The organism is Pseudomonas sp. TMW22091 (genome assembly GCF_022496705.1).
GTDB lineage: Bacteria > Pseudomonadota > Gammaproteobacteria > Pseudomonadales > Pseudomonadaceae > Aquipseudomonas > Aquipseudomonas saxonica.
The window spans coordinates 460,311-517,981 of sequence record NZ_SCFI01000002.1 but is presented as its reverse complement, the minus strand read 5'-3'; the positions used below and the strand labels follow the sequence as shown (position 1 = coordinate 517,981).

Annotated in this window: 51 protein-coding genes (2 of these 51 cut by a window edge); 21 read left to right on the top strand and 30 right to left on the bottom strand. The window is 57.2% G+C overall.

The window, feature by feature from the left end; all coding sequences use genetic code 11:
* The 5 genes from EQV93_RS06135 to EQV93_RS06115 all read left to right on the top strand — a co-directional run.
* Positions 1–155, top strand: partial view of an RNA polymerase sigma factor gene (locus tag EQV93_RS06135; protein ID WP_167654272.1) — the end only. 370 nt of this gene lie to the left of the window's left edge; the window shows 155 of its 525 coding nt (coding positions 371–525); its start codon lies beyond the left edge, outside the window; its stop codon occupies positions 153–155.
* Positions 152–1,138, top strand: coding sequence for a FecR domain-containing protein (locus EQV93_RS06130; RefSeq protein ID WP_240891106.1), 987 nt, complete (start codon positions 152–154; stop codon positions 1,136–1,138). Before EQV93_RS06135 ends, EQV93_RS06130 begins: the two co-directional genes overlap by 4 nt.
* A gap of 80 nt (positions 1,139–1,218) precedes the next feature.
* Positions 1,219–3,636 (top strand): TonB-dependent receptor, encoded by a 2,418-nt coding sequence (locus tag EQV93_RS06125; RefSeq protein WP_240891104.1) that lies wholly within the window; start codon positions 1,219–1,221, stop codon positions 3,634–3,636.
* 81 nt (positions 3,637–3,717) lie between these two features.
* The gene (locus tag EQV93_RS06120) at positions 3,718–4,830 is read left to right on the top strand and encodes a PepSY-associated TM helix domain-containing protein (RefSeq protein ID WP_240891103.1); all 1,113 of its coding nucleotides are present in this window, start codon (positions 3,718–3,720) and stop codon (positions 4,828–4,830) included.
* Positions 4,827–5,003: a hypothetical protein gene (locus EQV93_RS06115; RefSeq protein WP_167654271.1), complete on the top strand. Its 177-nt coding sequence runs from the start codon at positions 4,827–4,829 to the stop codon at positions 5,001–5,003. Before EQV93_RS06120 ends, EQV93_RS06115 begins: the two co-directional genes overlap by 4 nt.
* Positions 5,004–5,338: 335 nt before the next feature.
* Here EQV93_RS06115 and rloA2 read toward each other — a convergent pair whose 3' ends face one another.
* Positions 5,339–5,839 carry a retropepsin-like aspartic peptidase RloA2 gene (rloA2, locus tag EQV93_RS06110; protein ID WP_240891101.1) on the bottom strand — a complete coding sequence of 167 codons (501 nt, stop codon included), beginning with the start codon at positions 5,837–5,839 and terminating at the stop codon, positions 5,339–5,341.
* A gap of 182 nt (positions 5,840–6,021) precedes the next feature.
* Between rloA2 and EQV93_RS06105 the strand changes: the two genes are divergently transcribed.
* Positions 6,022–6,909 (top strand): acyltransferase, encoded by an 888-nt coding sequence (locus EQV93_RS06105; protein ID WP_146386100.1) that lies wholly within the window; start codon positions 6,022–6,024, stop codon positions 6,907–6,909.
* Between the two features lie 3 nt (positions 6,910–6,912).
* Here EQV93_RS06105 and EQV93_RS06100 read toward each other — a convergent pair whose 3' ends face one another.
* Complete coding sequence (locus EQV93_RS06100; RefSeq protein ID WP_122784120.1) at positions 6,913–7,470, bottom strand: DUF2780 domain-containing protein; 558 nt, start codon at positions 7,468–7,470, stop codon at positions 6,913–6,915.
* 236 nt (positions 7,471–7,706) lie between these two features.
* Here EQV93_RS06100 and EQV93_RS06095 point away from each other — a divergent pair, with 236 nt between their 5' ends.
* Together EQV93_RS06095 and EQV93_RS06090 are read left to right on the top strand one after the other, a co-directional pair.
* Complete coding sequence (locus tag EQV93_RS06095; protein ID WP_240891100.1) at positions 7,707–8,774, top strand: RHS repeat-associated core domain-containing protein; 1,068 nt, start codon at positions 7,707–7,709, stop codon at positions 8,772–8,774.
* Positions 8,775–8,901: 127 nt separating this feature from the next.
* Positions 8,902–9,954, top strand: coding sequence for an RHS repeat-associated core domain-containing protein (locus tag EQV93_RS06090; protein ID WP_240891099.1), 1,053 nt, complete (start codon positions 8,902–8,904; stop codon positions 9,952–9,954).
* Between the two features lie 81 nt (positions 9,955–10,035).
* On the opposite strand, the gene fdhA is transcribed toward EQV93_RS06090, so the two are convergent.
* From fdhA to EQV93_RS06020, 14 genes are all read right to left on the bottom strand, one after another.
* Positions 10,036–11,232: a formaldehyde dehydrogenase, glutathione-independent gene (gene fdhA, locus EQV93_RS06085; protein WP_122784117.1), complete on the bottom strand. Its 1,197-nt coding sequence runs from the start codon at positions 11,230–11,232 to the stop codon at positions 10,036–10,038.
* 89 nt (positions 11,233–11,321) lie between these two features.
* Complete coding sequence (gene purU, locus EQV93_RS06080) at positions 11,322–12,179, bottom strand: formyltetrahydrofolate deformylase (RefSeq protein ID WP_240891098.1); 858 nt, start codon at positions 12,177–12,179, stop codon at positions 11,322–11,324.
* A gap of 159 nt (positions 12,180–12,338) precedes the next feature.
* Positions 12,339–12,971, bottom strand: a complete 633-nt coding sequence (locus tag EQV93_RS06075; RefSeq protein ID WP_240891097.1) for a sarcosine oxidase subunit gamma — start codon at positions 12,969–12,971, stop codon at positions 12,339–12,341.
* Between the two features lie 12 nt (positions 12,972–12,983).
* Entirely contained in the window at positions 12,984–16,001 is a 3,018-nt protein-coding gene (locus tag EQV93_RS06070) for a sarcosine oxidase subunit alpha (RefSeq protein WP_240891095.1), read from the bottom strand.
* Entirely contained in the window at positions 15,998–16,330 is a 333-nt protein-coding gene (locus tag EQV93_RS06065; protein ID WP_122784114.1) for a sarcosine oxidase subunit delta, read from the bottom strand. Before EQV93_RS06065 ends, EQV93_RS06070 begins: the two co-directional genes overlap by 4 nt.
* 14 nt (positions 16,331–16,344) lie before the next feature.
* On the bottom strand, positions 16,345–17,595 hold the full coding sequence (locus EQV93_RS06060) for a sarcosine oxidase subunit beta (protein ID WP_122784113.1): 1,251 nt from the start codon (positions 17,593–17,595) through the stop codon (positions 16,345–16,347).
* A gap of 22 nt (positions 17,596–17,617) precedes the next feature.
* The gene (glyA, locus tag EQV93_RS06055; RefSeq protein ID WP_122784112.1) at positions 17,618–18,871 is read right to left on the bottom strand and encodes a serine hydroxymethyltransferase; all 1,254 of its coding nucleotides are present in this window, start codon (positions 18,869–18,871) and stop codon (positions 17,618–17,620) included.
* A 152-nt stretch (positions 18,872–19,023) separates the two neighbouring features.
* Complete coding sequence (locus EQV93_RS06050) at positions 19,024–19,326, bottom strand: hypothetical protein (protein WP_240891093.1); 303 nt, start codon at positions 19,324–19,326, stop codon at positions 19,024–19,026.
* Entirely contained in the window at positions 19,284–20,135 is an 852-nt protein-coding gene (locus tag EQV93_RS06045) for a hypothetical protein (RefSeq protein WP_240891092.1), read from the bottom strand. The genes EQV93_RS06050 and EQV93_RS06045 overlap by 43 nt, the downstream gene beginning before the upstream one ends.
* Complete coding sequence (locus tag EQV93_RS06040) at positions 20,119–20,868, bottom strand: hypothetical protein (protein ID WP_240891091.1); 750 nt, start codon at positions 20,866–20,868, stop codon at positions 20,119–20,121. The genes EQV93_RS06045 and EQV93_RS06040 overlap by 17 nt, the downstream gene beginning before the upstream one ends.
* 334 nt (positions 20,869–21,202) lie before the next feature.
* On the bottom strand, positions 21,203–21,952 hold the full coding sequence (locus tag EQV93_RS06035) for a hypothetical protein (protein ID WP_336247120.1): 750 nt from the start codon (positions 21,950–21,952) through the stop codon (positions 21,203–21,205).
* A gap of 334 nt (positions 21,953–22,286) precedes the next feature.
* Entirely contained in the window at positions 22,287–23,036 is a 750-nt protein-coding gene (locus EQV93_RS06030; protein WP_240891088.1) for a hypothetical protein, read from the bottom strand.
* A gap of 334 nt (positions 23,037–23,370) precedes the next feature.
* Complete coding sequence (locus EQV93_RS06025; protein WP_240891087.1) at positions 23,371–24,120, bottom strand: hypothetical protein; 750 nt, start codon at positions 24,118–24,120, stop codon at positions 23,371–23,373.
* A gap of 347 nt (positions 24,121–24,467) precedes the next feature.
* On the bottom strand, positions 24,468–28,142 hold the full coding sequence (locus EQV93_RS06020; protein ID WP_240891086.1) for a toxin VasX: 3,675 nt from the start codon (positions 28,140–28,142) through the stop codon (positions 24,468–24,470).
* Between the two features lie 354 nt (positions 28,143–28,496).
* Between EQV93_RS06020 and EQV93_RS06015 the strand changes: the two genes are divergently transcribed.
* Positions 28,497–29,537: a threonine aldolase family protein gene (locus EQV93_RS06015; RefSeq protein WP_122785404.1), complete on the top strand. Its 1,041-nt coding sequence runs from the start codon at positions 28,497–28,499 to the stop codon at positions 29,535–29,537.
* Positions 29,538–29,660: 123 nt separating this feature from the next.
* On the opposite strand, the gene EQV93_RS06010 is transcribed toward EQV93_RS06015, so the two are convergent.
* From EQV93_RS06010 to gbcB, 3 genes are all read right to left on the bottom strand, one after another.
* Positions 29,661–29,963 carry a cell division protein ZapA gene (locus EQV93_RS06010; RefSeq protein WP_122785405.1) on the bottom strand — a complete coding sequence of 101 codons (303 nt, stop codon included), beginning with the start codon at positions 29,961–29,963 and terminating at the stop codon, positions 29,661–29,663.
* Positions 29,960–30,190: a hypothetical protein gene (locus EQV93_RS06005; protein WP_122785406.1), complete on the bottom strand. Its 231-nt coding sequence runs from the start codon at positions 30,188–30,190 to the stop codon at positions 29,960–29,962. Before EQV93_RS06005 ends, EQV93_RS06010 begins: the two co-directional genes overlap by 4 nt.
* A 123-nt stretch (positions 30,191–30,313) precedes the next feature.
* Positions 30,314–31,414 (bottom strand): glycine-betaine demethylase subunit GbcB, encoded by a 1,101-nt coding sequence (gene gbcB / locus EQV93_RS06000; RefSeq protein WP_240891085.1) that lies wholly within the window; start codon positions 31,412–31,414, stop codon positions 30,314–30,316.
* 246 nt (positions 31,415–31,660) lie between these two features.
* Here gbcB and gbcA point away from each other — a divergent pair, with 246 nt between their 5' ends.
* On the top strand, positions 31,661–32,953 hold the full coding sequence (gbcA, locus tag EQV93_RS05995; RefSeq protein ID WP_240891084.1) for a glycine-betaine demethylase subunit GbcA: 1,293 nt from the start codon (positions 31,661–31,663) through the stop codon (positions 32,951–32,953).
* A 2-nt stretch (positions 32,954–32,955) separates the two neighbouring features.
* Here the strand turns inward: gbcA and EQV93_RS05990 are convergent, their stop codons facing one another.
* The 7 genes from EQV93_RS05990 to EQV93_RS05960 all read right to left on the bottom strand — a co-directional run bounded on the left by EQV93_RS05990 (position 32,956) and on the right by EQV93_RS05960 (position 42,025).
* Positions 32,956–33,528, bottom strand: a complete 573-nt coding sequence (locus EQV93_RS05990) for a GNAT family N-acetyltransferase (protein ID WP_146385926.1) — start codon at positions 33,526–33,528, stop codon at positions 32,956–32,958.
* Between the two features lie 525 nt (positions 33,529–34,053).
* Entirely contained in the window at positions 34,054–34,824 is a 771-nt protein-coding gene (etfB, locus tag EQV93_RS05985; protein ID WP_146385924.1) for an electron transfer flavoprotein subunit beta, read from the bottom strand.
* Between the two features lie 132 nt (positions 34,825–34,956).
* Positions 34,957–36,168: an electron transfer flavoprotein subunit alpha gene (gene etfA / locus EQV93_RS05980; RefSeq protein WP_240891082.1), complete on the bottom strand. Its 1,212-nt coding sequence runs from the start codon at positions 36,166–36,168 to the stop codon at positions 34,957–34,959.
* A complete protein-coding gene (dgcB, locus tag EQV93_RS05975; RefSeq protein ID WP_240891081.1) occupies positions 36,165–38,108 on the bottom strand; it encodes a dimethylglycine demethylation protein DgcB in 1,944 nt (647 codons plus the stop codon). The genes etfA and dgcB overlap by 4 nt, the downstream gene beginning before the upstream one ends.
* A gap of 153 nt (positions 38,109–38,261) precedes the next feature.
* Positions 38,262–40,322 (bottom strand): dimethylglycine demethylation protein DgcA, encoded by a 2,061-nt coding sequence (dgcA, locus tag EQV93_RS05970; protein WP_240891080.1) that lies wholly within the window; start codon positions 40,320–40,322, stop codon positions 38,262–38,264.
* Between the two features lie 15 nt (positions 40,323–40,337).
* A complete protein-coding gene (locus tag EQV93_RS05965) occupies positions 40,338–40,868 on the bottom strand; it encodes a 4-vinyl reductase (protein WP_122785414.1) in 531 nt (176 codons plus the stop codon).
* Between the two features lie 179 nt (positions 40,869–41,047).
* Entirely contained in the window at positions 41,048–42,025 is a 978-nt protein-coding gene (locus EQV93_RS05960) for a dipeptidase (protein ID WP_122785415.1), read from the bottom strand.
* Positions 42,026–42,218: 193 nt separating this feature from the next.
* Between EQV93_RS05960 and EQV93_RS05955 the strand changes: the two genes are divergently transcribed.
* The 3 genes from EQV93_RS05955 to EQV93_RS05945 all read left to right on the top strand — a co-directional run bounded on the left by EQV93_RS05955 (position 42,219) and on the right by EQV93_RS05945 (position 43,580).
* On the top strand, positions 42,219–42,620 hold the full coding sequence (locus EQV93_RS05955; protein ID WP_122785417.1) for a lysozyme inhibitor LprI family protein: 402 nt from the start codon (positions 42,219–42,221) through the stop codon (positions 42,618–42,620).
* A gap of 184 nt (positions 42,621–42,804) precedes the next feature.
* Positions 42,805–43,212 carry a DUF3010 family protein gene (locus EQV93_RS05950; protein ID WP_122785418.1) on the top strand — a complete coding sequence of 136 codons (408 nt, stop codon included), beginning with the start codon at positions 42,805–42,807 and terminating at the stop codon, positions 43,210–43,212.
* 110 nt (positions 43,213–43,322) lie between these two features.
* Positions 43,323–43,580 (top strand): hypothetical protein, encoded by a 258-nt coding sequence (locus EQV93_RS05945; protein WP_122785419.1) that lies wholly within the window; start codon positions 43,323–43,325, stop codon positions 43,578–43,580.
* A gap of 22 nt (positions 43,581–43,602) precedes the next feature.
* On the opposite strand, the gene EQV93_RS05940 is transcribed toward EQV93_RS05945, so the two are convergent.
* Positions 43,603–44,709 (bottom strand): GlxA family transcriptional regulator, encoded by a 1,107-nt coding sequence (locus EQV93_RS05940; protein WP_146385913.1) that lies wholly within the window; start codon positions 44,707–44,709, stop codon positions 43,603–43,605.
* Between the two features lie 657 nt (positions 44,710–45,366).
* Between EQV93_RS05940 and EQV93_RS05935 the strand changes: the two genes are divergently transcribed.
* Positions 45,367–45,717: a DUF6124 family protein gene (locus tag EQV93_RS05935; RefSeq protein WP_240891077.1), complete on the top strand. Its 351-nt coding sequence runs from the start codon at positions 45,367–45,369 to the stop codon at positions 45,715–45,717.
* 80 nt (positions 45,718–45,797) lie between these two features.
* Here the strand turns inward: EQV93_RS05935 and EQV93_RS05930 are convergent, their stop codons facing one another.
* A complete protein-coding gene (locus tag EQV93_RS05930) occupies positions 45,798–46,925 on the bottom strand; it encodes an RHS repeat-associated core domain-containing protein (protein WP_240891075.1) in 1,128 nt (375 codons plus the stop codon).
* 159 nt (positions 46,926–47,084) lie between these two features.
* Between EQV93_RS05930 and EQV93_RS05925 the strand changes: the two genes are divergently transcribed.
* On the top strand, positions 47,085–47,396 hold the full coding sequence (locus tag EQV93_RS05925) for a hypothetical protein (RefSeq protein WP_336247119.1): 312 nt from the start codon (positions 47,085–47,087) through the stop codon (positions 47,394–47,396).
* A gap of 7 nt (positions 47,397–47,403) precedes the next feature.
* On the opposite strand, the gene EQV93_RS05920 is transcribed toward EQV93_RS05925, so the two are convergent.
* Complete coding sequence (locus EQV93_RS05920) at positions 47,404–48,780, bottom strand: L-serine ammonia-lyase (protein WP_240891074.1); 1,377 nt, start codon at positions 48,778–48,780, stop codon at positions 47,404–47,406.
* Between the two features lie 358 nt (positions 48,781–49,138).
* On the opposite strand from EQV93_RS05920, the gene EQV93_RS05915 reads away from it, so the two are divergent.
* The 3 genes from EQV93_RS05915 to choV all read left to right on the top strand — a co-directional run bounded on the left by EQV93_RS05915 (position 49,139) and on the right by choV (position 52,176).
* Positions 49,139–50,086: a choline ABC transporter substrate-binding protein gene (locus EQV93_RS05915; RefSeq protein WP_122785424.1), complete on the top strand. Its 948-nt coding sequence runs from the start codon at positions 49,139–49,141 to the stop codon at positions 50,084–50,086.
* Positions 50,087–50,155: 69 nt separating this feature from the next.
* The gene (gene choW, locus EQV93_RS05910; protein WP_122785543.1) at positions 50,156–51,001 is read left to right on the top strand and encodes a choline ABC transporter permease subunit; all 846 of its coding nucleotides are present in this window, start codon (positions 50,156–50,158) and stop codon (positions 50,999–51,001) included.
* The gene (gene choV, locus EQV93_RS05905) at positions 50,998–52,176 is read left to right on the top strand and encodes a choline ABC transporter ATP-binding protein (RefSeq protein WP_146385904.1); all 1,179 of its coding nucleotides are present in this window, start codon (positions 50,998–51,000) and stop codon (positions 52,174–52,176) included. The genes choW and choV overlap by 4 nt, the downstream gene beginning before the upstream one ends.
* Before the next feature lie 146 nt (positions 52,177–52,322).
* Here choV and EQV93_RS05900 read toward each other — a convergent pair whose 3' ends face one another.
* Positions 52,323–54,260, bottom strand: a complete 1,938-nt coding sequence (locus EQV93_RS05900; RefSeq protein WP_240891161.1) for a BCCT family transporter — start codon at positions 54,258–54,260, stop codon at positions 52,323–52,325.
* A gap of 382 nt (positions 54,261–54,642) precedes the next feature.
* Between EQV93_RS05900 and betI the strand changes: the two genes are divergently transcribed.
* The 3 genes from betI to betA all read left to right on the top strand — a co-directional run.
* A complete protein-coding gene (betI, locus tag EQV93_RS05895) occupies positions 54,643–55,236 on the top strand; it encodes a transcriptional regulator BetI (protein ID WP_122785427.1) in 594 nt (197 codons plus the stop codon).
* A 110-nt stretch (positions 55,237–55,346) separates the two neighbouring features.
* Positions 55,347–56,819: a betaine-aldehyde dehydrogenase gene (gene betB / locus EQV93_RS05890; RefSeq protein WP_122785428.1), complete on the top strand. Its 1,473-nt coding sequence runs from the start codon at positions 55,347–55,349 to the stop codon at positions 56,817–56,819.
* Between the two features lie 137 nt (positions 56,820–56,956).
* Positions 56,957–57,671: the start of a choline dehydrogenase gene (gene betA, locus EQV93_RS05885; protein WP_122785429.1), read on the top strand. 977 nt of this gene lie beyond the right edge of the window; 715 of the gene's 1,692 nt are visible here — the first part of the coding sequence; its start codon is at positions 56,957–56,959; its stop codon lies off the right edge, out of view.

Genomic DNA, 57,671 nt, shown 5'->3' with positions numbered 1-57,671 from the left:
GCAAGTCTCGCGCCGCCTTTCTTTATAGCCGCATAGAGGGTCTGAGCCACGCTGAAATTGCCGAGCGTCTTGGCGTATCCGTGCCCCGTGTACGTCAGTACCTGGCCCAAGGTATCCGCCAGTGCTACATCGCTCTGTATGGCGAACCGGCATGAGTGCAGTCAGCTCAAAACCAGTGAGCGCCAAGGTTCTGGACGCCGCCATCGCCTGGCAATTGTGTCTGGACTGCGGCAACGGCAGTGCTGTGGAGCAGGCTGAATTCGCGGTCTGGTATGCCGCCAGTGAAGAACACGCCCGGGCCTGGTTGCAACTGGGCATGCTGGATCAACGCTTCAGCAACACCAGCATCCCGGCGCGCAACGCGTTGTTGGCTCCTCGCGATGGAGTACAGCAGCGGCTCCGTAAAATCAGCGGTGGGTTGGCCAGTGTTGCGCTGGTGTGCGGGCTGGCATTGTTCGCGGGTAAAAACTACCTGCAACTGGATTACTGGATGGCCGACCAACGCACCGCAACCGGGGAGCAGCGGCAACTACGTCTGGCCGATGGCACCGTACTGGACCTCAACACCCACAGTGCAGTTGACGTGCAATTTGATGCCAGCACCCGGCGAATCATCCTGCAAGAAGGTGAAATCATGGTCGAGACCGGCCATGGCGACCCCCGCCCTTTTATCGTACAGACCCGCGACGGCAGCCTGCGCGCATTGGGCACCCGGTTTCTGGTCAAACGCGAAGACGACGGTACGCGGCTAAGCGTTTTGCAGTCGCAGGTAGCAGCGCAGCCTGCAAACAGTGGCAATGAAACGGTCTACAACGAAGGCCAGCAAGTGCTGATGCAGCGCGACAGTTTGGGCCAGATGCTCGCGTTGAGCCCCGGCGCAGATGCTTGGACACGAGGCATGCTGGTGCTCGACAACGTACGTTTGGCCGACATGGTGAGCGAACTCAATCGCTATCACCGTGGCCATCTGGGCGTCGATCCCCAAGTGGCTGACTTGCGTATCAGTGGCAGCTTCGCACTGAACAACGTCGAACTGGCTCTCAACGCGCTGCAACCGACTTTACCGGTCAAGATCGAACAGGTGACGCCGTGGTGGGTCACTGTCAGCCCTGCCCCTCAAAATGCTGAATCGAAATAATTTTCAACACGCCCTATCACTTTTCGAATGTCATGCGGCAGATAGGCATTGAGAAACATTTCCATTCAGGAATACGCCGAATGTCCCGCACCCTCGACACGTTTTTGCGCCCCGGCCTGTTGGCCGCTGCCATTGCCCTGAGCGCCCCGTTGGCCAGCACCTCGCTGATGGCCGCCGAACAGACGACTGCTCGCACCTACAACCTGCCTGCTGGCTCGCTGTCCACGACCCTGAACCAGATTGCCAGCCAATCAGGCATCACCCTGGCGATTGACCCGACGCTGGTCGCAGGCAAAACCTCGGCCCCCGTCAGCGGCACATTCGAGGGCAGCACGGCATTGCGTGAAGCGTTACGCGGGACGGGGTTGCAGCTGCAACAGAGCGGTGGCGGTGCCTATGGGCTCGTGCCAGTGCCTGTGGTTGAAGGCGCGCTGACCCTGGGCGACGTCAATGTGAATGCGAGCGCTGTGGCCGAAGGTTCAGAGGCTGCTGGCTACGTGAGCGAAAACATCAGCAATGTCGGCGCACTGGGCAGCATGAAGCTGCAAGACACGCCGTACTCCATGAGCGTCACGTCTCAGGCCTTGCTTAAAAACATGCAGGCGACTTCACTGGATGACGTGTTCAAGCGTAACCCGTTCACTCAAATGTTTTCCCCTACAGGTGCGGGCTATGCGAGTGCCGTCAACATTCGCGGGTTCAGCGGCGCGGGCAACCTGAACATTGCCAACGATGGGTTGCGCTTCTCCACCCTCGCCGATGCCGGCAACTTTCTGGAAGAAACCGAACAGCTTGAAGTGATTACCGGCCTGACCGGTTTTTTGTATGGCCCTGCCACTCCGGGTGGCTTGGCTAACTACGTACTTAAACGTCCGACCTACGAAACCTATCGCAGCGTGACGCTGGGCAATGCCGGCGGTGACAACTATTACCTTCACGGCGACTTCGGCGGCAAGATTGATGATGAAGGCAAGTTCGCCTATCGCCTGAACCTCCTGACACAAGACGGCCAAACTGCGATCGACATGCAGAAACGCCGTCGCGAGTTGATCAGTCTGGCGGTTGACTGGAACGTCAGCGACGACCTGCAAATCCAATTCGATGCTTCACACAAGAAGACTGAAATTCACGGCTTGACCAGCTATTGGTATTTCGGCGACCAAGCGCTGCGCCCCCGCGCCTCGCAACTCCACAACGACAAACTGTACAGCCAGAAATGGTCGTTCTCGGACAACGAAACCGACAAAGGCGGCGTTCGCGCCAAATGGCGTTTGAACGACACCTTCACCCTGCGCGGTGCATTCGCCACACAGAAATTCACCGAAGAGAACACCTACACCGGCCCGACTGTTTACAGCCCTGGGGTTTACACCCAGCCGCTGTACGCTTTCGCACCGATTGAGCACCAGGAGAACTCGGCATATCTGTTCCTGGATGCGGCCTTCGACACAGGCACCATTGGCCACAAAATGACCATGGGTTATCAGGGCAACGACTCGCGCATCAAGCAGTACGAAGACCACATCCCCTCGGACGGCTCGCAGTATGCAGACGTCGGCGGCGGCGCCCTGCCTTTCGGCAGCAGCGAGCAAGTCACCAAACCCGGCTACTCGATTGGGCATGGCAGCAAGCACTTGGCGAGTACTTCGCAAGCCAACAACTTCCTGATCGGTGATGTGATCACCTTCAACGATCAATGGTCGAGCATCGTTGGCGTAACGCGGACACAGATCAAGTCCTACGCCAATGACTTCATCTACTCCTCACCCGCGAAGAAAACCCGCTACGACGCAAGCAAAACGTCGCCTAGCGTTTCGCTTATCTACAAACCAGTGCCTTGGCTGACGACCTATGCAACTTACATTGAAGGCCTGCAAGCAGGCGGCACCGCGCCTTACAACGCAATCAACGCCGGTGAAATCTTCGCACCACAAGTAAGCAAGCAATACGAAGTAGGTGCCAAAGCCACCGTAGGCGATGCACTGCTGACACTGGCACTGTTCAACATCGAAAAGCCTAACGGCTACCTCGACGGCGATATGGTGTACACCGAAAGCGGCAAACAGGTGAACAATGGCCTGGAGTTTAGCGTGACTGGTAAAGTCACCCCGGAGTTGACGGTGATCGGCGGATTCACCTTGCTTGATCCAAAGGTCAAGGATGCCGACAACAAGGCCAACGATGGCAACGCTCCCGTTGATGTCGCCAAACAATTGGCCAAACTGTATGCCGAATACGACATCAATGCCGTGCCGGGTCTGGCCCTGACCGGTGGCGCGTTCTACACCGGCAAGCAATACACCGATGTTTCCAACGACTACCAACTGCCCTCGTTCACCACCTTTGATGCCGGTGCGCGTTACCGCATGAAGGTGTCGCAAAACGACCTGACCTTGCGCATGAACGTCAGCAACCTGGCCAACAAAGACTACTGGCTTAACAGTCACTACCTTGGCGACCCGCGTACCGTTCAATTCTCGGCACAGCTGGAGTTTTAAACACACGCGCTGCAACCGGCAGGTGTTGTCGCAACAACCCCAGCCGGTTTCAATGCACACCTGCGTCAACTTTGGATTTTCATGAAAAGCAAAACGATCCGTCGCTGGTCCTTTATTCACACTTGGACCAGCCTGATTTGCACCGCGTTTTTGCTGATGCTGGCATTGACCGGCCTGCCCTTGATTTTTTCCCATGAAATCGACCACGTGCTGGGCGACAGCCCCGAGTTGCGGGAGATGCCGGCCAATACGCCGCACCTGAACCTGCAACAGCTGGTAGACGCGGCCAAAGCTCATCGCCCCAATGACGTGATGCAGTACTTCGGCAGTGATGACGACGACCCCAACGCGGTGTTTGCCATCATGGCTGCAACGGCCGGCACCGAACCGAATTCGTCGCACACCTTCATGCTCGATGCCCGCACCGGCGAAGCGCTGGAAGTGCCTTCGGCCAACGGCGGCCTGATGATGTTCATTCTGCGCCTGCACGTGGACATGTTTGCCGGTTTACCGGGCAAACTGCTGCTGGCCTTTATGGGTATTTTGTTTGTACTGGCCATCGTCTCCGGCACGGTGCTGTACTTGCCGTTTATGCGCCGTCATGAATTTGCCACGGTGCGCACTGACAAATCCAGGCGCCTGCGCTGGCTCGACCTGCACAACCTGCTCGGCGTGGTCACCCTGACGTGGGCGCTGGTGGTGGGCGTGACCGGGGTGATCAGCGCCTGCGCAGACTTGATCATCGATGCCTGGCGCAACGATAGCCTCAACGCGATGATCGAACCCTATCGCGATGCGCCGCCGCTGACCCACCTGGCACCCGCCACCCGCCTACTGGATATTGCCAACCGTGCGGCGCCCGATATGCGCCCGGACTTTATCGCCTTCCCTGGCACACGGTTTTCCAGCGAGCACCATTACGCGGTCTTTATGAAAGGCAACACGCACCTGACCGCCCACTTGCTGACCCCGGTTTTGATCGACGCCAGCACCCTTGAAGTTACAGCCGTGGGTGGTCGCCCGTGGTACATGGACGCGATGGGCATGTCACAGCCGCTGCACTTTGGCGACTACGGTGGCATGGCAATGAAAATCCTCTGGGCGGCACTCGACCTGTTGACCATCGTGGTGCTCGGCAGTGGTTTGTATTTGTGGTGGGTACGACGCCGCACCGCCAGGGAGAACGCACGATGAGACCGCGTCAGTCGAGCTTCTGGAAAGTGTTTTCCATTCCACTGGCGATTGGTCTGGTCAGTCTGATGGGCTTGTTCAGTGCGCTCCTGGGCGATGGTGCCTGGGACGTGCTGAGCTGGATTGGCCTGGGGATACCGGTGTGGATAAGCGTTCAGGGGTTGCTTAAGCGCTGATTGAGCCCTTTACCCTCACCCCAACCCTCTCCCAAAGGGAGAGGGGGCTTAATGGGGTGACTTCAATTATGTGCTCACTGCAGATCAGCCCCCTCTCCCTCTGGGAGAGGGGGCTTAATCGGGGGTGACGTCAATTATGTGCTCACTGCAGTTCAGCTCCCTCTCCCTCTGGGAGAGGGGGCTTAATCGGGGGTGCCGTCAATTATGTGCTCACTGCAGTTCAGCTCCCTCTCCCTCTGGGAGAGAGGGCTTAATCGGGGGTGACGTCAATTATGTGCTCACTGCAGATCAGCTCCCTCTCCCTCTGGGAGAGGGTTGGGGTGAGGGTGACTTGATCAACAATCAGGTTTGTCCGCCGTATACCGACGCGCTGGGTTGACCGCTGCGCCAAACTCACGCAAGGCCTTGGCACCAATCAACAGCGGGTAGTTGAAGCTGCTGCGGTCGGTGAGGTTGACCTCCACCGTGCGCTTCACATTGCCCAGGCACATTTCCAGATCGACCACCGGACGTTTGGCACTCCCCGCTTCGTCCTTGTCTTCGTCTTCGTCTGCGCGGCTTTTGATTTTGCTGATACGCGACACTTTGTGTTCATACACTTTGCTGCTCGCGCCATCAGTGGCTAATTGAAAGCTCACCCACTCATCACCGTCGCGGGTGAAGGTCTTGATGTTTTTGGCCGACAACGAGGCGGTCAACGCACCGGTGTCCATCTTGGCCTTAAGGGTTTCGCCGATCTCCGGCAGCTTGATGTACTCGTAACGCCCATAGAGGGTCGGCTCGGCAGCCATCACCGGCAACGCCAACAGGGACAACACGGCGAGAACAGACTTCATAGGGCAGTTTCCTTTAAAGAGTGCTGGTTAGACCCCAAGAATAAATTAGGTTCGCAGCCAGCGGCAGTGGTTACAACAGCAACATAACCGAGCAGCCGTGAAACATTTGTCGGCTTCTCTGATTTGGCGTTCGCCGCGTGTCTGCTTATGATGGCCAGTTCCTAATCGCTCAAGAGTTCTTTATGCGCCGCCTGCTCACCGGCTGTCTGGTCACCCTGTTATTGCTGTGCAACACCCTGATCCTGTTCGGGCCATTGATGCTGTTTGCCTTGCTCAAACTCATCTCACCGGGGCGTCTGCGCGATTACAACTCGTGGGCCGTGATGTGGATTGCCGAAACCTGGTCAGAAATCGACAAACGTATTTTCGCCCTGTGCCTGCCCACACAATGGGATATCCGTGGGGCCGAGGGTTTGAGCCGCAACACGTCATATCTGGTGATCAGCAACCATCAGTCGTGGGTGGATATTCCGGCGTTGATGCAAGGGCTGAACCGACGCACGCCGTTCTTCAAATTCTTCCTGAAAAAAGAACTGATCTGGGTGCCCTTTCTGGGGCTTGCCTGGTGGGCGCTCGATTACCCGTTCATGAAGCGCTACTCCAAGGCGTTTTTAGCCCGGCACCCTGAGCTCAAGGGGCAAGACTTGAAAATCACCCGGGCGGCCTGCGAGTTGTTCAAGCGCCAGCCCGTCACCATCGTCAACTACCTGGAAGGCACACGCTTTACCCCGACCAAACGTGCACAGCAACAATCGCCCTACACCTATCTGCTCAAACCCAAAGCAGGTGGCGTGGCCTTTGTGTTGGCTGCGATGGGCGAACAGCTGGATGCCGTGCTCGACGTCACCGTGGTCTATCCGCAAGCAAGAATTCCGGGGTTTTGGGACTTGATCAGCGGGCAAGTGCCCAAGGTCATCGTTGATATACAGACGCGCGAATTAGACCCGGCGCTGTGGAAGGGTGACTACGAAAACGATCCGCAGTTTCGTGAGCATGTCCAGAGCTGGGTTAACCAGCTCTGGATCAAGAAAGACCAGCGCATCAGCACCTTGCGTGCCGAGCGCGACTAGCCTTTAAACGCCCCAGGCGCTGCTTAGCTTGCTCAGCAGCGAGGTGCTGACGTTCTGCCCTTTGAAATAGTCCAGCAACACCGGCGCAAACTTGGCAACCATGCCGTCTTGCATGCCCAGGGCGCTAAACGCAGCGTTCAATTGGTCGGTGTTAGCCACGTTGCTCACAGCGTTGGTAGCAGTCTCGGACACACCGCTGGACTTGCCCAACAGGCCGCCCAACTGGCTCAGTTGGCCCAAGGCACCGTTGCCCGCCAGCTTGTTAACGCCAGGCACTTGCTTGGCCAGCTCGGAATAGTCGCTGGTCGTCAGCTGGTTTTTTGCCAGGCTCAACATTGCACCAACACCACCGGCCGCTTGCTCAGGCTTAACACCCAGCTCATTGACCTTGCTCAGCAACTGAACAGCCTGCGCCGACTTGTCAGTCGTGGCGCCATTACCGTTTGCGCCTTGCACCTGAGCAGCGATACCCGCCACGTCACTCATGCTGAAACCAGCAAACACCGGGCTTGCAGCCACGGTCATCAAGGTTGCCAGTGCTACGCCGCTCAATTTTTTCATCGTAAAAGCCTCTAGAACCAAAAAGCCGCCCGCAAACCAGAGAGCGACAAAACTGTGAGTTTGACCCAAAACACCGGCAGATGTTCCCAAGTGCCACTATTGGATCAAACGGCGCGCAATCTTAAATGAAATACACGGAAGCTGCGGCATGCCCGCCCATCAGTCCTGCCAGCTATACACATGGCAGGCGCCAGTGAATGCTAAACGCCCTCTGAACCTGCATTTCGGAACGCCTTATGTCCCCTCTCAGCCAAAAAACTGTCCGCCGTTTTTTCTACGATCCTCTGGATCGGTTCGTCAGCACTAATGCCACGTTGCTCTTCTACAACCAAACCCGTCTCGCAACCGAGGTTGAAGGCGAACGTACAAACCGACTGTTTGAATACGACGCTCAACCGCTGGCGCTTCAACAAAACGGTACCACTTGCACATTACTGGCCACAGACATGCAAACGTCTGTGCTGCAGAGCGTCCGTACGGACGGCACTCAACAGGCACTCGCCTATACACCCTACGGTCATCAAAAGGATTTAAAGACGCTGCCCGGCGTGTGTGGTTTCAACGGCGAGCGACCTGACCCGTTGACCGGGCATTATTTATTGGGCCAGGGTTATCGAGCGTTCAACCCGATATTGATGCGATTTAACAGCCCCGACAATTTAAGTCCGTTTGCTGAAGGCGGGATCAATGCGTATGCGTATTGCGGGGGTGATCCCCTCAACAGGGTCGACCCTACAGGGCACTTTTTTTCTAAAATTAATCGACTAATTGACATTGGCATTATTAAAGCCAAGGCTGCTTTGACGGGCGGCCATGTCAAGAAAGTCCATAAATTAACGCGACTGTCCGAAGGCATCATCGCGTTTGAAGACACTTACAAAAATATGCCGAGATTGAATTTTGCAGGTCACAGTCAACGTAGCGAAGGATCAGTGCGCTTAATATTTGATGAGTCTCAATCCATCGACGCAAGGTCGCTGGTGAATTTGGCAGCCAACAAAGGTATTGATGTCAAAAACTATAATTACTTACGCATTATTATGTGTCATTCCGCCAAAGGAGACAGCAGGTCATTTGGCGCTACTTTGCACACCATAACCGGCCGCCCTGTTAAATCCTATATGGGGACTGTCTCAACCAACTACCCCGAGTTGCTCGTTCCAAAACTGAAGATTGGGGAAACCTCCACTAAAAGCAGCATCATACACACTCGTAAAAATAAGAATCTGTGGAGATACCTACCCAAGGGTTTAAAAAGAAACTATCAGCCTGTCACCTTTGGTACAGCAATCAGAACCGCCTAGCGCATTACCGCTATCGACCTCATGCCCCTGAAGTCAACTCACTCAAATCCTCTCAACATCAACAGCTATACAGCCAAGATTTTGCGATAGAAGCTAAAAGCATCTCTCCTATAAATAGACTATGCACATGCCTCCTAAAAAATATTCGCGCCTGTTTTTATATGATTCATTAGACAGAGTGACAGGCGTCAATGCCACGCTGCTCTTCTACAACCAAACCCGTCTCGCAACCGAGGTTGAAGACGAACGTACAAACCGACTGTTCGAATATGACGCGCAACCGCTGGCGCTTCAACAAAACGGTACCACTTGCACATTACTGGCCACAGACATGCAAACGTCTGTGCTGCAGAGCGTCCGTACGGACGGCTCTCAACAGGCACTCGCCTATACACCCTACGGCCATCAAAAGGATTTAAAAACGCTGCCCGGCGTGTGTGGCTTCAACGGTGAGCGACCTGACCCGTTGACCGGGCATTATTTATTGGGCCAGGGATATCGAGCGTTCAACCCGGTATTGATGCGCTTTAACAGCCCGGACAGTTTGAGTCCGTTTGCTGAAGGCGGAATCAATGCGTATGGGTATTGTGGGGGGGATCCTGCAAACAAAGTTGATCCGACGGGACATATTCCAATACCGCCAAAACTTTCAAAACTTATAGTCCGTTTAAAAACACCGGCTTGGACAACAAGAAACAGCGCGGTCACGCTTGCGAATACTCAACCTTTATCAAGAGCCGGCTCAAACACGTCGTTAACTGAATTTGGTTCCCGGTCACTTTCGAACTCACCTTCCGGTTCACTTTCAGATGTTTCACTCGATACGATTACCCCTCGCTCAAGTCAGAGCTTGATAGAGCCTTCAGGGTCCGTACCCAATACACCACCCGTTCAACGCCAAAGGCGTGCAGGGATAAATCTTCAACCCGGTGACGAGATGTATGAAGCCCTCAGGGCTCATTTTGGGGTGACCAACCGCGCTTCAACCGCGAGTCAAAATAGTATTGCCCGCCAACAATCGACACCGCGCTGGCAGCAACAGAGTCTACAGCCACCCCCATATGCTGAAGCCAGCAGCCCACCCAGTTACTACAATGCCGTTATATTATCGCCTCATTCAAATCGCCCCAAGCCGCCTTTATCTGAGGGCAAGCGTGACAACATTAGAGCCGTCGACTAAACAAACACCCTTCTGTAAGTAAATTTTCATCGTAAATATTCAGCACTCCGCTCGTCCCGGAGTGCTGTTTTTCAGCGGCTCTTACTGACTGAACAACCGGTGCGGATCAATCACAAACTTCTTCGGCACCCCGGCATCAAATTCGCCATAGCCGCGCGGCGCATCGTCCAGGCTAATCACTTCGACCCCGACAATATCGGCAATCTTGATCCGGTCCCACATGATCGCCTGCATCAGTTGGCGGTTGTATTTCATCACCGGCGTCTGGCCCGTATGGAAGCTGTGGGACTTGGCCCAGCCCAGCCCGAAGCGGATGCTCAAGCTGCCCATTTTCGCGGCAGCGTCCACGGCTCCCGGATCTTCTGTCACGTACAGCCCCGGAATACCAATTTTGCCCGCCACCCGTACCACACCCATCAGTGAGTTGAGCACAGTGGCCGGCGCTTCGTGTTTAACCCCGTCATGGCCATGACCACGGGCTTCAAAGCCCACCGCATCAACCGCACAATCTACTTCCGGCTCACCCAGTAACTCGGCAATTTGCTCGTGCAACGGGGTGTCTTTGGACAGATCGGCAATTTCAAACCCCTGCGCTTTGGCGTGGGCCAGACGGATCGGGTTCACATCACCGACTATCACCACTGCCGCGCCGAGCAAGCGCGCCGAAGCCGCGGCAGCCAGCCCAACCGGGCCGGCACCGGCGATATACACCGTGCTGCCCGGCCCCACGCCCGCAGTCACTGCACCGTGGTAGCCGGTGGGCAGAATGTCGGAGAGGCAGGTCAGGTCGCGGATTTTTTCCATCGCTGCATCGCGGTCAGGCAGTTTGAGCAGATTGAAATCGGCATACGGCACCAATACATATTCAGCCTGGCCGCCGACCCAATCGCCCATGTCCACGTAACCATAGGCGCCGCCGGGACGGGCCGGGTTGACGGTCAGGCACACGCCAGTGTTTTGCTCCTTGCAACTGCGACAGCGCCCGCACGCCACGTTGAACGGCACCGACACCAGATCGCCGACCTTCAAATGTTCCACATCACGCCCGGCTTCAATGACCTCGCCAGTGATCTCATGGCCCAACACCAGCCCGGTTTGCGCCGTGGTGCGCCCCCGCACCATGTGCTGATCGGAGCCACAGATATTGGTCGACACCACACGCAGAATCACGCCGTGGTGAATGGGTTTGCCTTGAGGGTTTTGCATCTTCGGAAAAGGAATGCTCTGCACTTCAACCTGGCCATTGCCCAGGTACACCACACCGCGATTGTCAGCCATCGAGTTCACCCTTGTTATTGTTGGAGGGGGGGATCGACAGCGGCACGCCGCAAGCCGATCTGCCTGCAGCTTAGAACCTGTGCCGGTGATCAGAGGACCACCGTACGACCTCCATTTAGGAAAACGCGCCGTTCGATGTGATAGCCCACTCCTCGTGCCAAGGTCTGGGCTTCAATATCGCGGCCTTTGGCGATCAAGTCTTCGGGGTAGTGGCTGTGATCGACCACCTCAACGCCTTGCGCAATGATCGGGCCTTCGTCCAGGTCGTTGTTGATGTAGTGCGCGGTCGCCCCCACCAGCTTGACCCCTTTCTCGTAGGCCTGGTGATAGGGCTTGGCACCCTTGAAGCCGGGCAGCAGTGAGTGATGGATGTTGATCGCTTTGCCGTCCAGCTTGCGGCACAGCTCGGGTGACAGCACTTGCATATAGCGCGCGAGAATCACCAGTTCGGCGCCGGTGTCTTCGATCACTTGCCACACCTTGGCCTCTTGCCCGGGTTTGTTGGCCGGGTCGAGGGCAAAGTGGTGGTAGGGAATGCCGTGCCATTGGGCCAGGGGTTCGAGGTCCGGGTGATTGGACACCACGGCCACCACGTCCATCGACAATTGGCCGATGCGCTGGCGGTAAAGAAGGTCGTTGAGGCAGTGGTCGGCCTTGGACACCATGATCACCACTTTAGGGCGATGGTGCGGGGGCGTCAGTTCGAAGGTCATGCCGAAGGCCTGGCTGCGCTCCTGCAAGCCGGCGCGGAACTCACCTTCGTTGAACCCGTCAGGCTGGCGGAACTCGACCCGAATAAAAAAGCGACCGGAGCGCTGGTCATCAAAGGAATGGTGCTCGGTGACGTAGCAACGGTGTTCGAACAAGTAACGCGTCACCGCATCCACGGTGCCCAGCATGCTTGGGCAATCGGCGGTGAGAATCCAGGTGTCGGGGGCACGGCTCATGAGGGAGTCCCTTGTAGTTTTGATATGAAACGCAAAAGCCCCTCACCCTAACCCTCTCCCAGAGGGAGAGGGGACTTAGAGCAAAAGCAAATGTATGCAACGCCACACATTAGCCCCCTCTCCCTCCGGGAGAGGGTTGGGGTGAGGGCCGGCCTTCACTCAGGCCTCAACGCTCAGCCCAAACTCAGCTGCCGCATCCTGCAACCATAGCCACCAATACTCCGAAAAGCTGCGCCGAATCAGCAGCTCCCATGTGTCTTCAGCGGTGTGGCGAATCACCAACTGCGACTTGGCAAATACCGTGCCCACTGCTTTACCCACCGCAAAGTTGTCCGGGTGCACGTCATAACTGGTGGACTTCATCAGCACCTCGCGCACCTTCGGCCCGCTCAGTTCCAGCAACTGCTGGCCGCCACTGACGTTGACCACAGAAATATGCAGTCCCGCCAGCGCCGCCCGCAGTGCTTGCTCCGCGGCAAACTCTTGCCCACCGGGAACGATCAGCAACCATTCATCAGGTCCCATCCATTGCAACGAAGAATCACCTTTAGCCACCAAACTCAAAGCCACCGGTAATTCCAGGCCCAGCGCCTTGTGCACACCTTCGGCAAAAGCCGGGTCCTTGGCATCGCCGCGCAGGGTCAAATGGCCCAGCAGCTTTTTCTCGCGCACCGTCACACCGGGGTTTTGCCGGTCTTTGCCGATCAGCTTCGAAAGGTCGGTGTGGTGTAACGACGATTCGGCTTTTGCACCCGGCTCCGGGCGTTGTTGGTAAACATTGGCTGTGGTCATGTGATCACCCATTCAAATATTCTGCCGTTCGCCTTTCGGGTCGAAGAACACCGAAGACACAATTTCAGCTTCGATCACGCTGCCATCCACTTGAGGCGAGAACACCCGCTCGCCGATGCGCTTGAGCCCACCCTTGACCACACCCATCGCAAACGAATACCCCAACGAGTTGTGGGCGTAGCTGGATGTCACGTGGCCGACCATCGTCATCGGGATCGCTTGTTTGGGATCGAACACCAACTGCGCGCCCTCCGGCAGCCATTTGCCCGGATCAATCGGCTTGAGGCCCACCAGTTGCTTGCGCTGCTCACGTACACAGTCTTCGCGGTTCATGCCGCGCCAGCCGATCCACGAAAACGGTTTGGTGCGGCCCACACACCAGCCCATGTTCAAATCGTCCGGGGTCATGGAGCCGTCGGTGTCCTGACCGACGATGATGAAACCCTTCTCGGCACGCAGCACGTGCATGGTTTCGGTGCCATACGGCGTCAGGTTGTACGCCTTACCCGCCTCGACAATTTTCTCCAGCACGCCCATCGCGTAGTCAGCCTGGATATTGACCTCGTAAGACAGTTCGCCGGTAAATGAGATACGGAACACCCGCGCCGGCACACCGCCGACTAGGCCTTCTTTCCACGTCATAAACGGAAACGCTTCACGGTCCAGATCAATGTCAGTCACTTCGCTCAGCAGCTTGCGGCTGTTAGGGCCAGACAAGGTCAGCGTCGCGTAATGGTCGGTGACAGAGGTGAAATACACCTTCAACTCCGGCCATTCGGTCTGTTGATAAATTTCCAGCCACTGCAACACACGGGCCGCGCCGCCCGTGGTGGTGGTCATCACAAAATGGTTGTCTGCCAAACACGCGGTCACGCCGTCATCGAAGACCATGCCGTCTTCTTTGCACATCAACCCGTAACGGGCTTTGCCCACGTCGAGTTTGGTCCACGCATTGGTGTAGACACGGTTGAGAAACTCTCGCGCATCCGGCCCTTGAATGTCGATTTTGCCCAGTGTGGACGCATCCAGAATGCCGACGCTGTCGCGCACCGCCTTGCATTCGCGCTGCACCGCCGCCTGCATATCTTCGCCGTTGCGCGGGAAGTACCACGGGCGCTTCCATTGGCCGACATCTTCAAACTCGGCACCTTGCTTGACGTGCCAGGCTTGCAGCGCGGTGTAGCGCACCGGCTCAAAGATGTGCCCGCAATGACGCCCCACAATCGCGCCAAACGTCACCGGCGTGTAGTTGGGGCGGAACATGGTGGTGCCCATTTGTGCAATGGTCACGTTCAGCGAGCGAGCGGCAATCGCCAGCCCGTTGACGTTGCCCAGCTTGCCCTGATCGGTGCCAAACCCCAGCGCGGTGTAGCGTTTAACGTGCTCCACCGACTCAAACCCTTCACGGGTCGCCAGCTCGATGGCCGCTGCGGTGACGTCGTTTTGCAAGTCGACAAATTGCTTCGGTGCCCGCGCCGTGCCTTTTTCATGGGGCACATGGAACAGCGCCAACGTCGCTTCTTCGTAATGATTCAGGGCCTTGGGCAGCACGCCCTCGACCGCCTTGAACCCCGCTTCGCTGGCCGCACGCACACCGCCTTCAAAGCCATCGGCCAGGCTATCGCCCAAGCCATACACGCCGTTGATGCCGCCTACACACACGCGCTTTTGCGGCGCGTCGCCGGGGACAAAACCGAGAATATCTTCACGCCAGGTCGGCTTGCCGCCCAAGTGAGAAGCCAAATGCACCACCGGGCTGTAGCCCCCCGACGTGGCCACCAAATCGCACTCCAGCCATTCGCCGGGGCTGGTCACGCTGTTCTGTTTAAGATCAATCGCCGCGACCCGCGCAGCGGTCACGTGCTTACTGCCGCGCGCTTCAATCACTGCGCTGCCGGTCAGAATGCGGATGCCCTTGGCCCGTGCTTCTTCGACCAGCGCACCCCGTGGATTACCCCGAGCATCGGCCACTGCCACCACGTTTCGACCTGCATCGAGCCAGTCCAACGCCACGCGATAGGCGTGATCATTGTTGGTGCTCAATACCAGTTTTTTGCCCGGTGCCACGCCATAGCGGCGGACATACGTCGACACCGCCCCCGCCAGCATATTGCCCGGCACGTCGTTGTTGCCGTACACCAGCGGGCGTTCACACGCCCCCGTTGCCAGCACCACGCGCTTGGCGCGCACCCGGTGCAGACGCTGACGCACCTGGCCAATCGGCGCCCGGTCACCCAGATGGTCAGTCAGGCGTTCGTGAATAGTCAGAAAGTTATGGTCGTGATAGCCGTTCACCGTCGCCCGAGGCAACAGCACTACATCCGGTAGCGCTGTGAGTTCAGCCATCACCTCAGCCACCCAGTCCATCGCCGGTTTGCCGTCCAGGCTTTCACGGCTGTCGAGCAGACTGCCGCCAAACTCCTCCTGCTCATCCGCCACGATCACTCGCGCACCGCTGCGAGCCGCTGCCAAAGCCGCCGCCAACCCGGCAGGCCCGGCGCCGACAACCAGCACGTCGCAATGGTGGTTCATGTTGTCGTAGGTGTCAGGGTCATTCTGGGTCGGCGAGCGGCCCAGCCCGGCCGCCTTACGGATGTACTTTTCGTAAGTCATCCAGAACGACTGCGGGTACATAAAGGTTTTGTAGTAGAAGCCCGGCGGCATCAATTTGCCGCCGACCTTGCCGAGAATGCCCATCACGTCATTGTTGACGTTCGGCCAGCCGTTGGTGCTGGTGGCCACCAGACCTTGATACAAGGCTTGCTGGGTGGCGCGCACGTTGGGGATTTGTGTCCCTTCAGTGGCGCCAATCTGCAGCACCGCATTGGGCTCTTCAGCGCCTGCGGCATAAATGCCGCGGGGGCGGGAATATTTAAAGCTGCGGCCGATCACATCCACGCCATTGGCCAGCAATGCAGCCGCCAGTGTGTCGCCTTCGTAGCCTTTGTACGATTGGCCATTGAAGGTGAATGTCAGCACTTTGGTGCGATCGATGCGACCGCCGTTGGGCAAGCGATGGGTCTGAGTCATACCTTTTCTCCCTGCTCGCGGGTGGCGGTTGGCGCGACGGGCGCGGCCTGTTCGGTGAACTGCGGCTGGGTGCCGATCAGGTAGGTTTCAAGAATCTCGTACGTCACGGTGTTGCGCGTGGCGTTGAAAAACTGACGGCAACCGGCCACGTGGTTCCACAGCTCGTGATGCAGGCCACGCGGGTTATCGCGGAAGAACATGTAATCGCCCCACTCCTTGTCGGTGCAGGCATTGGGATCGAGCGGGCGCGGAATGTGCGCCTGGCCACTGGCGTGAAACTCTTCTTCGGAGCGCAGTTCGCCGCAATGAGGACAGAAGATATGCAACATCGGTGATTCTCCTGTTAGTGCGCGACCGCGGCAGCGCCGTGTTCGTCAATAAGGGCGCCGTTGTAAAACCGGTCAATGGAAAACGGTGCTGCCAGCGGGTGCATTTCGCCTTTGGCCAAACTGGCGGCAAACACGTTGCCCGAGCCCGGTGTGGCCTTGAAGCCACCCGTGCCCCAACCGCAGTTGAAGAACAAATTCGGCACCGGGGTTTTGGAGATGATCGGGCAGGCATCCGGGGTGGTGTCGACGATGCCGCCCCATTGGCGGTTCATGCGCACGCGGGACAACACCGGAAACATTTCCACAATCGCCTGAATGGTGTGCTCGATCACCGGGTACGAGCCGCGCTGACCGTAGCCAACCCAGCCGTCGATACCGGCACCGATGACCAGGTCACCCTTGTCGGATTGGCTGATATAACCGTGCACGGCGTTAGACATGATCACACTGTCGATAATCGGCTTGATCGGCTCAGAGACCAGCGCTTGCAGCGGGTGCGATTCAATGGGCAAACGAAAGCCGGCCTGACGCGCCATATGCCCCGAGTTACCGGCCGTGACCACGCCCACGCGCTTGGCACCAATAAAACCCTTGCTGGTTTCAACACCGATGCACACGCCGTTTTCTTTGCGAAAACCCAGCACTTCGGTTTGCTGAATCAAGTCCACGCCCAGTGCATCCGCGGCACGGGCAAAGCCCCAAGCCACGGCATCGTGTCGGGCCACGCCGCCGCGCCGTTGCACAGTGGCGCCGATAATCGGGTAGCGGGTATTTTTGGAGCAATCGAGGTAGGGAATTTCGTCCGCCACTTGCTTGCCATTGAGCAGCTCACCGTCCACCCCGTTAAGGCGGTTGGCGCTGACCCGGCGCTCGGAGTCGCGCATGTCTTGCAAGGTGTGACACAGGTTGTAGACACCGCGCTGGGAAAACATCACGTTGTAGTTCAAGTCTTGCGACAGACCTTCCCACAACTTCATCGCGTGTTCGTACAGATGCGCCGACTCGTCCCACAAATAGTTGGAACGCACGATGGTGGTGTTGCGCGCGGTGTTACCCCCGCCCAACCAGCCTTTTTCGACCACGGCCACATTGGTGATGCCGTGCTCTTTGGCCAGGTAATAAGCCGTGGCCAACCCGTGACCGCCACCGCCGACAATGATCACGTCATACACCTTTTTCGGGGTCGGTGTGCGCCACATCTTCTGCCAGTTTTCGTGGTGGCTGAGGGAGTGTTTGAAGAGGCCGAAGCCTGAGTACCGTTGCATAGGGATTACTCCAAAACCGCGCTCAGCGATAAACCGGAAAGTCTTTGCACAGCGACGTCACCTGACGCGCCACATCGGCCTCGATATCGGCATCGCCGAGGTGATCGAGGATGTCGCACATCCAGCCTGCCAGCTCCGTGCACTGCGCCACTTTGAAACCGCGGGTCGTGACCGCCGGGGTGCCGATACGCAGGCCCGAAGTCACAAACGGCGATTGCGGGTCGTTGGGCACTGCGTTTTTATTCACCGTGATATGGGCCCGGCCCATTGCGGCGTCAGCGTCTTTGCCGGTCAGGCCCTGACGGATCAGGCTGACCAGAAACAGATGGTTGTCCGTGCCGCCCGACACCACGTCATAGCCGCGTTTGATAAACACATCGGCCATCACCTGAGCATTGTCGATGACCTGTTTTTGATAGGTTTTAAAGCCTGGTTCCAGCGCCTCTTTAAAGCACACCGCCTTGGCCGCGATCACATGCATCAACGGGCCGCCCTGCCCGCCGGGGAACACCGCCGAATTGAATTTCTTCTCCAGCGCTTCATTGGCCTTGGCCAGAATCAGCCCGCCGCGAGGCCCGCGCAGGGTTTTGTGGGTGGTGGTAGTCACGACGTCCGCGTAGGGCAGCGGGTTCGGGTACAAGCCAGCCGCCACCAGACCGGCAACGTGGGCCATATCGACAAATAAATAGGCTCCGACTTTGTCCGCAATCTGACGAAAACGTGGGAAGTCGAGGGTTTTGGAGTAAGCCGAAAAGCCGGCAATGATCATCTTCGGTTGATGCTCGACGGCGAGTCGCTCCACCTCGTCGTAATCAATCAAACCGGTGGCGGTGTCGATACCATACTGCACCGCGTTGTACAGCTTGCCGGAGAAGCTGACACTGGCGCCGTGGGTCAAATGCCCGCCGTGGGCCAGACTCATGCCCAGCACCGTATCGCCCGCATTCAGCAACGCCAGATACACGGCTGCATTGGCCTGACTGCCGGAGTGCGGCTGCACGTTGGCGTAATCGGCCCCGAACAACTGCTTGGCGCGGTCGATGGCCAACTGCTCGACTTTATCCACATGCTCACAACCGCCGTAATAGCGCTTGCCGGGGTAGCCTTCGGCATACTTGTTGGTCAGGCCGCTGCCTTGCGCCTCCATCACCCGCTGACTGGTGTAGTTTTCCGAAGCGATCAACTCAATATGGTCTTCCTGACGCTGATCTTCGGCCTTCATCGCGGCCAACAAAGCGTCGTCGTAACCCTGAATCTGATCCTGCTTGCTGAACATGACGATTCTCCCAGCGCCAGCGCGCCCTTGGTCTGTGGGGCTATAGCCCGTTGAGACCGATGGTAGGGCGGGTGCGCAAGCATCAAATGCCCACGGACGCCACGCAATGGTGCGTTTACGACATGGCCCACCTGTGCGCCCTCTTCACACACTCAAGCGCTGCGCGGCGGCTTTGGCTCGTTGCGATACACCTCGGCATAAACCTCTGTAATAGGCTTGCGCGGGTAGCGTTTGATCAGGGCTTTGACCTTGGCGCTCAGTCGCAACAGTTCACTGCTGGGCTTGGCCCATTGTTCGGCTGGCAACGGCTCGGACCATGCTTGCATGGCGGGCGGTAACGCCCGACGGCCGATTTTGGCGATGCGTTTTATCTCCCATTCCACCAAATGGTTGGGCAACGTCCACAGCGTCATCACGTGGTAGACGTACCAAAAGAAAGCGTAGATCCAGCCCACTTCCTTTTCGCGCAAGCGCCGATGCAAACCCGCGCGGGCATTGCGGAAGGTGTGAAGCCCTTCGTGAGGCGGGTCCCGGGCTCTTGCAGTCCGAGGGGATCTTGAAGGATAGAGAGGTCGTTGAGTTCATATTCCATATAGCCGCGAACAGCCTCCCAGTTGGAAATTGCCAACTGCAAACTGCCGCATTGGAATTCAACCCGGACTAACTCGCCCTCATGCTCAAACCCCATGCCCATACCGTATTGGCGGATGACACCGTATTGACTCGCGCCCTGTGCTTGCACGACCCAAGCTGACAGGGATTCCCAGGGGACGAACAAAGGCTCAGTGGCGCCATCGGGCATAAAGCACACTTCGCGACGCTGACGATTGAAACGGGTGGGGATAACTTTGGTGAAGAGGTTGTGGGCTTGGAACCAGACTAAAAGGAATATAAAAGTTCCTAATAGCCACATTAGTAAAGCAGTTCCCCAAGAAGCTTCGAATATCCCTACCATAGCCTGCAAACTTTTTTCAAAGTTACCATCCAGCATAAGTCCCATGCAGCCACCTAGGAGTGGAAATCCAAAAGCAGCGATACATGCACACGTAAACGGCCCCCCCAGCCAGATCTGATAAGAAAAAACATTGGGTTCTCCTCCACCGAAATCCAGAAAGGTGTCGTTATATCCACTGATATAGGGACAGAACGGATGCTCAAATGTCGGCAAGGGCAAGGGGGCTAAATAAGTTTGGCGACCTGAGGGGAAATATTCGACATCGCCCGCACGTTTAGCCCCGGATTTACTTTTAAGTCCGACTGTCATTGCGATACACCTCGGCATAAACCTCTGTAATAGGTGTGCGCGGGTAGCGTTTGATCAGGGCTTTGACCTTGGCGCTCAGTCGCAGCAGTTCACTGCTGGGCTTGGCCCATTGTTCGGGCGGCAACGGCTCGGACCATGCTTGCATGGCGGGCGGCAACGCCCGGCGGCCGACTTTGGCGATGCGTTTTATCTCCCATTCCACCAAATGGTTGGGCAGTGTCCACAGCGTCATCACGTGGTAGACGTACCAAAAAAAAGCGTAGAACCGGCCCACTTCCTTTTCGCGCAAGCGCCGATGCAAACCCGCGCGGGCATTGCGGAAGGTATGAAGGCCTTCGTGGGGCGGGTCGCCGGGTTCTTGCAGCCCGAGGGGGTCTTGAAGGGTTGAGAGGTCGTTGAGTTCATATTCCATATAGCCGCGAACAGCCTCCCAGTTGGAAATTGCCAACTGCAAACTGCCGCATTGGAATTCAACCCGGACTAACTCACCCTCATGCTCAAACCCCATGCCCATGCCGTATTGACGGGTGACACCGTATTGGCTGGCGCCTTGAGCCTGAACCACCCATGCGGAGAGGGATTCCCAGGGGACGAATAAAGGCTCAGTGGCGCCATCGGGCATAAAGCACACTTCGCGACGCTGACGGTTGAAACGGGTGGGGATAACTTTGGTGAAGAGGTTGTGATGGTAAAGCCAGATTGCAAAGAATAAGGCTGAAATAAGAATCCACATGCCTAGAGCAGTCTCCCAAGATGCCCAGAAAATACCCTGCACTGACTCCCAACTTCTTATTAAGCTTGCATCCAATGAAAGCCCCATCACACCACCTATAAGAGGGCCACCAAAAGCCACGAAACACGACAATGCAAATGGAATACCTAAATTAAACTGATATGTGAATACTTTAGGCTCACCGCCTCCGAAATCCATAAAAGCGTCGTTATAAGCACTGATATAGGGACAGAAGGGATGCTCACTTGTCGGCAAGGGCAAGGGTGCTAAATAAGTTTGGCGGCCAGAGGGGAAATATTCGACATCGCCCGCCCGTTTAGCCCCGGATTTACTTTTAAGCTCTACTGTCATTGCGATACACCTCGGCATATATCTCAGTAATCGGCGTACGCGGGTAGCGTTTGATCAGGGCTTTGACCTTGGCGCTCAGTCGCAACAGTTCACTGCTGGGCTTGGCCCATTGTTCGGCTGGCAACGGCTCGGACCATGCTTGCATGGCGGGCGGCAGCGCCCGGCGGCCGACTTTGGCGATTCGTTTTATCTCCCATTCCACCAAATGGTTGGGCAGCGTCCACAGCGTCATCACGTGGTAGACGTACCAAAAAAAAGCGTAGAACCGGCCCACTTCCTTATCGCGCAAGCGCCGATGCAAACCGGCGCGGGCATTGCGGAACGTGTGAAGCCCTTCGTGAGGCGGGTCGCCGGGTTCTTGCAGTCCGAGAGGGTCTTGAAGGGTTGAGAGGTCGTTGAGTTCATATTCCATAAAGCCGCGAACAGCCTCCCAGTTGGAAATCGCCAACTGCACACTGCCGCACTGGAACTCGACCCGGACTAACTCGCCCTCATGCTCAAACCCCATGCCCATGCCGTATTGGCGGGTGACGCCGTATTGGCTGGCGCCCTGTGCTTGCACGACCCAAGCTGACAGGGATTCCCAGGGGACGAATAAAGGCTCAGTGGCGCCATCGGGCATAAAGCACACTTCACGGCGCTGACGGTTGAAACGGGTGGGGATAACTTTGGTGAAGAGGTTGTGGGCTTGGAACCAGACTAAAAGGAATATAAAAGTTCCTAATAGCCACATTAGTACAGCAGTTCCCCAAGAAGCTTCGAATATCCCTACCACTGCCTGCAAACTTCTTTCAAAGTTACCATCTAGCATAAGCCCCATGAAACCACCTAAGAGCGGAAATCCAAAAGCGACGATACATGCACCAGTAAACGGCCCCCCCAACCACAACTGATAGGAAAATACATTAGGCTCCCCGCCTCCAAAATCCATAAAAGTGTCGTTATAGCCACTAATATATGGGCAGTAGGGATGTTCACTGTTTGGCAATGGCAAGGGGGCTAAATAAGTTTGGCGACCTGAGGGGAAATATTCGACATCGCCCGCGCGCTTACCCCCGGATGTATTTTTAAGCTCTACTGTCATTGCGATACACCTCGGCATATATCTCAGTAATCGGCGTACGCGGGTGGCGTTTGATCAGGGCTTTGACCTTGGCACTCAGTCGCAACAGTTCGCTGCTGGGCTTGGCCCATTGTTCCGGCGGCAACGGTTCAGACCATGCTTGCATGGCGGGCGGCAGTGCGCGACGGCCGACTTTGGCGATGCGTTTTATCTCCCACTCCACCAAACGATTGGGCAGCGTCCACAGCGTCATCACGTGGTAGACGTACCAAAAGAAAGCGTAGATCCGGCCCACTTCCTTTTCGCGCAAGCGCCGATGCAAACCGGCGCGGGCATTGCGGAAGGTGTGCAGGCCTTCGTGGGGCGGGTCGCCGGGTTCTTGCAGTCCGAGAGGGTCTTGAAGGGTTGAGAGGTCGTTGAGTTCATATTCCATAAAGCCGCGAACAGTCTCCCAGTTGGAAATCGCCAACTGCACACTGCCGCACTGGAACTCGACCCGAACTAACTCACCCTCATGCTCAAACCCCATGCCCATGCCGTATTGGCGGGTGACGCCATATTGGGTGGCGCCTTGTGCTTGCACGACCCACGCGGAGAGAGATTCCCAGGGGACGAATAAGGGTTCAGTGGCGCCATCGGGCATAAAACACACTTCGCGGCGCTGGCGGTTGAAACGGGTGGGGATCACTTTGGTGAAGAGGTTGTGGGCTTGGAACCAGACGAATAGGCAGATGGCTGAGGATAATAGCCACATGCCTACTGCATATCTCCAGACTGCAAAGAAACAGTCAATGATCGCGTGGTAAACCTCCTCAGCATTGCTCCCCAATACAGCAAAAAGAAAACCAGCAAGGAGTGGAAATCCAAAAGCGGCTATACATGAACAAGTAAAAGGTCCTCCCAGCCAAATCTGATAGGAAAAAACATTGGGCTCCCCTCCTCCAAAATCTAGAAAGGTCTCGTTATATCCACTGATATAGGGACAGAAGGGATGCTCACTTGTCGGCAATGGCAAGGGGGCCAAATAAGTTTGGCGACCTGAGGGGAAATATTCGACATCGCCCGCACGTTTAGCCCCGGATTTACTTTTAAGCTCTACTGTCATTGCGATACACCTCGGCATATATCTCAGTAATCGGCGTACGCGGGTAGCGTTTGATCAGAGCTTTGACCTTGGCGCTCAGTCGCAACAGTTCGCTGCTGGGCTTGGCCCATTGTTCCGGCGGCAACGGTTCAGACCATGCTTGCATGGCGGGCGGCAGTGCGCGACGGCCGACTTTGGCGATGCGTTTTATCTCCCATTCCACCAAACGATTGGGCAGCGTCCACAGCGTCATCACGTGGTAGACGTACCAAAAGAAAGCGTAGAACCGGCCCACTTCCTTTTCGCGCAAGCGCCGATGCAAACCGGCGCGGGCATTGCGGAAGGTATGTAGGCCTTCGTGGGGCGGGTCGCCGGGCTCTTGCAGTCCGAGGGGGTCTTGAAGGGTTGAGAGGTCGTTGAGTTCATATTCCATATAGCCGCGAACAGCCTCCCAGTTGGAAATCGCTAACTGCACACTGCCGCACTGGAACTCGACCCGGACTAACTCGCCCTCATGCTCAAACCCCATGCCCATGCCGTATTGGCGGGTGACGCCATATTGGGTGGCGCCTTGTGCTTGCACGACCCATGCGGAGAGAGATTCCCAGGGGACGAATAAAGGTTCAGTGGCGCCATCGGGCATAAAACACACTTCGCGGCGCTGGCGGTTGAAACGGGTGGGGATAACTTTGGTGAAGAGGTTGTGGGCTTGGAACCAAACGAATAAACAAATGGCTGAGGATAAAAGCCACATGCCCAAAGCTGATGCAAGAAGCGCCAAGAATATCTCTACCATAAACTGCCAACTTTTTTCTAAATCACCATCCAGCATAAGCCCTATAAAACCACCGAGGAGCGGCCCACCGAAGGCAACTAAACATGAGCAAGTAAATGGTCCCCCCAGCCACAACTGATAGGAAAATACATTGGGCTGACCTCCGCCAAAGTCCATAAAAGTGTCGTTATAGCCACTAATATATGGGCAGTAGGGATGTTCACTGTTTGGCAATGGCAAGGGGGCTAAATAAGTTTGGCGTCCTGAAGGGAAATATTCGACATCGCCCGCACGATTATTAGTAGCGCTGTTTTCTACCGGCCCACTCATTGCGACACGTCCAATGCAGTTACTTCCACACCAACCAGCGGTGTCTCTGGAACAGTTATTGAGTATTCCGCAGAAGGAAAGCGCCCCTCCTCCAAAATATTGAAACGGATACAGCGTGTCTGCTCCATCACTTGTTCATTCTCATCGAAATATTGCAGATTAATCACCAGCAATAATTCTTCTGAAAATTTGCCAAAAACAGGTTCGGGATTTCGCGGATAGATTAGTTTCAACATCAGTGGCTCACCATTCCCCATCTTTTTTTGATTACTCACCACCAACTGCAAATCCAAGCACACTTCATCACTGATCACATCCCGCTGCTCCGCAGGACGTTCACGACCGCCATGCATTATTTGTGTAATACGCTGAGCACCTATAAATAATTTATTCCTTATTTTCCCCTCCAGTGAAGCGTGGAAATCCGCAACACTTAAACCTGGAACTATCAGAAAAATCTCACCAACCTTGGTGTTGGGCAAGAGACTAAGCCAGAACGAATCCCCAGAAACGCCCTTAATCTGCACGAACGGGGCCTGTAAAAGTTTGGTTAAATGGTTCTGAAACTCTATAAGAGTCAAGCTTCTACGCTTATCTGCATCGCGGCTCCATGGTGTGCTTTGTAACCACTCATCATGAGGAGTGGTATTGTTGCGGTTATATAACCAAGTTCCGCCCAACTCCAAGAGAGTGAACATTCCACCGAACAAATTGGCCCGAAAAAACACTGTTGCCAGACGTGTTCCTGAAGCAACCCACGCAGCTTCTCGGGCTGCACCTTTAGCGGCCATCAGTACGTTTAGGCTTGCTCTAGTGGTGTTATACAAACCATAGGTATTGCTAAGTGCTAAGCCTCCCGAACCGATCATCGACAAAACAGCACCCTGCTGTGCGCCACGATTGCCACTACGCACCGCTTGTAACCATTGGCCGTGATAGCCTTTGAAACTAACGATCGCTGCAATCAAGCCAAAAACATAAGTTCCAAACCCCAACCCAACATGCAGCTTACCTATTGTGACTAACAAACGACTGAGGGTATTCGATTTCAGACTGACACCCAAAGCTTGTGCCTGCGCACTAAGTGCCGTATCAAATATTCCCTGCGCCGCCGCAAACCCAGCAGCTCCGGTAGCAAATACAGCATTTATAAATGCCCCCCATTGCCGTTCGTGTGATGGCAATGAGTACGTTTCTTTAATCACCTGCGCCAAATTCACCGCCTGCGCCACAAACAGCAACAACGCGGCCCCATCCCCCAGCACATTCAATGCCGGCGCACTTTTCACGCCATCGCGAAAGTCCCTCATCAAACTTGCGGCTTGCCGTTGGCCTTCGTTCGGGAAGATCACCGTCAAACCGGCGCGCTCGGGGGTTGCGCCGAACAGCCGTGCATGTTCATCCGGCAGTTCCACTATCGGGCTGATACTCGCTGCAAGGCGTTTTTCACCCGAGTCCAGTTGCCAGTTCAGGTAATTAATCTTCTGCTGAATTTCAACCGATTGAGCAGATGTATGTCCCTTTCCCCCCTTGCTTCGCGCATTCCTGATGGCTTGTTTACGCTCGCGCTTAAGCTTCCTCCTTTCACCCCGTTGTTTGAGGACTTCTTCCAGCGTGTAGCGAAAGCTGGCTTTTTCTTCCGGTGTGGAAAATTTAAAGGTCAAGCCTTCGGTTTTCGCGGCTTGCAGAATTTTCGATTTCAGCGCAAAGGGCAGGTTGCGAAACAGTTGATCAAGGTCGGGCATGGGCTGCCCTTTGAACACCTCAGCAAACTCGGCCACCAGTTTTTCCAGCCCGCGATTCAGGGCTGGCGCCAAGCTATTTTGCGCGGCGTTGGCGACGATACGCTTGCTGTTAGGCAGATCGTCCAAGGCCGGTAAACGCCCATGTTCAATGCTGCGCAGTTGCTCGATCAGCCCGCGTGTGTTGTTAAACACGGTCATGCCCGCCGCATTCAAAAAGGCGTATTGCACCCACAAGCCGGTTTGTTCGCTGTAGGGCAAGGTGTAGTACAGCGGGCGGCTAAATTGCGGTTGGCGCTGGATGAATTCATACAGTTGATCGCAGGCTTCGTCGCTGCGGCAAATGTCTTTGAGGCAGGCATATTCAAGGGTGAAGGCAAAACCTTCCTGTTGACTGAGTTTCGGGTCGAGATACCAAGCGTTTTTGTGAAAGCCGCAGGTGGTGGTCAGCGCCACGCGGTCGGCGGTGATGCGCTCAAGCAGGTCATTCCAGCGAGCGAGGCCTGTGCGGTGAGCCAGCAGGTCGCGGTCCATGGCTTCGCGGTCGATCAGATCATTTACGCCGCGCTGGCCGAATTTGGCACCGTGCAAAATCTCAGTAATTCGTTTGCCATGAAGTTTGCCAAGGTCGATCAAAGCGTCGAGGTGTTTTTGGACAAAAGCACTGGGAGAAAGGCGAAAGTGCGGAGGCGTGTAATAACGTCGATCCACTTCATCGGTGCTCAATTGACCCGTCACCAAGCCATCACCGCCTGAATGAGCAGCGCCAATCGCCTGCGCCTCTGCCCTTTCGCGCAACACCTGCAAATCCGCTGGCACCGGACTGCCCGCTGGCGGGGTCATCAGCCCGCCCTTGTTGACGTATTCCAGCATCGCCGCTTTGGTCACGCCTCGGTTCGGCTCAGGCATGTTTTCCAGCTCGGCAAACATGGCCTTGATCGCCGGGTCATCGGTTGCTCCGGCCAGCACCGACACATCCGGGTCACTCAATTGGCTGAGGGATTCGATGTAGCAGGCCAGCAGGTAATCGCGTTCGTTGTGGCCTTCCTGCACGCCGTCATTGCCGCCGCCATTGGCCCAGTCACCGACCCAGCCGGCGACCTGATCCTGATAGTTGGCCAGGTCGCGCAAGACGCCCAAGGTGTCATCGAGCACCAGGTACAGCGTGTCGAAGTGGTACTGCGGCTCAATAGCGCCTTTTAGACGAGCAATGGAGTAGTAGCTAAAACGCGGCGGGTTTTCCCACAGGTAGGGGCGACGTTCATGCTCGGGTAGCTCAGCCTGCAAACGACGCCGCTCACTGAAGGCGGCGTGTTCTACCAGTGAAGCATTAGCCTCCAAGTGATCCTGCTCATATTCCAACTGCTGAGTGGCGTGCTCTGCCAGCCATCGATCGACCATCGGTTCCGTGAGCAAGTGCTTGGCGCCTTTGATGCAGTCAGCCCGGCTCAGATCCACGGCCTGCATAAAGTGATTGCGCTCGGCGGGGTCGTTAATCACTTGTCGGCATTTGTTGGCCGACCATTGCACCTCGGCATACCCAACAAACAAGGTGCTGGTTTTAGGGAAGATCAACGTCGGCGATTTGATCGGATCTTCGCGCTCGTCCTCGACCACCTCCTTACCCTGAAACAGCATCGACTCCACCACGCCGTTATAGACCCGGTATTCAGTTAACTCGCCGTTGCCGTCGTCGATCACATAGAGCCAGCCATCGCGCAGCAGGCGAATGCCCAACGGGCGACTCTTCAGGCTGTAGGGCATGGCGATTTCAGTGGAAGGGTCGAGCGCCGGGTTATCCACCAGCCCGTAACGCAGGGGCAGCAGTTGAACGGTGCTTTTCATTAGTGGGCAAACACCCAACGCCACTTTGGCATCGGTGCGTCTGAGATTGAGGTCGTTGGGGTTTTGTAGAGGTCGCTTGATCATGCATCAGGCTCCTGTAGGCCAAAGAGTTGCAACGGGCAATATCAATGATGCTGTTCACGAGGTGATAGGAAGCTCAAACTTCACGGTGATCGCCCACCCGAAGTTCAATACGTTTAATACCGCGCAGAAATCGTTAGTTGTTTCATCAAATGACAAACATGAGATAAAAGTGCGCAAAAAGTTGCGCAGTTAAACCAAGCTCAATTAACAAATCCGTCAATAAAGTCAGTTCTGCGTTTTAGCACGATGTAGGGTTATTTAGATGTAGGATCTTTCCGCATCTTGAGTCGTGTCTGTGCACCCGGTAAATTCTTGGATAAAGTGCATCACGATCTTCGACCCAGGAACCGGGAAATGACTGACAAGAGCCAACAATTCGCCAGCGACAACTACTCCGGTATCTGCCCTGAAGTCTGGTCTGCCATGGAAAAAGCCAACCACGGCCACCAGCGCTCCTACGGCGACGATGAGTGGACCCTGCGCGCCGCCAATGACTTTCGCACGTTGTTCGAGACCGATTGCGAGGTGTTTTTTGCCTTTAACGGCACTGCGGCCAACTCGTTGGCCCTGTCATCGCTGTGCCAGAGCTTCCACAGCGTGATCTGCTCCGAAACCGCCCACGTCGAGACCGACGAATGCGGCGCCCCGGAGTTCTTTTCCAACGGTTCCAAACTGCTGATTGCCCGCACTGAAAACGGCAAGATCACGCCTGAGTCCATCCGTGAAATCGCCCTCAAGCGCAAAGACATTCACTACCCCAAGCCGCGTGTGGTGACCATCACCCAGGCCACGGAAGTGGGCAGCGTTTACCGCCCGGAAGAAATCCGCGCCATCAGCGCAACCTGTAAAGAATTGGGCCTGTTGCTGCACATGGATGGCGCACGCTTTTCCAACGCCTGCGCCTTTCTCGGCTGCTCGCCGGCTGACCTGAGCTGGAAAGCCGGGGTCGATGTGCTGTGCTTCGGCGGGACTAAAAACGGCATGGCAGTGGGCGAAGCGATTTTGTTCTTCAACCATGATCTGGCGGTGGACTTTGACTACCGCTGCAAACAGGCCGGCCAGTTGGCATCCAAGATGCGCTTTTTGTCCGCCCCGTGGGTGGGCCTGCTGGAGAACGATGCCTGGCTGAAACACTCGCGCCACGCTAACCATTGCGCGCAGTTGCTGAGCCAACTGGTCAGTGATATTCCGGGGGTTGAGTTGATGTTCCCGGTCGAGGCCAACGGTGTATTTCTGCAACTGTCAGAACCGGCGGTCGCGGCATTGACGGCCAAGGGCTGGCGCTTCTACACCTTTATCGGCAAAGGCGGCGCACGTTTTATGTGCTCATGGGACACCGAAGAAGCCCGCGTGCGGGAACTGGCAGCCGATATTCGAGAAGTGATGGCGGGGTAAAAGCGCCAGTGCTCTGTAGCCGCTGCCGAAGGCTGCGATAAGGTCCACAGGACCTTCAACAGCTTAGGGTCGCTGCGCAAGCCATCGCAGCCTGCGGCAGCGGCTACAGAGTTTTGCGAATAATCAGACTTGTCCGAGGGTTCGCTCAATCACATCGACCGTGGCGCTGACTTGCTCTTGATAACGGTCGAGTTCCTGTTTGTGGCACAGCTGCAATTCAATCTGCTGGGAACACAGGTTCAACGCGGCCAATACCAACAATTTGTCCCCGATCAAGCTCGGGTACTTTCTTTTCGTTTCGGCCAGGGCTGCCTTCAACATGACCGTGGCGGCCATCAGGGTTTGCTGCTCCCCCTCCGGCGCTTTGATCGTGTAGTCGTTACCCAGAATCGAGACGACATTTACACCGTCTCTGTCCACGCTCATGCGTTGACAGGGCTCACGCTCGCGCGATCAACCAGTGCCTGAATACGGGCAGCCGTAGCGCCTTGCTTCTCTTCCTGTTCCATCAGGCTCAGTTGCAGGCTTTCGTTTTCGTCTTTGGCCTGAACCAGTTCAGCGTTCAATTGCGCGTTGGTGTCCAGCAGCTCTTGCTTTTGCTGAACCAGATCGCTGACCAGTTGTTCCAGTTTGCTAAGGGATGACTCAATCATGGTGATGTTCTCAAGCAGTTTCAGAGGGCGCGTACGATAAAGAAAAGTCAGCCGCTAAGCTAGCGGCCACCCACCTTTAAGCCCCCTAAAGACTGTGGTTTCCAACCTTTGTTCCTACAGGGTTCAGAATTCAATCCTCACATCCCCTTTGGGCACGCTACAGCACGACAAGATGTAGCCTTCTGCCACGTCTTCGTCGGTGATGCCGCCGTTGTGCTCCATCTCCACTTCGCCGCCCAGCTTGAGCACTTTGCAGGTGCCGCAAATGCCCATGCCGCACGCCTTGGGAATCAACAAACCCAGCTTGGCCGCCGCCGCGTGCACCGTTTCGGCCGGGCCGACGCGGATGCTTTTACCGGATGCGGTGAACTCCACCTGATTCAAGTCCGCCACGTCCAGCTCCGGCGCATCGGCCGCCTGCTCGGCCTGTTCCACCGCATCGGCCCGCGCTTCGGGCGGCGTCGCGCCAAATGACTCTTCGTGATAACGGCTCATCTCAAAGCCGTTGCTTTCCAACAGGCGTTTGACCGCATTCATGTAAGGCGTTGGCCCGCAGCAAAACACTTCGCGCTCCATGAAATCGGGGGCCATCAAATCCAGCATCTTGTGATTCAAATAACCGCGATACCCCGCCCAAGGTTCGCCCAACCCGTGTTTCTCACAAATCAGGTGCAAGCTGAAGTTGTCGATGCGCGACGCCATGTGCTCCAGCTCGCGGTGGTAAATGATGTCTTTGGGCGACCGGGCGCTGTGGATAAACACCATGTCGACATTGGCGTTAGTGTCGTAAAACCAGCGCGCCATCGACATGACCGGGGTAATCCCCACGCCACCGCTCAAATACAACACCTTGGGGCTCGGCGCATCGATGGCGTTGAACAACCCCACCGGACCATGCACCGCCAGCTCCTGGCCTTCTTGCAGCGTGTCGTGCAACCAGTTGGACACGCGCCCGCCCGGCACGCGCTTGATGGTCACCGAAAAGCTGTACGGCACCGAAGGCGAACTTGAGATGGTGTACGAGCGCATGACCGCCTCGCCGTCGATTTCCAGCTCCAGGGTCACGAACTGCCCCGGCTTGAAAAAGAACAGAATTGGCTGATCCGCCATGAAGCAAAAGGTGCGCACATCCCAGGTTTCCTGAATCACTTTGACGCAACGCACGATGTGTCGGCCATTGGCCCAGGTCTGGGTGGTTACCGGGTTCAGAAAGCTGTTGGACATGCGCTTCTCCACGGCCGACTACCGGCCTCATGCTGGCGATTCTGCGCAGGCCCCGAGGCGACCATTTACCTATTCGCGACATTCACATACTTATCGCGACCAGCCCCTGAAAACAGGCCCTCACGCGTCGTCAACAGATGGGGCCATGTCGCCCGCAGATATGGCATCGCCACGCGCTGAACGCACACTCAGCGCAACTGATCAGCCACTGCCAGGCCACACCCGATGGCCATGAGGACGACAACGATGGACATCACCGCCACCCTGAGCCTGGGCGACCCGCTGGAACCCGCACGCCTGGCCACCGCCCAGATGCTGCACAGCCGCGAACGGACGTTTTCGTTGCCGCAGCCGTTCTACAACGACGAGCGATTGTTCGAGATCGACATGCAGGAAATCTTCCAGAAGGAATGGTTGATCGCCGGTATGACCTGCGAGATCCCGACCAAGGGCAACTTCCTGACCCTGCAAGTGGGCCACAACCCGATCATCGTGATTCGCGGTGCCGAGGGCCAAGTGCATGCCTTTCATAACGTGTGCCGCCATCGTGGTTCACGGCTGTGTACCAGCGAAAAAGGCAAAGTGGCCAAGCTGGTGTGCCATTACCACCAGTGGACCTACGAGCTGGACGGGCGCCTGCTGTTTGCCGGCACGGAGATGGGCGCCGATTTCGACATGAAGCAGTATGGCCTCAAACCCGTGAACGTGAAGACCGCAGGCGGCTATGTCTTTATCAGCCTGGCTGAGAACCCGCCCGCCATTGACGAGTTTCTGGCCACGCTGAATCACTACATGGAACCCTACGACATGGAGAACACCAAGGTGGCGATTCAAACCACCCTGGTGGAAAAAGCCAACTGGAAACTGGTGCTGGAAAACAACCGCGAGTGCTACCACTGCAACGCGTCACACCCTGAGCTGCTGAAAACCCTGCTGGAGTGGGACGACGTCACCGACCCGCGTGCCGATCAGGCGTTCAAGGACCATGTAGCCGCCTCTGCTGCTGCCTGGGACGCCGAGAAGATTCCCTATGCCCACGCCAGCTTCGGCCTGCGTAACCGCATCGTGCGCATGCCCCTGCTCAAGGGCACTGTATCAATGACGCTGGATGGCAAGCAGGGCTGCACCAAACTGATGGGCCGAATCAAAAACCCGGATTTGGGCTCGATGCGTATCCTGCACCTGCCCCATTCGTGGAACCACTGCATGGGCGACCACATCATTGTGTTCACCGTGTGGCCCATCAGTGCGCAAGAAACCGTCGTGACCACCAAATGGCTGGTGCACAAGGACGCGGTCGAAGGGGTGGATTACGACGTAGAGCGGATGCGCAAAGTCTGGGACGCCACCAACGATCAAGACCGCCGGCTCGCTGAAGAGAACCAGCGCGGTATCAACTCCATCGCCTACCAACCGGGGCCGTATTCCAAAACCTACGAGTTTGGCGTGGTCAACTTTATCGACTGGTACAGCGAGCGCTTGCTCAACAATTTGGGCGCTGCGCCCGCACCGTACCTAAAAGGGGCAGTAGCTCAATAGCGCTAACCTTGCGGGCAATACATCAAATGCGCCTGCCCGGTGACACGAATCAGCGGGTGGGGCGTTATCTGGCAGGTTTTGACAATCTCGAATCCATGGCGCTCATAAAAGCGCCGGGCGCCGCTGTTGGCTTCATAGTCGATCAGACTCAAGCCCTTGAGGCCCAACTCACCACACCGCGCATGGGCGTGCTGTAGAAACTGCTGGCCTAAGCCACGGTTGCGCCAGCCCTCATGCAACGCCAGGCTTGAAATATAAAGGGTGTCGGGTATTTCCATATCCGCGTAAGGGGCCAGTACCGCATCGGTTTCGGGCTGAGCCTCAGGATCGTGGCGCATTTCAAAACAGTGCATCATGCCGATGACCTGACCTTCAGCTTCGGCTATCTGACAGTTTTCGTAAGAAAAAATAACTCCCTCACGGGCATAGCGCATCTCGCCTACGTCCAACAAGGGTTGCCCTGGCTCTGCGATTAAACTCCAGATGTAGTCGGCACAGCCTTCAGACGAAATTTGAAACAAGCGAGCAATCTCACGCGCATCGCTGCGCCGAGCCGGACGCATAAAAACCGTCATAAATGTGATTCCCAAGACATGTAAGCGCTTTTTTTAGCGTGAACCTATTAAACGCCGCAATACACGTGTCACGGGCCTTTATATCCAGTTGTTACGGCCAGCTGGTCATTTTTTAATCAGACCGCTACACCCTCTGCAATCAAAGGCCCGCAGGGGTTCACCAACATCTTATCCACAGCCACACCCACAGCAATTGTGGGGAAGTGGACAATTTCAGGCTCGAAGGCCGATTGGCTATTTTTTGTACAACTCGGTGTAAGCCACGGTGTACGTGGCTTGCAGCCACAAGCGAACACCTTATCCACATAACCGCCAACAGAGAATGTGCGCAACTTATGCACCGCCCCTCTTCATTGTGGAAAACCCTTTTAAAGCACCATAATTCAAGGGTTAAGCCGTCACGCAGTGGATAACTACGTCAATTGTCTATTTTTTGATCAGAAGCGTGAAAGCCACGGACTGTATGGCGCTTAGCCGACAGCAAACAACTTATCCACATAAGCGCTAACAGACTTTGTGGGCAAGTCAGCGAATCACACCTTCCTCGATGAATAACTTCAAAATGGCCTCCGCGCCTTCTTCTGCCGTCACACCCTTGAGCACTTGGCCAGAACCACCCACGGCCTTGGCCGTGGCTGCTTTCATGCGCTCTGCACCACTTTTCGCCTTAATCACTTTCAAACGCTTGGGGCGAGGTTTGGCAGGCTGGAAAAGCGGTGATGTGGATAACTCCTCCAGCACCACATCCACGGTTTCTACATTAACGTTACCCCGCGTGGCTGGGCCATAAGCGCTTTGCCGGGCCTTGGGGGCGGCGTTATCCACAGTGGCCATAAAGGGCAGGCGCACTTTCAGAAGACGACGTTGGCCACGGGGCAGCGCTTGCAGCACCAGCGCGACACCATTGTGGATAGATTCAATGTGCGCGATGCCCACCAGCAAGGGCCAACCCAATTGCTCTGCCAACAGATAGGGCAGCATGCCCGAACCTTCGCCGGTTTCGGCCTGACTGCCGGCGAGTACCAGTTGCACACCGGATTCACGCAGATAGTCCGTTAACGCTGGCAGTGCATCGGCACCCGCAGGTTGTTCCAGCACGTGCAATTCAGACAGGCCCATGCCCAGGTAGGCCCGTAATGCCGGCTCATGGGGGTTGCCAGCGTGTAGCACGTGCAAGTTATCCCCAGCCAGTTGCAGGCCCAGTTCGACTGCACGGGCATCGTGTTCGGCTCGTCGAGGGCGGCCCGAAGCCGGGTGCGCGCCGATGGATACCAGTGCAACAGTGGCGATGGTCATTTTTTAGTCTCCAAATCAAAAGCCCCTCACCCTAGCCCTCTCCCGGAGGGAGAGGGGACTGACCGCATGCAGATTCAAGAACACCGTGAACCCATTCCTCTCACTCTGGGAGAGGGCTAGGGTGAGGGGCTTCTAGGCTGCATCAAGCTTAATCTCTTGCCGCCACTTATCCACAGCCACAATCAATGCCTGAAGAATCGCCGCACCCTCCCCAATCACCGACAAATCCGCCCGTTTGACCATGTCGCAAGCCGGGTCCAGGTTAATGGCCACCACCTTGTCGCAGGCGCCAATCCCTTGCAGGTGCTGGATCGCGCCACTGATTCCGACCGCCACATACACCCGAGCGGTCACCCATGTACCACTGGCACCCACCTGCCGCTCACGTCCCATAAAACCATCGTCCACGGCCACACGGGAGGCCCCCTCCGTCGCCCCCAAGGCTGCAGCCGCCCTGTGGAAAAGTGCCCAGTCTTTAACGCCATTGCCACCGCTGAGAATAAATTCCGCTTCCGCCATGGGTATGGCAGCCGGATCGACCTCCACCGCGCCTAAGTCCTCGATTCGCGCCAAACACGGCACCACGGCTGTGGATAACTGCACCCCAATGACCTCGTGGCGTGTATCACTCACCGGCTCTGCACATTCCCCTGCCGCCAAAATGATGCGCGGCACCCCCCGCATCACGTCCTGCAAACCCGCGCCGGCGCGGCCTATACATTGACCGTCCTTGACCTGCCATACCCGCGTAGCCGGCCGCTCGCCCACACGGGCCGCAAAACGCCGCCCCAACTCCCCGCCGCTGGCACGGCTGTCGGGCAACAACCAATGCCGGGGCGCAAACTGAATATCCACAGCCTGTAAACCCAGCACCTGCTGCTCAGGGGCATAACCGTGACTGTCGAGTACCAGCAATCGATCAACGCCAGCCCGGTCAAAGGCCGTTTCTTTACAGTCACCCCACACCACCGCCAGCACTGCACCGTCTGCACCTGCCAGTTGCTGGGCCAGCCCCAGCACATCGCGGTCGTGGCTGCTCAAGCGCCCTCCCACCATGTCCGGCACCACGGCAATGTAGAACGCCGGGGCGGGCACTTGATGCAGCGGTAACTGCACCTCAATACTGGCTGAGCGCTTGCTGAGGCCAGCCTGCTGCGCGCCGCTGCGGTCAATGCGTTTGATGCCGTTGGGCCCGATAAACCCGACGCCATGAACATTCCTGCGCATCACCCCGTTAGGCCCCATCCAGCGCTGTTGTGCCGGTTGCATCGCAACATGCAGCGGATGCAGACGATTACGCGCGATACGCTCGGCACGCGGGTCACGGCGTATAAGCTCATTCATGCCATCACCTCAGGTTCCAGACGTTTAGCCGGTTGGGCGGGCGTAACGGGCTCGATCAGGGCATCGGCCACCCACTCGGCAATGTCCTTGATCTGCGGCCGTGGCTCGACCACGCCTTCGAGCATCGCCGTGCATTGCGGGCAGCCCACCGCCACCCGCTCGGCCCCCGTCTCGCGAATATCGCCCATGCGCATGTCGGGAATGCGCTGTTTGCCGGGGATGTCTGTGATCGGCGCCCCACCACCGCCGCCACAGCAACGCGACCGAAACCCCGAACGCTGCATCTCCTTGACCTCGATACCCAGCGCACGCAACACCGTGCGCGGTGCCTCGTATTCGCCGTTATAACGGCCCAGGTAACACGGGTCGTGATAGGTCATGCTGCCGCCCGTGTCGGCCTTCAAATCCAATAAACCGGCCTTGATCAGTTCGGCCATAAAGGTGCTGTGATGGAGTACCTGGTAGTCGCCGCCAAACGCGCCGTATTCGTTTTTCAGCACATGGAAACTGTGCGGATCACAGGTGACGATACGGTTGAACCGGTACTGCGCCAGCGTCTGAATATTACGTTTAGCCAGCCCCTGAAACGTGGCTTCATCGCCCAGCCGCCGGGCCACGTCACCGCTGTCGCGTTCCTCCAGGCCCAGCACCGCAAAGTTCACGCCAGCCGCTTTCAGCACTTTGACGAACGCACGCAAGGTGCGCTGGTTACGCATATCAAACGCACCATCACCCACCCAAAACAACACGTCCACCGCAGGGGTATCGCGCATCACGTCGAGGCTCAAATCGGCCGCCCAGTTCATCCGTCCGCCGGGGGCAAAGCCGCCGGGGTTGTCCGTGGCAATCAGGTTATCGAGCACCTGTGCACCGTTGTTCGGGGTGGCGCCTTTTTCCAGGGTGAGGAAGCGGCGCATGTCGACGATGGCGTCCACGTGCTCGATCATCATCGGGCACTCTTCAACACAGGCCCGGCAGGTGGTGCACGACCACAAGGTGTCAGCGTCGACCAGGCCATTGACGATGGGTTGGTGGGGGTTGCCGCCATGTTCACCAATCGGCTTGCCGGGATAGGGGCTGCCGGCAAACTGCGCATCTGTGCCGCCCGCCAACCCGACGACCATGTCTTGAATCAGCTTTTTCGGATTGAGCGGCTGGCCTGCGGCGAATGCCGGACACGCAGCTTCGCACTTGCCGCATTGCACGCAGGCGTCGAAACCGAGCAGTTGGTTCCAGGTGAAGTCCTTGGGTTTTTCGACCCCCAAGGGCGCGCTGCGATCATTCAGGTTCAGGGGTTTTAAACCCGTGGAACGACCGCCACCAAAGCGCTCGGCGCGGCGGTGCCAAGCCAGATGCAGGGCACCCGCAAACGCGTGCTTCATCGGCCCGCCCCAGGTCATGCCCAAGAACATTTCCGACACGCCCCACGCCACGCCCACGGCCAACAAAGCGGCCAACAACACGCCGCCAAAGCCTTCAGGCAGCAACCCTGCGACGGGCAAGGTGAGGATGAAAAAACTGGCCGAGAACACCAGCAAGCTTTTAGGCAGGCGCATCCACGGGCCCTTGGACAGGCGCGCGGGGGGATTGAGGCGGCGTTTGAAGACGAATAGTGCGCCAATGAACATCAGCGCCGTGGCGAACAGCAACGCGTAGCCGAGGATGCGGTTATGCAGGCCCAGGCCGTGAACCAATATGGCCAGCAGTGCCGCCAACACAAAGCCTCCCGCCGTGGCGACGTGGGTGTTGGCCATGTATTTATCACGGGCGACGACGTGATGCAGGTCGACCATGTACCGACGCGGCATGGCCAGCAGACCGCCAAGCAGATCGACTTGGGACGGGCGACCCTGGCGCCACAGCTTGATACGGCGAATGGCGCCGATGATGGCCAGGCTGAGCGCGGCGAAAAGCAGCAGAGGCAGTAGGACATTCAGCATGGGGGGCTCCCCTTGAAATTCGGTGGGGTCACATGACCCTCACCCTAACCCTCTCCCAAAGGGAGAGGGGACTGACCGCACTCGGACTCAAGATCACCACACATTGGCCCCCTCTCCCTCCGGGAGAGGGCTGGGGTGAGGGCCGCGGTGTACTCAAAAATCCTTGCACAACCGCAGCGCGTCATAGATCGCCGCATGCACGTTGCGCTGAGCCACGCAGTCACCGATGCGAAACAGCAAGTAACCCTCACCCGCCTCACTCAAACACGGCTGCGGCTTGATCGCGAACAACGCTTCAACGTCAATCTGGCCCTTGTTGCGGGAGTCCTGTTTAAGCGCGTAATACAGCGCTTCATCCGGGCGCACGCCGTTTTCAATGATCACCTGATCGACCACCCGCTCTTCTTTGGCCCCCGTGTATTCGTTCTCCAGCACGGCCACCAACTGGTCGCCTTCGCGGTAGACCTTCTCCAGCATCATGTCGCCGGTCATGATCACTTCTTTGGGGTACAGGCTGCGGTAATAGGTGGGGAAGGACGTACCGCCAATCGCTACGCCAGGCTTGGTGTCGTCAGTCACAATCTCGACCTGCGCGCCCTTGTCCGCCGCAAAATCAGCCACCGACATACCGGTAAATTCGCAAATGGTGTCGTACACCAACAAGTTTTTGCCCGGCGCGACCTTACCGTCGAGCACGTCCCAACTGCTCACCACCAGCCCTTGCGCCGCCCCCCAGTGCTCGTTCTGTTCAACAAAGGGGTGGCCGCCGACCGCCAGCACTACGATGTCCGGGCGCAGGTCCAGAACCGTCGGCACATCCGCCGCCGTGCCCAACCGCAAATCGACGTTCAAGCGCGCCAGCTCCAATTGAAACCAACGCGTGATGCCAGCCATTTGATCGCGCTGTGGCGCTTTGGAGGCCGTGGTGATTTGCCCGCCAATCGTGTCTTTTTTCTCGAAAAGCGTCACGTCATGCCCGCGTTCGGCGGCCACCCGCGCCGCTTCCATGCCCGCAGGCCCTGCGCCAACGATCACCACCTTGCGTTTAGGCCCGGTGGTTTTCTGAATGATGTGCGGCACGCCCATGTATTCACGCGACGTCGCGGCGTTTTGAATGCACAGCACGTCCAGCCCCTGATATTGACGGTCGATGCAATAGTTGGCGCCCACGCACTGCTTGATCTGGTCAACCTGGCCCATTTTGATTTTGGCGATCAGGTGCGGGTCAGCGATATGCGCACGGGTCATGCCGACCATGTCGACGTAGCCGCCCTCCAGAATCCGGGTCGCCTGATTCGGGTCCTTGATGTTTTGTGCGTGCAGCACCGGCGCCTTGACCACTTCCTTGATGCCCGCCGCCAAATGCAAAAACGGCTCCGGTGGATAACTCATGTTGGGGATCACGTTGGCCAGCGTGTTGTGGGTGTCGCAGCCTGAACCGACCACGCCGATAAAATCGAGCATGCCGGTGTCGTCGTAATACTTGGCGATCTGTTTCATGTCTTCATGGCTGAGGCCGTCGGGGTGGAATTCATCGCCGCACAGGCGGATGCCCACGCAGAAATCCGGGCCGACTTCAGCACGCACGGCCTTGAGCACTTCGAGACCAAAACGCATGCGATTTTCAAAACTGCCGCCCCATTCATCGGTGCGCTTGTTCACACGCGGGCTCCAGAACTGGTCGATCATGTGCTGATGCACCGCCGACAGCTCCACCCCGTCAAGGCCACCGGCCTTGGCCCGGCCTGCGGCGCTGGCGTAATTGCCGATGATGCGCCAGATCTCTTCCGGCTCGATGGTCTTGCACGTGGCCCGGTGCACCGGCTCACGCACGCCGGAGGGCGACATCAGGGTCGGCCAGTTGAACCCGTCCCAGCGTGAGCGACGGCCCATGTGGGTAATCTGGATCATGATCTTGGCGCCGTGCTTGTGCATGGCATCGGCCAAATTCTGGAAGTGCGGGATGATGCGATCAGTGCTCAGGTTGACCGAACTCCACCACTCTTGCGGGCTGTCGATGGCCACCACCGAAGAACCGCCACAAATCGCCAGGCCAATACCGCCCTTGGCTTTTTCTTCGTAGTACTGCACATAACGCTCGGTGGTCATGCCGCCGTCGGTGGCATACACCTCGGCGTGAGCGGTGCTCAGCACGCGGTTGCGGATGGTCAGCTTGCCGATTTTAATCGGCTCAAACATTGCTTCGAACGCCATATCCCGATCCTCGGCTTACAACGGCTTGACGATAAACAGACCGTGGTCGTGGCCTTCTTCCGAACCGCTGTACACCTGCTCGGCCACGGTACGAAGGCTGCTGCCCCGGGCGTGCAGAATCTGATCCATCGCGCCGGCAAACCAGCCTGTGAACATGTAATCCACCTTGCGCCCTACCTTGCCGTACACATAGACGAAACAAGAGTGTTCAAGCTTGATGGTGGCCGTACCCTTATCGAGGTCGATGTCCAGCAGCGTGAACAGCCCCCAGCCCCGTTGCGACAGGCGCTTCATGTAATGCTCGAACACCGCAACGCCCTCAAGGCCGTGGCATTCAGCTTCTTTTTCGCACCAGTGCCAGGCTGATTTGTAACCGGCCTTATAGAGAATCTCGGCATAAGCCTCGGCCCCCAGCACCTCTTCGATGCCCATGTGGTTATTGACGAAAAAGTGACGCGGCACATACAGCATGGGCAACGCGTCGGAGGTCCAGACGCCGGTTTCGCTGTCGACTTCGATAGGCAATTGCGGGGCGATTTTAGCCATGACATCACACTCCAAAAAATGATTGAGTCCCGTAGCAGCTGCCGAAGGCTGCGTCCGAGCGCGAAGCGATCGAAAACCAGACGCCTCGCTCTTGCGGGAAAATTCTGCAATACGGGTTTACGACTGCTTCGCAGTCGGACGCAGCCTTCGGCAGCTGCTACGCAATAAGTGTGTTTGGGTTACTCGCCCCAAACGTCCTTGAGGACGCCGACCCAGTTCTCGCCCATGATCTTGCGCACCACGCGTTCGCTGTGACCGCGCTTGAGCAAGGTTTCGGTGAGGTTGGGAAACTCGCCCACGGTGCGGATGCCCAGCGGGTTGATGATCTTGCCAAAGCTGGTCAGACGGCGGGCGTAGCCCTTGTCGTGGGTCAGCATTTCGAAAAAGTCCTGACCATGCCCTTGGGTAAAGTCAGTGCCAATACCGATCGCGTCTTCACCGACAATATTCATCGTGTACTCGATGGCTTCGGCGTAGTCGTCAATGGTTGAGTCGATGCCCTTGGCCAGAAACGGCGCGAACATGGTCACGCCAACAAAGCCACCGTGGTCGGCGATAAATTTGAGTTCGGCGTCGGATTTGTTACGAGGATGTTCTTTCAGGCCGGACGGCAAGCAGTGCGAATAGCAGACCGGTTTTTTTGAGGCCAGGATCACCTCCTCAGAGGTTGTGGAACCCACATGGGACAGGTCGCACATGATCCCCACGCGGTTCATTTCAGCCACCACTTCGCGACCAAACCCCGACAGTCCGCCATCGCGTTCGTAGCAGCCAGTCCCCACCAGATTCTGGGTGTTGTAGCACATCTGCACCACACCCACGCCCAGCTGCTTGAAGATCTCGATATAGCCCAATTGGTCTTCAAACGCATGGGCATTCTGAAAGCCAAAAATGATCCCGGTCTTGCCCTGCTCCTTGGCGCGGCGAATGTCGGCCGTGGTTTTGACCGGGATCACCAGATCACTGTTATCGCGAATGAGGGTCTGGCTGGCGACGATATTGTTGATGGTGGCCTGAAACCCTTCCCACACCGACACGGTGCAGTTGGCAGCGGTCAAGCCGCCCTTGCGCATGTCTTCAAACAAGTCGCGGTTCCATTTGGCAATGATCAGCCCGTCGATAACGATGCTGTCTGCGTGCAACTCGGCTGGGCTCATCAGGCGTCCCCTTATCGGCGATTGCTGCGCCGAATCGTCTGCCGGCGCTTTGGGGCCAGCATAGGCTTGGGGTCAAAAACAGCCGGGTGCAAAAGCGACAGCGCGATTGCCGAAAGCGTCAATCAGCGCCTTGGCTGTTCATTGGCCGACGCATCAGCCAGAATCGGCTCCAACTCTGGATTAGGAAGCCGCAATGAAATCGATTCTCCTGGCCTTGGCGTTGATCACCAGCGGCGCCTACGCAGCCGATGATGCCGACTACAACCCGTGTGATGCCGTCGAAAACGACCAGCAAACCCTGGCGTGCTCCGTGTTCAGCAAAAATGCCGCCGAGCAATTGCTGACCGAAAACTACGAAGCCCTGCAGGCGCGCATGACCTCGCTGTACGGCTCAAATCCGACCCAACTCAATAACATCATCAGCAAGATCAAAGCCGCGCAGGCGCTGTGGCTGCATCAGCGTGACGCCGATTGCGCCATTGCGGTGTTCCCGGCCACGGCCGGCACAGACACCTACAACATCGCCCTGAATGACTGCATGGCCGCCATCAGCGACGACCGTTCAGAGTTTCTGGAATCGATCGGCCAGGAGTGAGCACAGCATTTGATACCCGTAGCAGCTGCCGAAGGCTGCGTCCGGCTGCGAAGCGGCCGTAGAACTGCAGATTGCAACCTTGCAGGCAGAATGTGTCTGGTGGGTTTACGACTGCTTTGCAGCCGGACGCAGCCTCCGGCAGCTGCTACGGATTGGCATTCGACTTTGTGAGCACAGGTTTTATATGACTATTTGCGGTATTGAAATCAAAGGCAGCGAAGCGATCTTCGCGCTGGTAACGCCCCACCTGGAACACGTGGCCGTTGCCACTAAAAAGCTCGCCCTCGACGACGATGAGGACGCGGCCAGCGTCAAAGCCTTTGCGGCCAACCTGGCAGCGTTTGTAAAAGCCCAGGGCATCACACGCATGGTGATCAAAAAGCGCAGTAAAAAAGGTGAGTTCGCGGGCGGCCCGACCACCTTCAAAATTGAAGGCATCCTCCAGTTGCTGGACGATTGCGACGTGCAATTGCTGTCACCGCAAACCCTCAACGCACAATTCAAAAAGCACGCCTTCGAACTGCCCGCCACGCTGAACAAGTACCAGCATGAAGCGTTCAAGGTCGCGTGCGCGGCGTTGCTCAAGGGCTAAGCGAGTCTCAAAACGACCCGTAATTAGGCAAACCGGACACCTCCCTTGCCGCTTTGCCAAAGCCCTACCAGAATCAAAGCTCCAACGCGTTTCACAGAAGGATAAAAAGCATGATGCACGCGGATTTGATTGATCAGCACGACTTGCTTAACCAACTGCGTTCACTGGGGTTTGAAGTGTCGGGCAGCGCCGACGAGGCGTGCAAAGCCGTGGTCTGTGGTTTGAACGATACCAGCGCGCAGGCGCTCAAGGGGCTGGTCGAAAAGCTCTACACCGGCAGCGCAACCATTTTGCCCGCCGTACGCGAGGCGATTGACCGGCACCTGCTGCCGGGCCTGGCGCAGTTCCAGCACCCCTCACCCCACTGAGAGTAAGGGGCCTGTAAGGGCTTTAAATTCTCACACTGGCAAAGGTCGATTCGTTGCGCGCCTGATGCAACGCCGACATCGGCCCAGCCAAAGGCGCCAGCAGCAGCGACTGCGTAATCGGCACCAGTGTTGAAGTCTGCTGAGCCGTATTGGAACCGACCCGCTCATCGCGTGGCGGTATGCCGAAATACTCGCGGTAACACTTGGAAAAATGCGGCGTCGACACAAACCCGCACACCGCCGCCACTTCGATAATCGACATAGGCGTTTGCTTGAGTAACTGACGCGCCCGCACCAACCTCAACTTGAGGTAATACCGTGACGGCGAACAGTGCAAATACTTCTGAAACAGCCGTTCCAACTGGCGCCGTGACACCGTCACGTACACCGCCAGCTCGTCCAGATCAATCGGCTCTTCCAGATTGGCCTCCATCAGGGCGACGATTTCCTGCAACTTCGGCTGATTGGTGCCCAGCATGTGTTTAAGCGGCACTCGCTGGTGATCCTGTTCATTGCGAATGCGTTCATACACAAACATTTCCGAGATGGCCGCCGACAACTCCCGGCCATGATCGCGGCTGATCAAGTGCAGCATCATGTCCAGCGGCGCGGTGCCGCCCGAACTGGTAAAACGGGTGCGATCAAGGGTGAACAACCGCGTGCTCATGGCCACCCGCGGGAAGGCCTCTTGCATCGACGCCAGGCATTCCCAATGCACGCTGCAATCAAAACCATCGAGCAAACCGGCATACGCCAGCGCCCAACTGCCGGTGCACACCGCGCCGAGGCGACGCGACTGGCGTGCCTGACTTTGCAGCCAGGACACATGCTCGCGGGTCACCGTGCGCTGAATACCAATACCGCCGCAGACAATCACCATGTCCAGCGCGGGTGCCTTGTACATGCTGGCATCGGGGGTCACTTGCAGACCGTCGCTGGCCCACACTTGGCTGCCGTCAGCGCTGAGGGTGCTCCAGCGGTACAGTTCACGGCCTGACAACTGGTTGGCCATGCGCAAGGGTTCAATCGCTGACGCCAGTGAAATCAGCGTGAAATTGTCCAGCAGCAAAAAGCCGATGGATTGAGGCGTACGGTTCTGGGGTTGGGCCCCGGAGTTGAACGACGTCATCGCGGTATCTCCTCACACAAGCGGGTGATGGCCTCAGGCGCAGGCTCTTGTTCTGGCCGCCGGTCAAGGAGGCTTGGCAATCACAACGCAATTGCCATGCCTAAACTTGAATGGCCATTCAACAACACCTGAAAACGACGTCGCAAAGTGTCTAGTCAACGGGGCAGCAAACCCGCGCGTAAACGCAATTTAAACGGCTGTAACATCGAGCACCGACCGTGTTGAGCACATCGGTAGCATTTGTGGGAAGCACCACGCGTTAAGCTCTGTGCACATGTCACAAAACGCACAGTGCTCCATAAGAGGTCGTCGCGCACTTAAACAGCGCCCGAATCAGTCCTTTGTACGACGCGTCCCTTTCAATCCGGTGAAACTTCCGAGAAAATCCCGTTCGCTTGCGCCTGCCAATCTCGAGGTCTAGTCTCGGCCCATCGCTGTCCATCAGCGGTCGGGTTTAGTAGCTCGACGATGTGATCAGGCGCAAGGCGCCACCTTAGCGAGGCGCTTTTTTTCGGCCAAACTTTATGGTGGCCGTGCGCAGGGCGCCTTCGGGTGCGCCGGTTTCCTGATCACCGGTCTACTAACCTGCGTACGGCTGCCACCCATTCGTTTAGTAGCGACAGGTGACAGCTCCTTTGATTGATTGGGAGATGTGCCATGAAAAAGATTACCCCCGACCCACCCTGTTTCACCCTGCACGATGCTGCTCAGCGCGATGCACAGTCGCTGGACCGCGCCGCCGCTGATCGCGCCCTCGACCACTACCTGCTCCCCCCTAAGCCTCTATGCCCCGTGGGTATGCCAACGTATGCCATCCCCGACAGTGTCAATTTAGAAGCGGCTTTGGCCCAAGCATCAGACTTGTTGCGCTGCGCGGGGGCTTCGGCGAATGAGGCGGGGAAGGGGTTGAGCGGGTTGCAGCGCGATCTGGTGTTATCGGTGACGCATTTGGTGGAGCTGGCCAAAGCCTATGTCGATAAATCGCTGGACGGTCTGACGACGCACTGAGCCGCGCGCGCCTGAGGCAAGCAGGCGCGTTAAAACCCGGTCAGTCCTGATGTTGTGTGTTTGGCCTCAACCCGCAGGCACTAACTGCCATTTCTGGGCGAAGGTAGAAACCGTACTGGATCGTAGGAACCACCCTGCACCCCCTCTCTGATAAGCCTCGCTTGATCCGCAACAAAGCCGTCTTTAAGTAATATTCTTCTAGGCCAGGGTTCGATTCGAGGCACTCGTTCCGCGACAAATTCAGGCTCTACACGAAAGGGTTTGTTCAAATAGCCGGTGACCGGAAGCCCCATATCATTTGCCAAGTGCTGGGCAAATGAGGCCTCTTTTAAATTGGCCGAGTAACACATCACTAAATTTATTTCTTTAATGCCCTTAAAACTCACCTTCTTTGATAACAGCTTGCTGAGCATGGGTGCACCGAGGGGGCGGTCCCCTGAGATCATATACCCGAAACTTATGCCACCACGGGTTGTATAAATGTCCCCATGGCCTGCGACCAATTGCGTGGTGTATTTGCCAAATTCATCTTGCTGCCTCGCCACATAGATGCCCGGTATCAACTGTCTGAAATCTTCCAGTGCCTCATACCCCCATTTCGCTAAAGTAAGAGGTGGCGCGACGAGTGCTATCGGCGTAAGAGGTGGCGCGACGAGTGCTATCGGCTTTGCGGCTGAACGCTTGCCCGCCAGTCCGGTAACTGCGCGGATTAATCGCCGCCAGAAATGCCCGCTCGGATCGACTCGATTAACAGGGTCACCCTCGCAATAGCCATAGCCGTTAATCCCGCCTCGCCCAAAAGGGCTCCAACTGTCCGGGCTGTTAAAGCGCATCAATACCGGGTTAAACGCCCGATAGCCGTTGCCCAATAGATAGTGACCCGTGACCGGGTCGGCACGTTCGCCGTTAAACCCCAGCACAGGAGGCTCGCAACTATGGCCATAGGGGCTATAGGCAGCGCTGCGACTGCCATCAGGGCTGACCACCTGCAAGACCGACCGCTGCATGCCTGAGGCCAATAAGCTGCATTCACTGGCCTCACCATCAGCGCGTGTCTGGGCCAATACCGTGTCGCCACTTTGAAAAACGCTGTAGCGCACCGTGCCCTGAATCTCAGTCGTCATGCGTGAGTGATGATAAAAACGCTGAGTATTTGCCGAATGAGTCAAGCGATTCAACGGGTCGTATCGGTAATGATGAGTCAACATGGGCAGGCTTCGAGATAAGTAGGAAAGTGCAACGAGCGTGCTCCCGAGGGCACCGTCTGCCTACTGGTCGTTCTGACTAAAAGACCGTACTCGCAAGGTCTCTCAGCGCTGTTAATCTTCACCATCAGCTTTAAAGACGAGCGAGTATCCAGCATCCGCATGTCCCCGCAAATCGAGCCTCTTTTGCTCGATGATGCCCTGAAGATTGTGCTGGATTTACAGGACCAATGGCGTCGCCAAGGTTGGGAATTAACCTCACCCAACATGGACCCCGCTATTGCCGACACGCCCGAGTGGCGTGCGCGGTTACGCGACATAAACAAAGGCGGGACCACTTTCTGGCAGGCCGATGACACCTACCAGACCATGCTAAGCCTGCACCGATTCAAGGACGATAGGCACCCTGATGAGGAGCGTTATCTCATCAGCCTCTCCATCGGCAATATTTGGGTACCGCGCGAAAAAAACTAATCCGCCCTCAACACTCCACCGCACTCACCGCCAACCCGCCGCGTGAGGTTTCTTTGTATTTGTCGTGCATGTCGGCGCCGGTGTCGCGCATGGTGCGGATCACGCGGTCCAGCGAAATAAAGTGTTGGCCGTCGCCGCGCAGGGCCATTTGCGCGGCGTTGATGGCTTTAACAGCCGCTATGGCGTTGCGCTCGATACACGGCACTTGCACCAGCCCGCCCACCGGGTCGCAGGTCAGGCCCAGGTTATGTTCCAGGCCAATTTCGGCCGCGTTGCACAGCTGTTCCGGCGTGGCGCCGAGGATTTGCGCAAGCCCCGCTGCCGCCATGGCGCAGGCAGAACCCACTTCGCCCTGACACCCCACTTCGGCCCCCGAAATGGAGGCGTTCTTTTTGCACAAAATGCCAATCGCCGCCGCACTCAATAAGTAGTCCACCACGTGGGCTTCGCTGACGTCATCGCTGAATTTCATAAAGTAGTGCAGCACCGCCGGGATGATGCCCGCCGCGCCGTTGGTGGGCGCAGTGACCATGCGCCCGCCCGCCGCGTTTTCTTCATTGACCGCCAGGGCGAACAGGTTGACCCATTCCATCGCGCTCAAGGTTGAGCCGATGACGTTGGGTTTACCCAGCTCCTGCAAGCTGCGGTGCAGGCGTGCAGCACGGCGGCGCACGTTCAAGCCGCCGGGCAGGATGCCTTCGTGTTTGAGGCCTTGATCCACGCAGTCCTGCATGGCGCGCCAGAGCGTCATCAAGCCACAGCGGATTTCGTCTTCGCTGCGCCAGATACGTTCGTTGGCCATCATTAATGCAGCGACGCTCAGATGATGTTCATGGCACAGCTGCAGCAATTGCGCAGCACTGCAAAAGTCATAGGGCAAGGCCGTGCGGTCCATGTCCAGTACGCCACTGGCCGCTTGGGCGGCGTCCACCACAAAACCACCCCCGACGGAGTAGTACGTGTCGCGATATAACTCGCCTTGCGCACTTTCAGCGATCAAGGTCATGGCGTTGGGGTGGAAAGGCAGGTTCTCGTCAATCAGGCGCATGTCCTGCGACCACTCGAAGGCAATCGGCAAATGACCGTCCAGCAGCAACGTTCGACGCTCACGCAGTTGGGCAATGCGTGGGCCAATGCAGGCCGGGTCGATGGCATCCGGCCACTCGCCCATCAAGCCCATGATCACGGCGTTGTCACTGCCATGGCCAATGCCGGTGGCCGATAACGAACCATAGAGTTGCACTTCAACGCGGCGCACCTGAGGCAACTGGCCTCGCTCGCGCAACCCCTGCACAAACAGCGCCGCCGCCCGCATCGGGCCCACGGTGTGGGAGCTGGAAGGGCCAATGCCGATCTTGAACAGGTCAAACACGCTGATAGCCATGAACAGGAACCTCGACAGTGATTGCCTGCATCATCGGCTCTTTGTGGCGCGCCAAAACGTCCAGCTACGACCCGCTATTGCCTGCCAGCGCCTTGGCCGTTTTTGCCGGTGCTGACAGGCGAATCCATCACTTTTTGGCGCATAAACGTCCAGATACGACCTGGCTGGCATCAGATACGACCCTACCTGTACTGGATGCGACGCCCCCTGTAGGCGTTTGATTTTCGCTGTTACATGATCAGTCTCGACTCGATTGCAAGATGCGCGGGCTTCAGCGTGCCGAGCATCACCCAACCGCAACTGTTACGGGCGGGTTTTCGTATCGAAGACCGCCATTTAGACACTCAGGAGTCGTTCCATGAAACATTCCTCACCGTTGTTGTTGGCTGCATTGCTGAGTCTGAACGTCTCTGCCCAGGCTGCAGAGCCGGAGCAATGCAACACGGTCAATTTCTCGGATGTCGGCTGGACCGACATCACCGTCACCACCGCCGTGACCAGCGAGGTGCTCAAAGCCCTCGGCTATAAAACCAAAACCACCATGATTTCAGTGCCCGTTACCTATAAGTCGCTGGCCGATGGCAAGAACATGGACGTGTTTCTGGGTAACTGGATGCCGACCATGGAAAACGACATCAAACCCTACCGTGATGCGGGCACTGTCGAAACGGTGCGCGCCAATCTTGAGAACGCCAAATACACCCTCGCCGTGCCACAAGCGCTGTATGACAAGGGTTTGAAGGACTTCTCCGACCTGCCGAAATTCAAAAAGGAGCTGGACGGCAAGATCTACGGCATCGAGCCGGGTAACGATGGCAATCGTATGATTCAGACCATGATCGACAAGAACGCCTTCGGCCTTAAGGACGCCGGTTTCAAGGTGGTCGAGTCGAGCGAAGCCGGGATGTTGTCGCAGGTGGATCGCGCTCAACGCCGGGGCACCGACGTGGTGTTCCTGGGCTGGGAGCCGCACCCGATGAACACCCGTTTCAAGATGAAATACCTCACCGGCGGTGATGAGTTTTTCGGCCCCAACTACGGCCAGGCAACCATCTACACCAACACGCGCAAGGGCTACACCGAAGAGTGCGCGAACGTGGGCCAACTGCTGAAAAACCTGGTGTTCACCCTCGACATGGAAAGCACCCTGATGGGCAAGGTGCTGGATGACAAGGTCAAACCGGACGTGGCCGCCCGCGCGTGGCTCAAGCAAAACCCGCAGGTGCTAGACACCTGGTTGGCGGGCGTGACCACCGTTGATGGCAAGCCGGGCGCCGAGGCCGTAAAAGCCAGCCTCGCGCAGTAATCGCGGGTGCCAGGCGGCCTGCCCGTCTGGTGCCGTTTCAATTCCCCCTGCATGCGGATGTTCACAACCATGCTGATCGATCAAAAAATCCCGCTGGGCGAGTACATCGCAGGCTTCGTTGACTGGTTGACGCGACACGGCGCCAGCACCTTCGATGCCATCGCGAGCACCCTCGAAACGATGATCCACGGCGTGACGTTTGCGCTGACCTGGTTCAACCCTTTTGCCTTTATCGGGCTGGTGGCCCTGCTGGCTCATGTGATCCAGCGCAAGTGGGGGCTCACGGTATTTGTGGCCCTGTCGTTTCTGCTGATCCTCAATCTGGGCTATTGGCAAGAGACCATGGAAACCCTGGCGCAGGTGCTGTTCGCCACCTTTGTGTGCGTGATCATTGGCGTGCCGCTGGGGATTCTCGCCGCGCACAAACCGATGTTTTACACCTTTATGCGCCCGGTTCTGGACTTGATGCAGACCGTGCCGACCTTTGTTTACTTGATTCCGACGCTGACTCTGTTTGGCCTTGGGGTGGTGCCGGGGCTGATTTCAACGGTGGTGTTTGCGATTGCGGCGCCGATTCGCCTGACCTATCTGGGCATTCGCGACGTGCCCCATGAATTGCTTGATGCGGGCAAGGCATTTGGTTGCTCGCGCCGCCAGTTGCTCACCCGCATCGAATTGCCCCACGCCATGCCGAGCATCGCTGCGGGGATCACCCAATGCATCATGCTGTCGCTGTCGATGGTGGTGATTGCCGCGCTGGTGGGCGCTGACGGGCTGGGCAAGCCGGTGGTCAATGCCCTGAACACGGCCGATATTGCCTTGGGCTTTGAAGCCGGGCTGGCCATTGTGTTGCTGGCCATCATGCTTGACCGGATCTGCAAACAGCCCGACGCCAAAGCAGGAGCCGACGCATGAGCATTATTCGTTTCGATAAGGTCGACGTTATCTTCGCCAAAGACCCGCGCGAGGCGCTTGGCCTGCTGGATCAAGGCTTGTCGCGGGATCAGATCCTGAAAAAAACCGGGCAAATTGTCGGCGTCGAAAAGGCCAGCCTGGACATCGACAAAGGTGAGATCTGTGTGTTGATGGGCTTATCGGGCTCCGGTAAATCCAGCCTTTTACGCTGTATCAACGGCCTTAACACGGTGAGCCGCGGTCAGTTATTTGTGGAGCATGAAGGCAAGCAAATCGACATCGCCTCATGCACGCCTGCCGAGCTGAAAATGATGCGCACCCAACGCATTGCGATGGTGTTTCAAAAGTTCGCCTTGATGCCGTGGCTGACGGTGCGTGAAAACATCAGCTTTGGCCTCGAAATGCAGGGCCGCCCGGAAAAGGAACGGCGCACGCTGGTGGACGAAAAGCTGGAGTTGGTGGGCTTGACCCAATGGCGGAATAAAAAACCGGACGAACTGAGCGGCGGCATGCAACAACGGGTCGGACTGGCCCGGGCGCTGGCGATGGATGCGGATATTTTGTTGATGGACGAGCCGTTTTCAGCGCTTGATCCGTTGATCCGCCAAGGCTTGCAAGACGAGTTGCTGGCGCTGCAACAAAAGCTCAGCAAGACCATTGTGTTTGTCAGCCATGACCTCGACGAAGCGCTCAAGCTGGGTAGCCGTATTGCGATCATGAAAGACGGCAAGATCATCCAGTACAGCAAGCCGGAAGAGATCGTGCTCAACCCGGCAGACGATTACGTGCGCACCTTTGTCGCCCATACCAACCCACTGAACGTGCTGTGTGGCCGCAGCCTGATGCGCACGCTGGACAACTGCAAACGCGTCAATGGCTCGGTGTGCATTGATCCGGGGGATGATTCGTGGATCGACCTGGCTGAAGGCAACACCATCAAAGGGGTGCGCCAGGGTGCGGGCGCGCTGGACTTGCAACATTGGCGCAGCGGGCAGGCGGTAGAAGGGTTAGGACGCGGTCCTACGCTGGTGGACAGCAACATTGGCATGCGCGATGCATTGCAGATTCGTTATCAGACGGGCAACAAGCTGGTGTTGCATGACAACCAGAAAGTGGTGGGGATATTGGGGGATACCGAGTTGTACCACGCGTTGTTGGGCAAGAATCTGGGTTAGCTGAAAAGCCCCTCACCCTAACCCTCTCCCAGAGGGAGAGGGAACCGACCGCGTCGTGCGTGAATTCAACTGCGTCCAGTCAAATAGCCCCCAATCAGTCCCCTCTCCCTCCGGGAGAGGGCTAGGGTGAGGGGCTTTGGCACTCCTCAGCTATAAACCCTACCAAGGAGCTGGCGATGGCTTTCAAACTGGTCGAGCACATCACGGCTGATTTGCTCTTGGGTAAAGCCCATCAGGTCGTACTCTTGATTGCCGTTGTGCAGGTACACCTCGGCCCGGTAATAACGACTGCGCACTTCATCGTCACCCGAGTCGCTCGGTGCCGCCAAATAGCCGTCCAGGCTGACCTCGTAGACAAACGGATTACCTTCGTCCATCTCCACCCGCAAGCCCATGCAGCGCTTGGCACTGCCCAACAGGGTTTGCACGTCCAGCCCCTGACTGCGCAGTTGTACGGCGGCTTCTTCCAGGGCCGGGGTCACGTGTTTATCCATGAAACGCTGCACCACCGCTTGCGTCGGTTGCAGGTCTTGGGCCGTCAAACGCTCGCTGAATCCGCGACGACCACGCGCCGCCAGTTCAGCCTGTTCCAATTCCATCTGGGTGTCCTGACGCATGGCCTTGTGCAAGCCAAACATGAACAGCACCAACACCACCGAAAACGGCAAGCCCGCCAGCACGACCATGGTTTGCATGGCCGCAAAGTTACCGGCGAACAACAGGCCAATGGTCACCAGCGTGATCACCGCCGACCAGAAGATACGCAACCAGTGCGGGGCGTCTTCATCAACGTCACCGCCTTTGCACGACAGGTTGGCCATCATCACCGCGCCAGAGTCCGCCGGGGTAAGGAACAGCACAAAACCGACAAAGATCGACACACCAATCACGATTTTCGACGCAGGGTAATGCTCAAGCAGTTGATAGATGGCCATCGACGGTTGTTCCAGCGCGGTTTTACCCAGCTCGACCGCCCCTTGATTCACCACCAGCTCCAGCGCCGAGTTACCGAAGATCGACAGCCACGCCAGGGTAAAGCCCAGCGGGATCAGCAACACACCTGCCACCAGTTCACGCACCGTACGACCACGGGAAATACGCGCGATAAACATGCCCACAAACGGTGCCCAGGAAATCCACCACGCCCAGTAGAACAAGGTCCACAGGCCCAGCCAGCCTTCGGTTCTCGGCGTATCGCCCACGTACACGTAAAGGTCGAAGGTTTTCATGATGATGCCGTTCAGGTAATCACCCGTGTTCTGCACCAGGCCATTGAGCAGGTGCAGGGTGGGGCCAAACAGCAACACGAAAATCAGCAAACCACTGAACAAAACGATGTTGAGGTTGGAGAGCCGACGGATGCCGTTTTCAACCCCCGAGACTGCCGCGATGGTAGCCACGGTGCTCATCACGATAATCACGATCAGCAAGTTGGTGTTGCTGTGCTCCATGCCGAACAGGTTCTCAAGCCCCGACGACACTTGCATCGAGCCGATGCCCAAGTTGGTCACCAACCCGAGCAACGTCACGAACATGCCAAAACCATCCACTGCGTGGCCCGCCGCGCCTTTGACCCAACGCTCGCCCATCAACGGGTACAGCGCCGAACGCAAGGCCAGCGGCTGGTTGTGACGGTAGGCGAAGTACGCCACCGCCAACCCCACCAACGCGTAAATCGCCCAGCCATGCAGGCCCCAATGCAGAAACGTCAGCTGCAAGGCTTGCCGTGCGGCCTCATGGCTGCCCGATACGCCTTCGGGCGGATTGAAGTAGTGGTCCAGCGGCTCCGAAGCACCGAAGTACAACAGCGAAATACCGATACCCGACGAAAACAGCATCCCCGCCCACGCGCCGTAGCTAAAGTCGGGGGTGTCCTGTTTGGTGCCCAGTTTCAATTTACCGTAGGAAGAGAACGCCAGCCCGACGACAAAAATCAGGTAAGCGGCGATCACTACCATGTAGTACCAACCGAAGCTGCGCGACAGCCATTGCTGGGCAACTCCCAGAATACGGCCCGCTTCTTCGGGAGCCGCGATCAAAATGGCAGTGAGCAACAGTATCAAGGCAGTGGAGGTGTAAAACACCCAACCGTTGACCGTCACCTTTTGCGGTGGGGTCTTTATTAGAGAAGCAGAACTCATGGCACGGATGCTCCAGGCAGCGCGAGAGAAAACTTGAGGCAGCACGCCACCCGACCATCTTCCTAGATAGCGACCAACGGTCGGGTGATATAAAGGCACCGCTAAAAAACCTGATTCACCCTGTCGTATGCGTAGGCGCCCACAGGGGTTACCGGGAATTAAAAGTGCCGTTTTGCGCCATTCACGCGTAGGAAAACGGCATGAATCGCGACGAATTGTCGCAGAGCTTATTCTTTGTTGATTGAACGTTCAATCAAAACAAAATAGACTGGCCGTCGTTCAGTGATTCAATTGCACTGCTCGCCGGCCCAAGGAGACGCACGAAATGCCCAAGGTCGGTATGCAACCCATACGCCGTCAGCAGTTGATCGAAGCCACGTTACAGGCGGTCGATCAGGTCGGGATGGCGGATGCCAGCATTGCGCTGATTGCCCGTTTGGCCGGTGTGTCTAACGGCATCATCAGTCACTACTTCAAAGACAAGAACGGACTCATTGCCGCCACCATGCGGTACTTGATGAACGTCTTGATCGACAACGTCACCGAACGTCGTCAGGCGCTGAGTGACGACAGCCCGCGGGCTCATTTGCAGGTCATCGTCGAGGGCAACTTCGACGCCAGCCAGGTCAATGGCCCGGCAATGAAAACCTGGTTGGCTTTTTGGGCCGCCAGCATGCACCAGCCGTCGTTGCACAGATTGCAGCGCATCAACGACCACCGTTTGTATTCCAATCTGTGCTGCCAATTTCGACGTGTACTGCCCCAGGCCCAGGCCCGCAGTGCGGCGCGCGGTCTGGCGGCATTGATTGATGGTCTATGGTTGCGGGGTGCCCTTTCCGGTGATGGCTTCGACACCGATCAGGCACAACGCATCTGCTACGAATATATGGATCTACAACTGGCGAAACAGGTGAGTTAGGCCTCAATAAACGCTTAACCCCTGAACTGTCGTGACGTTGAGTTGCCCCAGTTAGATGGCAACCGGCTTCACGACCAACGCCAACCACTTTATGCACTTGCGAGGATTTTATGGCCCGTTTCGAACTGCAAAAACTCTACATCGACGGTGGCTACACCGACGCCGGTAGCGACGCTACCTTCGATGCCATCAACCCGGCTAACGGCGAAGTCCTCGCTCAAGTGCAACGCGCCACCAAAGAAGATGTTGAACGTGCTGTAGTCAGCGCCGAAAAAGGCCAGAAAATCTGGGCCGCCATGACTTCCATGGAGCGTTCACGCATTCTGCGTCGTGCTGTCGACATCCTGCGCGAGCGCAACGATGAGCTGGCCGCGCTGGAAACGCTGGACACCGGCAAGGCCTATTCTGAAACCCGCTACGTTGACATCGTCACGGGTGCTGACGTGCTGGAGTATTACGCAGGCCTGGCGCCTGCCATCGAAGGTGAGCAAATCCCGCTGCGTGACACCTCGTTTGTTTATACCCGTCGCGAGCCGTTGGGCGTGGTCGCCGGTATCGGCGCGTGGAACTACCCGATCCAGATCGCCCTGTGGAAATCCGCACCGGCACTGGCCGCGGGCAACGCCATGATCTTCAAACCCAGCGAAGTGACTTCGCTGACCACCTTGAAACTGGCGGAAATCTTCACTGAAGCCGGCCTGCCAGACGGCGTTTTCAACGTGCTGACGGGCAGTGGCAGTGAAGTCGGCGCCTGGCTGACCGAGCACCCGCGCATCGAGAAAATCTCGTTCACCGGCGGCGTTCAAACCGGCAAGAAAGTAACCGCCAGCGCCACGCAATCGACCTTGAAAGAAGTGACCATGGAACTGGGTGGCAAGTCGCCGCTGATCATTTTCGACGACGCCGACCTGGATCGTGCAGCGGATACCGCGATGATGGCCAACTTCTACAGTTCGGGCCAGGTGTGCACCAACGGCACCCGCGTGTTTATCCCGACTGCGCTCAAAGCCGCGTTTGAAGCCAAGATTGTGGAGCGCGTTGCTCGCATCCGCATCGGCAATCCGGAAGATGAAAACACCAACTTCGGCCCACTGGTCAGCTTTGCTCACATGGAAAGCGTGCTGGGCTACATTGCCAAGGGCAAGGAAGAAGGGGCGCGCCTGCTGTGCGGCGGCCAGCGTCTGACGGAAGGCGAACTGGGCAAAGGCGCATTCGTGGCACCGACCGTGTTCAGCGACTGCACCGATGACATGACCATCGTTAAAGAAGAAATCTTTGGCCCGGTGATGAGCATCCTCACCTACGACACCGAAGAAGAAGTGATCCGCCGCGCCAACGACACCGAGTTCGGTTTGGCGGCAGGCCTTGTGACCAAAGACTTGAGCCGCGCCCACCGCGTGATTCATCAGTTGGAAGCGGGCATTTGCTGGATCAATGCGTGGGGCGAATCCGACGCGAAAATGCCGGTGGGCGGTTACAAGCAGTCGGGCATTGGCCGTGAAAACGGTATCAGCTCGCTGGCGCAATACACCCAGATCAAATCGGTGCAGGTCGAGTTGGGCGATTACGTTTCGGTGTTTTGATAGCGGCATGCTTTTAGCTGCAAGCGGCAAGTTAAAGCCAGATTAAAAACGGCTTTAACTTGCCCATCCTTTCTCACTGACAACGCTCGCTGCTCTGACTTGCAGCTTGAAGCGTGTAACTTCCCGCTGGAGGAAGCATGACGACTGAATACGACTACATCATCATTGGTGCCGGCTCTGCCGGTAACACCCTGGCAGCCCGTCTGACTGAAGACGAAGGCGTCACCGTGCTGCTGCTTGAAGCAGGCGGCCCGGATTACCGTTTCGATTTCCGCACTCAAATGCCGGCGGCGCTGGCCTTCCCGTTACAAGGCCGCCGTTACAACTGGGCTTTTGAAACCGATCCAGAACCGCACATGGATAACCGCCGCATGGAATGTGGCCGCGGCAAAGGCCTGGGCGGCTCGTCGCTGATCAACGGCATGTGTTACATCCGTGGCAACGCGATGGACTACGACGGCTGGGCAAAAAACCCTGGCCTCGAAGACTGGTCGTATCTGGACTGCTTGCCGTATTTCCGCAAAGCCGAAACCCGTGACATCGGCCCCAACGATTACCACGGTGGCGATGGCCCGGTCAGCGTGACCACGCCAAAACCTGGTAACAATGTGCTGTTCCACGCCATGGTTGAAGCGGGCGTGCAAGCCGGTTACCCACGTACCGAAGACTTGAACGGTTATCAGCAGGAAGGCTTTGGCCCGATGGACCGTACCGTGACGCCTAACGGCCGTCGCGCCAGCACCGCACGCGGTTATCTGGACACGGCCAAGCAGCGCCCGACCCTGAAAATCGTCACCCACGCCCTGACTGACAAGATTGTGTTTGAAGGCAAGCGTGCGGTTGGCGTGCATT

Excerpts from the sequence above, each read along its gene's own strand:
- EQV93_RS06130 (WP_240891106.1), top strand. The coding sequence starts at position 152 with ATGAGTGCAGTCAGCTCAAAACCAGTGAGCGCCAAGGTTCTGGACGCC.
- EQV93_RS06125 (WP_240891104.1), top strand. The coding sequence starts at position 1,219 with ATGTCCCGCACCCTCGACACGTTTTTGCGCCCCGGCCTGTTGGCCGCT.
- EQV93_RS06120 (WP_240891103.1), top strand. The coding sequence starts at position 3,718 with ATGAAAAGCAAAACGATCCGTCGCTGGTCCTTTATTCACACTTGGACC.
- EQV93_RS06115 (WP_167654271.1), top strand. The coding sequence starts at position 4,827 with ATGAGACCGCGTCAGTCGAGCTTCTGGAAAGTGTTTTCCATTCCACTG.
- rloA2 (WP_240891101.1), bottom strand. The coding sequence starts at position 5,839 with ATGAAGTCTGTTCTCGCCGTGTTGTCCCTGTTGGCGTTGCCGGTGATG.
- EQV93_RS06105 (WP_146386100.1), top strand. The coding sequence starts at position 6,022 with ATGCGCCGCCTGCTCACCGGCTGTCTGGTCACCCTGTTATTGCTGTGC.
- EQV93_RS06100 (WP_122784120.1), bottom strand. The coding sequence starts at position 7,470 with ATGAAAAAATTGAGCGGCGTAGCACTGGCAACCTTGATGACCGTGGCT.
- EQV93_RS06095 (WP_240891100.1), top strand. The coding sequence starts at position 7,707 with ATGTCCCCTCTCAGCCAAAAAACTGTCCGCCGTTTTTTCTACGATCCT.
- EQV93_RS06090 (WP_240891099.1), top strand. The coding sequence starts at position 8,902 with ATGCCTCCTAAAAAATATTCGCGCCTGTTTTTATATGATTCATTAGAC.
- fdhA (WP_122784117.1), bottom strand. The coding sequence starts at position 11,232 with ATGGCTGACAATCGCGGTGTGGTGTACCTGGGCAATGGCCAGGTTGAA.
- purU (WP_240891098.1), bottom strand. The coding sequence starts at position 12,179 with ATGAGCCGTGCCCCCGACACCTGGATTCTCACCGCCGATTGCCCAAGC.
- EQV93_RS06075 (WP_240891097.1), bottom strand. The coding sequence starts at position 12,971 with ATGACCACAGCCAATGTTTACCAACAACGCCCGGAGCCGGGTGCAAAA.
- EQV93_RS06070 (WP_240891095.1), bottom strand. The coding sequence starts at position 16,001 with ATGACTCAGACCCATCGCTTGCCCAACGGCGGTCGCATCGATCGCACC.
- EQV93_RS06065 (WP_122784114.1), bottom strand. The coding sequence starts at position 16,330 with ATGTTGCATATCTTCTGTCCTCATTGCGGCGAACTGCGCTCCGAAGAA.
- EQV93_RS06060 (WP_122784113.1), bottom strand. The coding sequence starts at position 17,595 with ATGCAACGGTACTCAGGCTTCGGCCTCTTCAAACACTCCCTCAGCCAC.
- glyA (WP_122784112.1), bottom strand. The coding sequence starts at position 18,871 with ATGTTCAGCAAGCAGGATCAGATTCAGGGTTACGACGACGCTTTGTTG.
- EQV93_RS06045 (WP_240891092.1), bottom strand. The coding sequence starts at position 20,135 with ATGACAGTCGGACTTAAAAGTAAATCCGGGGCTAAACGTGCGGGCGAT.
- EQV93_RS06040 (WP_240891091.1), bottom strand. The coding sequence starts at position 20,868 with ATGTGGATTCTTATTTCAGCCTTATTCTTTGCAATCTGGCTTTACCAT.
- EQV93_RS06035 (WP_336247120.1), bottom strand. The coding sequence starts at position 21,952 with ATGTGGCTATTAGGAACTTTTATATTCCTTTTAGTCTGGTTCCAAGCC.
- EQV93_RS06030 (WP_240891088.1), bottom strand. The coding sequence starts at position 23,036 with ATGTGGCTATTATCCTCAGCCATCTGCCTATTCGTCTGGTTCCAAGCC.
- EQV93_RS06025 (WP_240891087.1), bottom strand. The coding sequence starts at position 24,120 with ATGTGGCTTTTATCCTCAGCCATTTGTTTATTCGTTTGGTTCCAAGCC.
- EQV93_RS06020 (WP_240891086.1), bottom strand. The coding sequence starts at position 28,142 with ATGATCAAGCGACCTCTACAAAACCCCAACGACCTCAATCTCAGACGC.
- EQV93_RS06015 (WP_122785404.1), top strand. The coding sequence starts at position 28,497 with ATGACTGACAAGAGCCAACAATTCGCCAGCGACAACTACTCCGGTATC.
- EQV93_RS06010 (WP_122785405.1), bottom strand. The coding sequence starts at position 29,963 with ATGAGCGTGGACAGAGACGGTGTAAATGTCGTCTCGATTCTGGGTAAC.
- EQV93_RS06005 (WP_122785406.1), bottom strand. The coding sequence starts at position 30,190 with ATGATTGAGTCATCCCTTAGCAAACTGGAACAACTGGTCAGCGATCTG.
- gbcB (WP_240891085.1), bottom strand. The coding sequence starts at position 31,414 with ATGTCCAACAGCTTTCTGAACCCGGTAACCACCCAGACCTGGGCCAAT.
- gbcA (WP_240891084.1), top strand. The coding sequence starts at position 31,661 with ATGGACATCACCGCCACCCTGAGCCTGGGCGACCCGCTGGAACCCGCA.
- EQV93_RS05990 (WP_146385926.1), bottom strand. The coding sequence starts at position 33,528 with ATGACGGTTTTTATGCGTCCGGCTCGGCGCAGCGATGCGCGTGAGATT.
- etfB (WP_146385924.1), bottom strand. The coding sequence starts at position 34,824 with ATGACCATCGCCACTGTTGCACTGGTATCCATCGGCGCGCACCCGGCT.
- etfA (WP_240891082.1), bottom strand. The coding sequence starts at position 36,168 with ATGAATGAGCTTATACGCCGTGACCCGCGTGCCGAGCGTATCGCGCGT.
- dgcB (WP_240891081.1), bottom strand. The coding sequence starts at position 38,108 with ATGCTGAATGTCCTACTGCCTCTGCTGCTTTTCGCCGCGCTCAGCCTG.
- dgcA (WP_240891080.1), bottom strand. The coding sequence starts at position 40,322 with ATGGCGTTCGAAGCAATGTTTGAGCCGATTAAAATCGGCAAGCTGACC.
- EQV93_RS05965 (WP_122785414.1), bottom strand. The coding sequence starts at position 40,868 with ATGGCTAAAATCGCCCCGCAATTGCCTATCGAAGTCGACAGCGAAACC.
- EQV93_RS05960 (WP_122785415.1), bottom strand. The coding sequence starts at position 42,025 with ATGAGCCCAGCCGAGTTGCACGCAGACAGCATCGTTATCGACGGGCTG.
- EQV93_RS05955 (WP_122785417.1), top strand. The coding sequence starts at position 42,219 with ATGAAATCGATTCTCCTGGCCTTGGCGTTGATCACCAGCGGCGCCTAC.
- EQV93_RS05950 (WP_122785418.1), top strand. The coding sequence starts at position 42,805 with ATGACTATTTGCGGTATTGAAATCAAAGGCAGCGAAGCGATCTTCGCG.
- EQV93_RS05945 (WP_122785419.1), top strand. The coding sequence starts at position 43,323 with ATGATGCACGCGGATTTGATTGATCAGCACGACTTGCTTAACCAACTG.
- EQV93_RS05940 (WP_146385913.1), bottom strand. The coding sequence starts at position 44,709 with ATGACGTCGTTCAACTCCGGGGCCCAACCCCAGAACCGTACGCCTCAA.
- EQV93_RS05935 (WP_240891077.1), top strand. The coding sequence starts at position 45,367 with ATGAAAAAGATTACCCCCGACCCACCCTGTTTCACCCTGCACGATGCT.
- EQV93_RS05930 (WP_240891075.1), bottom strand. The coding sequence starts at position 46,925 with ATGTTGACTCATCATTACCGATACGACCCGTTGAATCGCTTGACTCAT.
- EQV93_RS05925 (WP_336247119.1), top strand. The coding sequence starts at position 47,085 with ATGTCCCCGCAAATCGAGCCTCTTTTGCTCGATGATGCCCTGAAGATT.
- EQV93_RS05920 (WP_240891074.1), bottom strand. The coding sequence starts at position 48,780 with ATGGCTATCAGCGTGTTTGACCTGTTCAAGATCGGCATTGGCCCTTCC.
- EQV93_RS05915 (WP_122785424.1), top strand. The coding sequence starts at position 49,139 with ATGAAACATTCCTCACCGTTGTTGTTGGCTGCATTGCTGAGTCTGAAC.
- choW (WP_122785543.1), top strand. The coding sequence starts at position 50,156 with ATGCTGATCGATCAAAAAATCCCGCTGGGCGAGTACATCGCAGGCTTC.
- choV (WP_146385904.1), top strand. The coding sequence starts at position 50,998 with ATGAGCATTATTCGTTTCGATAAGGTCGACGTTATCTTCGCCAAAGAC.
- betI (WP_122785427.1), top strand. The coding sequence starts at position 54,643 with ATGCCCAAGGTCGGTATGCAACCCATACGCCGTCAGCAGTTGATCGAA.
- betB (WP_122785428.1), top strand. The coding sequence starts at position 55,347 with ATGGCCCGTTTCGAACTGCAAAAACTCTACATCGACGGTGGCTACACC.